This is a genomic window from Pelagicoccus sp. SDUM812002 (genome assembly GCF_031127835.1).
In the GTDB taxonomy this organism is placed as follows: Bacteria; Verrucomicrobiota; Verrucomicrobiia; order Opitutales; family Opitutaceae; genus Pelagicoccus.
The window spans coordinates 1-57,671 of the sequence record NZ_JARXHX010000022.1; the positions used below are offsets into that span (position 1 = coordinate 1).

At 55.0% G+C, this 57,671-nt stretch carries 37 protein-coding genes (1 of these 37 running past the window's edge); 16 read left to right on the top strand and 21 right to left on the bottom strand.

The window, feature by feature from the left end; translation table 11 throughout:
* Window positions 1–595: 595 nt before the first annotated feature.
* The 3 genes from QEH53_RS20745 to QEH53_RS20755 all read left to right on the top strand — a co-directional run bounded on the left by QEH53_RS20745 (window position 596) and on the right by QEH53_RS20755 (window position 2,805).
* Window positions 596–808, top strand: coding sequence for a DNA-directed RNA polymerase subunit omega (locus QEH53_RS20745; protein WP_309025141.1), 213 nt, complete (start codon window positions 596–598; stop codon window positions 806–808).
* A gap of 123 nt (window positions 809–931) precedes the next feature.
* Window positions 932–2,554 (top strand): chaperonin GroEL, encoded by a 1,623-nt coding sequence (gene groL, locus QEH53_RS20750; protein ID WP_309025142.1) that lies wholly within the window; start codon window positions 932–934, stop codon window positions 2,552–2,554.
* Between the two features lie 11 nt (window positions 2,555–2,565).
* Window positions 2,566–2,805: a hypothetical protein gene (locus QEH53_RS20755; protein ID WP_309025143.1), complete on the top strand. Its 240-nt coding sequence runs from the start codon at window positions 2,566–2,568 to the stop codon at window positions 2,803–2,805.
* Between the two features lie 99 nt (window positions 2,806–2,904).
* Here the strand turns inward: QEH53_RS20755 and QEH53_RS20760 are convergent, their stop codons facing one another.
* Both QEH53_RS20760 and QEH53_RS20765 read right to left on the bottom strand, forming a co-directional pair.
* Window positions 2,905–3,582, bottom strand: a complete 678-nt coding sequence (locus tag QEH53_RS20760; protein WP_309025144.1) for a response regulator transcription factor — start codon at window positions 3,580–3,582, stop codon at window positions 2,905–2,907.
* Entirely contained in the window at window positions 3,579–4,679 is a 1,101-nt protein-coding gene (locus tag QEH53_RS20765; protein WP_309025145.1) for a sensor histidine kinase, read from the bottom strand. The genes QEH53_RS20760 and QEH53_RS20765 overlap by 4 nt, the downstream gene beginning before the upstream one ends.
* A gap of 746 nt (window positions 4,680–5,425) precedes the next feature.
* Between QEH53_RS20765 and QEH53_RS20770 the strand changes: the two genes are divergently transcribed.
* On the top strand, window positions 5,426–9,154 hold the full coding sequence (locus tag QEH53_RS20770) for a TonB-dependent receptor plug domain-containing protein (protein WP_309025146.1): 3,729 nt from the start codon (window positions 5,426–5,428) through the stop codon (window positions 9,152–9,154).
* Between the two features lie 232 nt (window positions 9,155–9,386).
* Here QEH53_RS20770 and QEH53_RS20775 read toward each other — a convergent pair whose 3' ends face one another.
* Both QEH53_RS20775 and QEH53_RS20780 read right to left on the bottom strand, forming a co-directional pair.
* Window positions 9,387–10,031: a response regulator transcription factor gene (locus QEH53_RS20775; protein ID WP_309025147.1), complete on the bottom strand. Its 645-nt coding sequence runs from the start codon at window positions 10,029–10,031 to the stop codon at window positions 9,387–9,389.
* Window positions 10,032–10,049: 18 nt separating this feature from the next.
* Entirely contained in the window at window positions 10,050–12,212 is a 2,163-nt protein-coding gene (locus QEH53_RS20780) for a sensor histidine kinase (protein WP_309025148.1), read from the bottom strand.
* Between the two features lie 212 nt (window positions 12,213–12,424).
* Here QEH53_RS20780 and QEH53_RS20785 point away from each other — a divergent pair, with 212 nt between their 5' ends.
* The 3 genes from QEH53_RS20785 (at window position 12,425) to QEH53_RS20795 (ending at window position 15,911) form a co-directional block, all read left to right on the top strand.
* The gene (locus QEH53_RS20785; protein ID WP_309025149.1) at window positions 12,425–13,099 is read left to right on the top strand and encodes a response regulator transcription factor; all 675 of its coding nucleotides are present in this window, start codon (window positions 12,425–12,427) and stop codon (window positions 13,097–13,099) included.
* Between the two features lie 45 nt (window positions 13,100–13,144).
* Window positions 13,145–14,203 carry a glycoside hydrolase family 43 protein gene (locus QEH53_RS20790; RefSeq protein WP_309025150.1) on the top strand — a complete coding sequence of 353 codons (1,059 nt, stop codon included), beginning with the start codon at window positions 13,145–13,147 and terminating at the stop codon, window positions 14,201–14,203.
* 181 nt (window positions 14,204–14,384) lie between these two features.
* Window positions 14,385–15,911 carry an alpha-L-fucosidase gene (locus tag QEH53_RS20795; protein ID WP_309025151.1) on the top strand — a complete coding sequence of 509 codons (1,527 nt, stop codon included), beginning with the start codon at window positions 14,385–14,387 and terminating at the stop codon, window positions 15,909–15,911.
* A 66-nt stretch (window positions 15,912–15,977) separates the two neighbouring features.
* Here the strand turns inward: QEH53_RS20795 and QEH53_RS20800 are convergent, their stop codons facing one another.
* The 4 genes from QEH53_RS20800 to QEH53_RS20815 form a co-directional block, all read right to left on the bottom strand.
* Window positions 15,978–17,342 carry a family 43 glycosylhydrolase gene (locus QEH53_RS20800; RefSeq protein WP_309025152.1) on the bottom strand — a complete coding sequence of 455 codons (1,365 nt, stop codon included), beginning with the start codon at window positions 17,340–17,342 and terminating at the stop codon, window positions 15,978–15,980.
* A 100-nt stretch (window positions 17,343–17,442) separates the two neighbouring features.
* Entirely contained in the window at window positions 17,443–19,887 is a 2,445-nt protein-coding gene (locus QEH53_RS20805; RefSeq protein WP_309025153.1) for a sugar-binding domain-containing protein, read from the bottom strand.
* 50 nt (window positions 19,888–19,937) lie between these two features.
* Window positions 19,938–23,057: a glycoside hydrolase family 2 TIM barrel-domain containing protein gene (locus tag QEH53_RS20810; protein WP_309025154.1), complete on the bottom strand. Its 3,120-nt coding sequence runs from the start codon at window positions 23,055–23,057 to the stop codon at window positions 19,938–19,940.
* A 310-nt stretch (window positions 23,058–23,367) separates the two neighbouring features.
* On the bottom strand, window positions 23,368–25,068 hold the full coding sequence (locus QEH53_RS20815; RefSeq protein ID WP_309025155.1) for a hypothetical protein: 1,701 nt from the start codon (window positions 25,066–25,068) through the stop codon (window positions 23,368–23,370).
* A 538-nt stretch (window positions 25,069–25,606) separates the two neighbouring features.
* Between QEH53_RS20815 and QEH53_RS20820 the strand changes: the two genes are divergently transcribed.
* On the top strand, window positions 25,607–28,468 hold the full coding sequence (locus QEH53_RS20820; protein WP_309025156.1) for a TonB-dependent receptor: 2,862 nt from the start codon (window positions 25,607–25,609) through the stop codon (window positions 28,466–28,468).
* Between the two features lie 85 nt (window positions 28,469–28,553).
* Window positions 28,554–30,152, top strand: coding sequence for a fibronectin type III domain-containing protein (locus QEH53_RS20825; RefSeq protein ID WP_309025157.1), 1,599 nt, complete (start codon window positions 28,554–28,556; stop codon window positions 30,150–30,152).
* Window positions 30,153–30,158: 6 nt separating this feature from the next.
* Here QEH53_RS20825 and QEH53_RS20830 read toward each other — a convergent pair whose 3' ends face one another.
* The 6 genes from QEH53_RS20830 to QEH53_RS20855 all read right to left on the bottom strand — a co-directional run bounded on the left by QEH53_RS20830 (window position 30,159) and on the right by QEH53_RS20855 (window position 35,092).
* Window positions 30,159–31,196, bottom strand: coding sequence for a glycoside hydrolase family 43 protein (locus QEH53_RS20830; protein WP_309025158.1), 1,038 nt, complete (start codon window positions 31,194–31,196; stop codon window positions 30,159–30,161).
* 168 nt (window positions 31,197–31,364) lie between these two features.
* Complete coding sequence (locus tag QEH53_RS20835) at window positions 31,365–32,108, bottom strand: SDR family oxidoreductase (protein WP_309025159.1); 744 nt, start codon at window positions 32,106–32,108, stop codon at window positions 31,365–31,367.
* Between the two features lie 131 nt (window positions 32,109–32,239).
* Entirely contained in the window at window positions 32,240–32,992 is a 753-nt protein-coding gene (locus QEH53_RS20840; protein ID WP_309025160.1) for a metallophosphoesterase, read from the bottom strand.
* A gap of 154 nt (window positions 32,993–33,146) precedes the next feature.
* Window positions 33,147–33,872 (bottom strand): alpha/beta hydrolase-fold protein, encoded by a 726-nt coding sequence (locus tag QEH53_RS20845; RefSeq protein ID WP_309025161.1) that lies wholly within the window; start codon window positions 33,870–33,872, stop codon window positions 33,147–33,149.
* 41 nt (window positions 33,873–33,913) lie between these two features.
* Entirely contained in the window at window positions 33,914–34,345 is a 432-nt protein-coding gene (locus QEH53_RS20850) for a DUF1801 domain-containing protein (protein ID WP_309025162.1), read from the bottom strand.
* Window positions 34,346–34,378: 33 nt separating this feature from the next.
* On the bottom strand, window positions 34,379–35,092 hold the full coding sequence (locus QEH53_RS20855; protein WP_309025163.1) for a metallophosphoesterase: 714 nt from the start codon (window positions 35,090–35,092) through the stop codon (window positions 34,379–34,381).
* A gap of 105 nt (window positions 35,093–35,197) precedes the next feature.
* Between QEH53_RS20855 and QEH53_RS20860 the strand changes: the two genes are divergently transcribed.
* Both QEH53_RS20860 and QEH53_RS20865 read left to right on the top strand, forming a co-directional pair.
* Entirely contained in the window at window positions 35,198–36,037 is an 840-nt protein-coding gene (locus QEH53_RS20860) for an HDOD domain-containing protein (protein ID WP_309025164.1), read from the top strand.
* Window positions 36,038–36,242: 205 nt separating this feature from the next.
* Window positions 36,243–38,846 carry a hypothetical protein gene (locus tag QEH53_RS20865; RefSeq protein ID WP_309025165.1) on the top strand — a complete coding sequence of 868 codons (2,604 nt, stop codon included), beginning with the start codon at window positions 36,243–36,245 and terminating at the stop codon, window positions 38,844–38,846.
* 46 nt (window positions 38,847–38,892) lie between these two features.
* Here the strand turns inward: QEH53_RS20865 and QEH53_RS20870 are convergent, their stop codons facing one another.
* The 7 genes from QEH53_RS20870 to QEH53_RS20900 all read right to left on the bottom strand — a co-directional run bounded on the left by QEH53_RS20870 (window position 38,893) and on the right by QEH53_RS20900 (window position 45,375).
* Window positions 38,893–39,999 carry an alpha/beta hydrolase fold domain-containing protein gene (locus QEH53_RS20870; protein ID WP_309025166.1) on the bottom strand — a complete coding sequence of 369 codons (1,107 nt, stop codon included), beginning with the start codon at window positions 39,997–39,999 and terminating at the stop codon, window positions 38,893–38,895.
* A 163-nt stretch (window positions 40,000–40,162) separates the two neighbouring features.
* Window positions 40,163–40,672, bottom strand: a complete 510-nt coding sequence (locus QEH53_RS20875) for a hypothetical protein (protein ID WP_309025167.1) — start codon at window positions 40,670–40,672, stop codon at window positions 40,163–40,165.
* Window positions 40,673–40,680: 8 nt separating this feature from the next.
* Window positions 40,681–41,073, bottom strand: coding sequence for a VOC family protein (locus QEH53_RS20880; protein WP_309025168.1), 393 nt, complete (start codon window positions 41,071–41,073; stop codon window positions 40,681–40,683).
* A gap of 54 nt (window positions 41,074–41,127) precedes the next feature.
* Entirely contained in the window at window positions 41,128–41,970 is an 843-nt protein-coding gene (locus QEH53_RS20885; protein ID WP_309025169.1) for an AraC family transcriptional regulator, read from the bottom strand.
* A gap of 378 nt (window positions 41,971–42,348) precedes the next feature.
* Window positions 42,349–42,600 (bottom strand): hypothetical protein, encoded by a 252-nt coding sequence (locus QEH53_RS20890; RefSeq protein ID WP_309025170.1) that lies wholly within the window; start codon window positions 42,598–42,600, stop codon window positions 42,349–42,351.
* A gap of 41 nt (window positions 42,601–42,641) precedes the next feature.
* Window positions 42,642–42,821, bottom strand: coding sequence for a CsbD family protein (locus QEH53_RS20895; RefSeq protein WP_309025171.1), 180 nt, complete (start codon window positions 42,819–42,821; stop codon window positions 42,642–42,644).
* A gap of 325 nt (window positions 42,822–43,146) precedes the next feature.
* Window positions 43,147–45,375 carry an NADP-dependent isocitrate dehydrogenase gene (locus tag QEH53_RS20900; protein ID WP_309025172.1) on the bottom strand — a complete coding sequence of 743 codons (2,229 nt, stop codon included), beginning with the start codon at window positions 45,373–45,375 and terminating at the stop codon, window positions 43,147–43,149.
* Window positions 45,376–45,593: 218 nt separating this feature from the next.
* Between QEH53_RS20900 and QEH53_RS20905 the strand changes: the two genes are divergently transcribed.
* The 5 genes from QEH53_RS20905 to QEH53_RS20925 form a co-directional block, all read left to right on the top strand.
* Window positions 45,594–47,810 (top strand): tetratricopeptide repeat protein, encoded by a 2,217-nt coding sequence (locus QEH53_RS20905; RefSeq protein WP_309025173.1) that lies wholly within the window; start codon window positions 45,594–45,596, stop codon window positions 47,808–47,810.
* Window positions 47,811–47,940: 130 nt separating this feature from the next.
* Entirely contained in the window at window positions 47,941–50,190 is a 2,250-nt protein-coding gene (locus QEH53_RS20910; protein ID WP_309025174.1) for a tetratricopeptide repeat protein, read from the top strand.
* A 166-nt stretch (window positions 50,191–50,356) separates the two neighbouring features.
* Entirely contained in the window at window positions 50,357–52,630 is a 2,274-nt protein-coding gene (locus QEH53_RS20915) for a tetratricopeptide repeat protein (RefSeq protein ID WP_309025175.1), read from the top strand.
* Window positions 52,631–52,743: 113 nt separating this feature from the next.
* Entirely contained in the window at window positions 52,744–55,044 is a 2,301-nt protein-coding gene (locus QEH53_RS20920) for a hypothetical protein (protein ID WP_309025176.1), read from the top strand.
* Between the two features lie 1,045 nt (window positions 55,045–56,089).
* A protein-coding gene (locus QEH53_RS20925; RefSeq protein ID WP_309025177.1) for a hypothetical protein crosses the window boundary here: on the top strand, window positions 56,090–57,671 show its 5' portion. The gene runs 434 nt beyond the window's last position; only the first 1,582 of its 2,016 coding nucleotides appear in the window; its start codon is at window positions 56,090–56,092; the stop codon falls past the right edge of the window.

Consider the following 57,671-nt stretch of genomic DNA (forward strand, 5'->3'; position numbering starts at 1 on the left):
TTTTCTGATGTCCTCGGGAAGCCGTTTCAGTTGGAGCAGTTGGGAGACCCGGGTGCGGCAGATTCCTTCCTCTTTCGCGATGTCGGATTGTGTCAGGGTTGGGTCGATTCGCAGACGCTCGGCCCATTTTTCGGCACGTCTCAGCGCTCTTAGGAGGGCCAGGTGTTTCTTGCTTTTGGGGACGCTAAGTAGCTGACCCGTAGTGGCTAAGAAGGATTTCGTGCAGTCGATCGGTACATGGATGATTGTGCTGAAAAAGTTCGAATTTCCGATTCTTCGGGACGCCAAATCCGCAGGGTTTGGAGGAGCGTGAAGGGTGAGAACCGGCCGTGAGGTTTGACGAAGCGAGTCTTTGTTCGTCCCGTCGGTGGGTGCCGCACAGATGGATTACCCAATTTGGTGCCTTATGGCTGCTGCTTGAAATAGACCGGCGTGAGTGGTCGCAGTTGAGCGAGAGCTTGCTGATCGGCGAAATCGCCCGCAGGCGGGTTACACCCCATGGATCGGAGTATGAAATAAGTGTATGTTGCAGTGTCGCGCTCCAAGGTACCTTTTCGAAAAACCGGTCCTTGGAGTCTCGCGGACTCTATTTGATATGAAAGATGACTTAATCAAGGCCGCACGGATCATCGTCAGGGATCCTTATATTTTGGTAAATGTAGTATCGCGTCGCGTGAAGCAATTGCGGCACGGCAGCAAACCATTGATTGAGTCTTTGGAGAAGCTCGCTCTGGAGGATGTCGCCCTTCGGGAAATCATCGAAGGAAAGATTAGCTACGAGCTTAGTTCCAGCAAGGAACCGTATTGAGGAGTCTGGGGGATAAGCGACTCGGATTTCTGAGTTTTTAATAGAGCTGACCGCTTGGATGGTCAGGAGGGGATCGATCGTAAAGGCCGACCCCCGAATAGCATTTAGGAGACATTTAAGATTATGGCATCGAAACAACTTATGTTCGACGAGGCAGCTCGTCGCAAAATACTACGCGGCGTTGAGCTGCTGACTCGCTCGGTAAAGGTTACCCTAGGTCCGAAAGGGCGTAGCGTGGTGATCGATCGTTCTTTCGGAACGCCCATTGTGACTAAGGACGGTGTCACAGTGGCGAAGGAGATTACGCTTTCCGATCCCTACGAAAATATGGGCGCTCAGATGGTCAAGGAAGCCGCATCCCATACAGCCGATCTGGCTGGTGACGGCACTACGACCGCAACGGTGCTGGCCGAATCGATTTACCGTGAAGGCATCAAGAACATCGCGGCCGGGGCGAATCCGATCTTTCTCAAGCGCGGTATCGACCGGGCGGTGGAAGCTGCCGTTCTTGAGCTTGCTCGAATCTCGAAGCCTGTGAGTACTGGGGAAGAGATTCGGCAGGTCGCTACCGTTTCCGCAAATTGGGAAAACGGGATCGGAGAGATTATCGCGGATGCTATGGACCAAGTCGGTAAGGACGGCAGCATCACGATCGAAGAAGGTAAATCGGTCGAGACCACCCTCGAAGTGGTAGAGGGGATGCAGTTTGATCGAGGCTATCTGTCTTCCTACTTCGTGACGAATAATGAAGCGATGGATACGGAACTGGAAGACGTCTATGTGTTGATTCACGAAAAGAAGGTGTCGCGCCTGCAAGATATACTGCCGCTGCTGCAATCGATATCGGAGTCGGGCAAACCGCTTTTGGTGATCGCGGAAGATGTCACCGGGGAGGCATTGGCGACTCTGGTGGTGAACCGCTTACGCGGCAGCTTGAAAACCTGCGCTGTCAGAGCCCCCGGCTACGGAGATCGAAGAAAGGAATTCCTGCAGGATATCGCCACCTTGACCGGAGGTCGTTTTATATCGGAGGACCTCGGGCTGTCTTTGGAAAAATTAACCCTAGAAGATTTGGGCCGGGCGAAGCGGATTCGGGTCGATAAGGATTCCACTATTATCTACTCGGGCGGTGAGCATGCGGTGGCGGTCGAAGCGCGGATCAAGCAGATCCGTCGGCAGATCGAGGAGACCCATTCCGATTACGATCGGGAGAAGCTGCAGGAGCGTTTGGCCAAGTTGGCTGGTGGGGTGGCAGTCGTCCATGTCGGAGCGGCTACTGAGTTTGAGATGAAGGAAAAGAAGGCGCGGGTGGAGGATGCCTTGCATGCGACGCGCGCAGCGGTGGAGGAAGGGATCGTGCCTGGCGGCGGAGTGGCTCTGATTCGTTGTCGCGCGGCGGTGGAGGCTCTCGCCTTTTCGGGTGACGAGCAGCTCGGAATCGAAATTGTGCTCCGTTCGCTATCTTCTCCCATTCAAGCGTTGTGCGACAATGCGGGCGTAGAAGGAGCTGTCGTAGCTGCGGAGGTTGCGCGGACTGTAGGGAATATTGGATACAATGTAGCAACGGGTGTCTACGAGGACCTATTGATTAGCGGGGTGGTTGATCCTACTAAAGTGACGCGAGTAGCGTTGCAGAATGCGGCTTCGATTGCTGGGCTTTTACTCACCACCGAATGCATGATCGTGGACTTCGAGGAAACGGAACGTGCCGCCAAGCGACACGTATCTGCAGGGGCCTTGAGCTGAGAACAGTATTTATGAAACAGAAGACCTCATCAGCCCAAGGCGGGGAAACGGACGACGTTAGTCGCTCTAGAGTGAACGAACGTGCGCATGAACTCGCTTGTCTGTCGGGGCGCAAGCCAAGTTGCGTCACTCAGACAGACTACGAGCAGGCGAAGCGTGATGTGACGGGCGAGTCCGGCCTCGACAGGCAGAACGCGGCCTTGGACGGTACCATAAAACTCTCAAAAAAGGCGAGCCGGGCCGGAGTTTGACACGGAGCAATATTAGATAGCTCTTTCACGTTATCGCTAGTCGCTCTCCTGTTTGACGCGGGCGTTATCGGAGACGTGGAACTCGAATTCGTCCTCTAACTAGCGGATGGTTCCTTGTATTCTGTTTTCGATTACGCCGTTAGCGATGGCGTAGCGCGTGAGTCCGGCGGTGTCGTGGATGTCGAGCTTGTCCATCAGCTTTTGTCGGTGCTTTTCTACGGTCTTAATGCTGATGCCGAGTACGGCGGCTACCTGCTTGTTGGCTGCTCCTTCGGCGACGAGCTGGAGCACTTCCGCTTCGCGGGCGGTGAGGGAACGGTTGGCCATCCGGGCAGGAATCCCGTCCTCTCTGGCCTTGCGGTCGGCCTTGTTAAGGCGCTGCAGGATAGCTGGGCTGAAGTAGGAACGTCCCGCTGCGATCTCCTTGATGGCGCGGATCAGGACTTCGCCGGAGCTCTGCTTGATGAGAAACCCGACTGCACCCATCTCGTTCATGTGGGCGACGTATTCATCGTCACCATGCGCGGAAAGCACCAGGATCCTAGCTGAGGGTTTGGCCGAGAGAATTTGACGCGTTGCTTCGAAGCCGTTGAGCCCAGGCATGGCGATGTCCATAACGATGACGTCGGGGTCCAGTTGTTTAGCTAGGGCGACTGCGCTTTTTCCATCCGCAGCTTCTCCGACTACCTCGAAGCTTTCGTCGAGATCGAGCAGGTTGCGGAGGCCTTCTCTTACAATGACGTGGTCCTCTGCGAGTAGAACGCGAGTGCGTTTCATTGGGGTTGTCTTTCGTCTTGGAGGGCCAGAGGAATTTCGGCGACGATGGCGGTGCCTTCTCCGGGGCTGGACTGAATAGTGAAGGATCCGCCCAGCATCTCCACTCGCTCTCGCATTCCGAGCAGGCCGAGTCGATTATTCGTAATGGAATCGCGGATACGACTGACGTTGAATGACTTACCGTCGTCGGAGATGACAAGGTGGACTTTGCCGTCGGCCTTGCGGATTTGGACGATGGCGTTTTTCGCATTCGCGTGGCGCACGACATTGGTTAGAGCCTCTTGCGACACGCGGAAAAGCACGGTGCGGCTGCGGTTGTCGAGGGTTTCGACGTTCGGGGAGGCTTCAAGTTTGATGTTCAGGACTTCCGTTTCGGCGAAGTCTTTTATCAATGTGCGCAGGGAGGGAAGGAGGCCGAGATCGTCCAGCATGGCGGGCCGCAGTTTGCGTGCGTAGCTGTGAACGAGTTTGACGGATTGCTCCACGAGAATCTGGGTCTTGGTGATGTGCGTCTCGAGGTTTTCCTGATCGACGCTGGAGGCTTTTTTGAGGGCGGAGAGCCGGACGTTGATTCCAGCGAGAATCTGAGCGACCTGATCGTGGAGCTCGCGGCTGATTTCCTTCCGCTCCGCTTCTTGGGCGAGTAGGAATTGATGGGTGATAAGCCTTGCCCGTTCCTGGTCTCTTTCGGCTTTTTCAAGCAAATTTTGATAGCGGACGGTTTCGCTTTTCGATTGGCTTTGAGCTCCTCGCAATTCGGAACGAAGCAACTTGATCTCTTGGCGGGTCGCCTTATCCAGCGAGGCTAGAACGGTGGAGAGGAAACGGTTCGCTCGCTTAAGCCCGCGAGCTGCATTGCCATGCTGCTCGGAGGATCCGGAGGATCGGGGCAGAACAAGCGAATGCTTCTCTAGCTCGGAAAAATGCAGGGAAACCAGTTTGTGACCTGGCAGTCTCTCTTCCGCGGCCCGAATGCCGAGAGCTTTGGCGGATTGGGTCAAGGTTTTGATTGATCGCGAGGCGCAAAGGCACTCGTTCAGTCCGCTCCGGTAGTCGCGTACGAAGGATTCGTCGATGATTTCTGCTTTCCCTTTCATCTAGCGTAGACTGCAAGGCAGGTAAGGTATTGGAGGGTTTCGGTGGGCGTTGCGGACATGCACTCTTCTCTAATAGTGCGATGCCCACAGCTTAGCGAGCTTTTGGCGCTGGGGTGTAGACCCACCAATTACGTGGCCTTGCGCTCAGAATATACGGACCAATAGCCTCCAGGCAGGCGGATGCTAATTTGGAAAACCAGCGCGAATTCTCGGCTTAAAGGCCCCGCGGACATAAGACGGATCGTGCGCAGTAACGGTCGAATCTATTAACGTAAAAACGCACAAACCGATTTGCTGTTTTTAAAATGTGGAATCGGCATTTTGTGGTGTGATTGTGAATACAATTTGTGGTTCGCGCTGTCGATTTTATAAACTTAGGGATAACACTTAAGAGTGCTTCTGCCAGAAGATCGCAGCCGTTAGAGAAGGGCGATATTAATGGAATTGATGGATATCGAGTTCACCCCTGATACTTTCCCCCGATTGGGGGATTGTTGCGAATGGTATATTTGAGTATGTTTGGCGGTGCCTACCAGAAGGTTGTGGGGACGTCTGTACAGCGTCCCATTTCGGCCTTCTTTTTGTATACTCCAAGACTCCGAGAGATCCCCCTCTGTCATGCGGACGAACTATATTCCCTGTCTGGGGAGTCGTTATAGTCGATTTCCATTGGGCGCCCTCGAAGTGTTTCTCTGTAAAGCTAACCCTACCCAACGAGATCCCAGAATCTCTTTTGAACTTAAGCTATGAATAGATACCCTACCCTAATCCCGTCTGCGCGTCAGGCGTCGTGGTCGAAGCTCTTTTCGATCACTTGTATGGCTACGCTGTCTTCGATTCCGCTCGCGGCTCAGGAGGCTGACCAGGAAGACGAAGATGTCTTTATACTCTCTCCTTTTGAAATTAGTGGTGAGGAAAACGAGGGGTACCGAGCGACTTCTTCGCTGGCTGGCTCTCGTTTGAAAACGCAACTCAAGGATGTTGCTTCGGCGATCTCGGTCGTCACCGAAGAGTTTTTGGAGGACACGGCGTCGACCGATCTTCAGGACATACTTGTATATACCACCAATTCCGAAGTGGGTGGCATCGGCGGCAACTTTTACGGTACCAACGCTGACGATGGCGGATACCGTAATGAGATGCTTGTCAATCCCCAACGCGGTACTCGTTTGCGGGGCCTTAATCAGGCTGACATCACGCGCAATTACTTCACGTCGAACATTCCAACCAATTCATATAATACCTCGCGTGTAGATATCCAGCGCGGATCGAACTCGATTCTATACGGACTCGGCAGCCCGGCAGGGATTATCAACGGAGCTCTGAAGGATCCGTATATGAACGAAGCCGGCGGCGCGTTAGAGATCGGATTCGATAGCTATGGATCGCATCGGCAAGTGCTCGACGTGAGCCAGCCGCTTGTTGAAGACATTCTGGCAGTTCGTTTCATTGCCATGAACGACGAGTCCAAGTTCCGTCAGGATCACACCTTCAATGAAGATCGTCGTTATTATGGTGCCCTGCGTTGGCAGCCAAAGATGGCGGACGGGATCTTTACGCAGTTCGATGTGAGAGCAGAGTTTGGAGAAATCGACGCCAACCGCCCTGTTTCTACAACGGCAGCCGACTATGCGTCGAACTGGTGGAGAGCTGAGCAGCTCTTGACGCACACACCGATCGGAGGCAATGGGGTTCCACAAGTCCCGACGGGCGACCCCGCGGACCCGTATGCCCGGCGCGACGACCTAACGACCTTTTTCACGGGAGCCCCTGCGGGTTCCTGGTGGAATGGCTGGCCAGCTACGATCTACCAAGATCCTAATTCAAGTGCGGTGGGTAACGGCCAGTTGGATGCTTACCGCCAACGCGATGGCAGTCCTTGGGGAGGCATGAGTGGGGTCGCGGCTAGAAACTGGTCCACGGACAAAGACCAAGTGTCCTACTACGCCAACAACCCAGCTATTTCGTCCCTAATCAACCAGTACGAAAGTGAAACCGGTCAATCTTTCGAGGGGTTCGGCTCTCTGTGGCCGACTCAGGGCATTTTGTCCGGACCGTTGGCGATGATTGACCAGAGCATTCAAGGCCCGAATAAAAGCGAGTACAACGACTTCGATTCCCTCGAGCTCGGGTTTTCCCAGACCTATCTAGACGGGGACCTTGGTTTCAATGTGGGATACTACGACGAGACCTACGAGAGCGGACGCACCAACTATATCGATACGAATTCGGTGACCATCGATGTGAATGCCAACCTCCGTGCTGGGTACAATAATCCAGATGCCGGCCGCCCATTCGTTTTGGGTGGCAACAGCGCGAACGACTCCAAGGACACCGTCAGTTCCTTCCGTACGACGGCTTTCTATCGTTTCCGACCTGAGGAAGCCTTCAACAACGATTTCATCGGTAAGCTCTTCGGCGAGCAGACCTTTACTGCTGTCTATACAGACGAAGAGAAATCTAACTTTGGAGCTAATTTTAATACACACGTTTGGGATGCTGAAACTTTTAACCAGCGCTATAACAACAGCTTGAGTTACGGAGGTACGTGGAGTGCCCGCTATATCGGGGACGACCTTAGCGGTTATTCGTCGATGGACGCAGTTCCTTATTCGGCGATCCAAGGGCTCAATGCGGTCCAGACCCCGGGATCTAGCAATAACGTGCTAACCTTTGACTATGCAGCATCTCCTCCAGAGAACAGGGCATGGGTTACCGGTACGTCGCAGATCCTCTCCTACCAGGATAACAAAACGCCCCTCTACAATGGAGCGTGGCAAGGCTATGATACCACAGAGTCGCTCGCATTCGTGTGGCAAGGTCGTTTGCTCAACGATGCGATCATCCCGCTTTTTGGGTGGCGCGAAGACGAGTACCAGCGTTTCGACAAGGCTGGACCTCCTCGAGACGAAACCTACAACTACGTGCTACCGTTTGCGTCCGACTGGACCTACGAAGGGACGGATCCTATCTACGCTAAGGCATCACGCGAAAGTTGGGGCGTGGTCGTGCATATTAACCAGTTGCTCGACTTGTTCGGCTCTGACCTGCCAAAGGGCACCGAGCTCAGCGTGTTCTATAATGACTCCAGCAGCTTCCGTCCAGCAGACGTGGGGATCGACAACTACGGCAACGACTTAGCCTCGCCTTCCGGTACGACTGAAGACTACGGCTTCCGCTTGTCGCTCTTCGAAAACAAGATCGAACTCCGCACCACTTGGTACGAGACCACCCAGCAGAACACCACTCTCAGCGATCCCGGCATGATCGGCTGGGCTGCGGGGGGCATTATTCGACATGTCGACGGTCTCGCAATGGAGACATGGGGCTCGTCCGTCGGGCGCAATCACCAACCCGTCCCCGAGTGGCTCGTCAATAAGTGGTTCTTTGGAGAAGGACAATACGACTCTGACGTGATGAACCAGCCGATTCCAGCCGACTGGGAGGCCCAGCTGGGGACCCTCGTCAATCAGCCACTTCGTATCCGCCAAGGTGCGGTGCCAGGCTCTGCGAACTATGTTGCCCAAGGCGATATCAATCCTGATTCGGGTTTGCCGTACCTCGGCCCGCTGCTCACCGATGACGAAAAGGCGTACCGCCAGGCTTGGTTTGACGCTCGCACTGATGCGGAGTGGTTCCGCCCGCTCGATCCAGAGTGGGTCGCCTTCAAGAACTTCCGTAAGATCGACGACGATTACTACCTTTGGGAATCAGCCGCTCCGGGTGGTCAAAAGTTGACCAACGACTTGGTTTCCAAAGGCATAGAGTTCGAGATCACCGCCAACCCGACAGATCGCTGGCGGATTACCATGAACGCGTCGAAGAATGAAGCGACCCGCACCAACATCCTGCCAGACTGGCCTGAGTTTGTGGAAACGATGGCACCCATCTGGTTCGACGGATTCAACAACACGCAAGATGAGGTTGATGGGTTGAACTACTGGACCATCGACGGTTACGCCGACGTTCGGCACTGGTATGGTGAAGAAGGTTACTCCAGCTACGGCGAGACCACGGGCGGCCGAATCATGAATGCTGTCTACGCCCCCTACCACAACTTCATCGCAGGTGAAGGGCAGGGCGTGAACGAGCTACGCAAGTGGCGTTTCAATTTCATCACTAACTACCAGTTCGCCGATGACGGTCTCTTCAAGGGCTTTAACGTGGGTGGCGCTGTTCGCTGGCAAGACAAGTCTGCTGTCGGCTACTATCCTGAATATAACGAGGCGGCTGGAATTTGGGTGACCGACGTCGACCGTCCTATCTACGGACCAGCGGAGGAGAACTTTGACGCATGGGTCGGTTACCAACGCCCGATCAACGACAAGATCGACTACCGCGTCCAGCTCAACGTGCGTAATCTCTTCGCGGACGACGAGTTGATTCCGATTCTCGCGAATCCAGACGGAACGATCGCCCAGGCGCGTATCCCCGCGAAGACTACATGGACGCTCTCGAATACGTTTAGTTTCTAGTTGTCACCCCTCGCAATCTATTTGCGGATAGCTTCTAGGCCTCCCCTCTGGGGAGGCTTTTTTTTTGGCCATGACCCTTCGGAAAAGTCTGCTCCTGCATGGCGGACCGGGTGGAACCGGTCCCTCCTGATGTGAGAGCCATGGAGGGACGACTTCCACGTCGTCCGCAGTGGAGGAGCGAAAGAGGAGCTACGCCCAACGAATCTGTAGTTATGATAACCCTACAATGAAGCTATTCGTCCAGATGCACGATGCCATGGCGAATAGAGGCGATAGCGGCCTCGGTGCGGTCGCGCACCCTCAGCTTTTGGAACAATGTTTTTAGGTGGGACTTTACGGTCTCGTCTGAAATGGAGAGGCTGGAAGCGATTTCCTTGTTGCTGCGCCCCTTTACGAGGGCTTCCAGTACCTCCCGTTCCCGCTCGGTGATCTGTTCTCGCTCCGAGTGTTCGGCCAGTCGTTTCGCCACGGAAGCCGGCAAGGCGTTGTCCCCTTCGAACACCATTCTCACGGTTTCGGCGATGTCTTCGATTGGCATATCTTTCAAGATATAAGAAGAGGCTCCGGACTGCAGGGCTCGATGGATATCTTCGTCCCAATCGTAGGTAGAGATCACGACAACCTTAGCTTCAGGGTGGCGCTTTCGGATGGCAAGGATGGCTTCGGCTCCTCCCATGCCGGGCATCCGTAGGTCCATAAGGACTACGTCAGGCAACACGTCATCGTAGACCTCTATCGCTTCTTCGCCATCTGCTGCTTCCGCTATGATAGTCATCCCCGGTTGGCTGTTGATCAGGGCCATTAGGCCCATCCGCATTGGCGGATGGTCGTCTGCGATCATGACGCGGATCGTTGGGATGTCTTTCATTTCGCTCATAGGTGTAGATCGGAAAACTTAATCGCTTACGCTTACATTGACCGTGGTGCCCTTGCCAGGCGCGCTTTGGATTTTAACCTCTCCGCCGAGCAACTCTACGCGTTCGCGAATGCCAACGAGGCCGAAGCTTTTCTTCGTTTCCGGCGAGATCTTTTCGACCTCGAACCCGACGCCGTCGTCAGTCACTACAAGTTCGACTCTTCGATTTTGGTAGGAAATTTGGACCTGTATCCGTTTTGCGTTTGCATGCTTGCAGGCGTTGGTCACCGCTTCTTGTCCGATGCGTAGCAGGTTGTTTTCGACAACGGGGGGAAGCCGTCTCCGTTTACCCGCTACATCTACTTTTATCTGTGTGTCCGTATCGTCGGTCAACTGGTGGGAGATTCGCTCCAAAGCGTCGGCGAGATCGTATTTTTCGAGAACTTGGGAACGCATGTCCCAGATGGAATCGCGTGCGTCGGCGAGGGCGGTGCGGGCGAGCTTGTGTGCGGTTTGAATGTGGCGTTGGGTGGTCTCGCCGAAAGTGTGGGAGTCGGTGCGCACCATTTCCAACTGTACGGAAATGGCTCCGATGTTTTGGGCTAGGGTATCGTGTATTTCGCGGGCCACCCGATTGCGTTCCTTCAGGATTGCAGAAAATTCGGACTCGGCCATGGCCCGTTGTTGCTGTTGCTCGTGCAGGCGTCGGCGCGACTGGAGAATGACAGCTGCGATCACGATGACCGCGAGGAGGAGCACCGCAGCCAGCGCGTAGGCGACGCGTTTTGGGGTCCACCAAGAAGCGGGAGTAATGACTGTGAGGTCCAACGGGGAGCGGAGCAATATGTGCAGCGATTCCGGACTCCAGAGTCCGTTTCTCGGAATGGTTTCCCCTCTGCCAACCGCCGCGATTCCAGAGACTTTGACGACGCTCCCCGGTTCCCAGTCGCTCAGGGCTGCTTGGTCCGGACCCGTGAGGAGCGAGGCGCTGACGGTGGTACCCAGCCCGTTTAAGGTAAGCTCGACGCTTTCAGGGTAGCGCTGGTATTCGACTAGGGTCGCTTCGATTTGTACGAGGTCAGAGTCATGACGAGTGATCATGGCAATGTCTGAGATCTCGATGGGAGCGGGCAGGGTATGCTGGCTCGATTTACGGAAGACTGCGTCTTGTAGGATGGGGCTGTAGGTTCCCGGTTCGGGATATCCAAGAACGTCGACGACGTCGCCGGGCTGTAGATCGTCCGCTTGGGTCGTGTGAATCTCCAAGCTATGGGTTTCGTCTCGGATCCAGAGAACCTGGCCGGCCCGGTGATGGGTGACGACCCCTTTGACATGCACTCGGTGCCCTGGATGGCCGCCGGTGTGATCGAAGGTAAAGAGGCTGGATACGGGCTTGTGTGGGCTATCAAATTTCTGGCTCAGGGGAGGCCGGATGATTTCGGGTAGGATTCCATCCGTGCTGTGAAGAATGGGACGGACGGCCTGCCGCTTGTCGTTGTGCAGGTAGAAGTTCAGCCCTCGCAGCCGTATCTTGGCGTCGAGATAGAGGTCGGGGTCTAGGATTTCCTGTAGCTCGACGGCGATCTCGGCGTATCCGTCTGCGAGCTTCATGAGCGTGTAGGGATGCGGGTCGGTCGGGATAGACGAGTCAAACCCTTCGTAGGGATGTTGTGGGATTGGGTCTGGCAGGAACTCGAGGCTGCGGACAACCCCCGTGATTTCCACCCACTCGGCGTCCCACTGCCCAGAATAGAGCTCAGCGATGGTAGTGGAAATAGGAACTGGTATATCCGTTTTTCCGATACGGCGAACGGATGTTGCAGTAGCGCAAGGCGCGTAGTTGCCAGGGTTCGTAAAGCCTTCTACCTCGACGAGATCGCCCGGCTGAAAGGGCGTAGGAATGGGTGGGTCGGTGAAGAGGAAGATGCCGTCAGTTTCGTCGATGATCGCGAACGAATAGAGCTCGCGCGTCATGAAGCAGCCAGTGAGGCGAATGGGGATCTCTTGGGCGGCTTCCTCGGGTGTTAGCGCGCGGATCTCCGCAGCGGTGGTGAGAACGCGCTGTTCGCCAAGCAGGGCTGAGCCAACCGCTCCGAGCGAGGTGAGATAGCATGCTAATGCGAAAGGGGTCGCTCTGCCAATCGATGAAAGGCGTCGTCGAGCGTAACGAATGCACGGGAGCGTATGAAGAACGAAGCTCAAGGGGTAGCGTGGAATAGGGCTGAGGGGATACGTTTTGTGCAACAATTTCGCGATGCGGTATCAGGATCAAGCTGATTAGCCCGTTAAAAAAATGACAGTCGGAATGGTGTCTCCTTTATTTCCCCTAAACGGGGGAAGCGTAGGGCCCAGCGTTTTTGGTACTATGGGATTTGGCGATTTGGGCACTAACCATTTCGCAGCCCTAAAACAACATGAGTTCAGAAACAGATAGGACTACGCTGGAGCCTGTAGAACCGTCGAAAGATGCGAATATCCGCATCCTTGTGGTGGATGACCATCCTTCGATGCGGATGGGTATTACCGCGTTGGTCAATAGCCAACCCCTTATGGAGGTGGTCGCGGAAGCTTCAGAGGGAGAGGAAGCGATCGAAGTCTATGAGGACGTGCAGCCAGACGTGGTTTTGATGGACCTACGCATGCATGGCATGGGTGGAGTCGAAGCGATCCTTTCGATTTGTCGCAAGTTTCCCGATGCTAGGATCATCGTGCTTTCGACCTATGACTGGGACGAGGATATACACCGGGCGATCCAGTCAGGGGCGAAGTCGTATCTTCTCAAAGATATGTCGGTGGAGGATATCGCTGCCACAATTCGAAGCGTATTCGAGGGCGACGAGATCTTGCCGCGTCAAGTAGCGGTGCGGCTTGAAGAACGGGCTGAAAGGAAGCAGCTAACGGAACGTGAAAAGCAGGTTCTCGAATCCTTGGTCAAAGGTCGAAGCAACAAAGAGGTCGCGAGAGGACTCTGCATATCTGAAGAAACCGTGAAATCGCACCTGAAGACTTTGTTCATGAAACTGGGAGTGCGAGACCGGACGGAGGCGGCGATCGCGGCCATCCGTCACGGTATCGTTCACTTGGATTGAGTATCGTGGCGAAACCTTCTGTAGGACTGTAGGATTATCAACGTTATGAAAAAATGGATACAGTTAGTTTTTGGCATTTGGTTGATGGGGGCAGGTTTTGTGCAAGCGGCAGATGAGCCGATGTTGCGGATGCCGGACATGCCGCTGCACGATCCCTTCATTGTCGCTCACGAACCGACAAAAACCTACTACCTCTACACCCGGAACGTTTCGCGATTAACCGGAGTGAGCGACCTCGGTACCATGGCGTACACATCGAAGGATTTGAAAAACTGGTCGCAGCCGAAGGTGGTTTTTACGGTGCTGGAAGATTCGTTTGCTCAAGAGGGCAATTGGGCGCCCGAGGTGCATGAGTATCAGGGAAAGTTCTATCTTTTCGTAACCCTGCACGACAGCGATGCGTTTCTCAAGCGCCCGCCGGATGCGTGGCGCGATACTTACGTGCGAGGAACGATTTCGGCGGTTTCTGATTCGCCGGACGGTCCGTTCGAAATGCTCAACAAAGATGGCCCTGTTGTGCCGCGAGAGCTTATGACGCTCGACGGCACCCTCTATATCGATCAAGAGAATCAACCGTGGATGGTGTACGCCCACGAGTGGTTGCAGCGAATTGACGGTACCATCGAAGCGGTGAAGCTGTCACCTGACTTGGCGCGAGCGGTGGGTGAACCTGTTCACATATTCAAAGCTTCGGACGCTCCATGGCTCAACCAGTCGATCGAAGTGTCCGATGCTGGACTGTCTTACGTGACCGATGGCCCCCAGTTTTATCGTAGCAAGACAGACGTGCTCCTGATGCTTTGGTCGAGCTACGAATCGGGATCTTACGTGCAGACAATTGCCCGCTCCGAGTCCGGTACCTTGTTGGGGCCTTGGGTGCAGCTTGACCCGCTGGTGAAACGGGATTCGGGACACGGTATGTTGTTCCATACCTTTGACGGAGATTTCATGATGGTGCTGCATCGTCCGTTTCGAAATGCTCGCGGAAAGCTCTTCGATATGGCGGACGGTGGAGACCACTTGGAAATTCTTCGGCAACGCACCGACCTCGACGGCGATCCAGAATACGATGACTTGCAGACGGTACTCGGGTTGAGCGAGTAGAGACTTGATCGCGGAGGTAATTCAAACGGATAGCCTATTCAATATTCTGAAGGTTTCGTCCTCATTCAGCAAAAGACAGCCAGAAAAACCTCAGGTTGCTCCGAGTATTGTTAAGAATTCCCCATTTCCAGGTTCTGCTTGTTGAACTGGAGTCATCGATTGAATACAGAAAACTAAACCCATGACTAAACTATCGCTCATTCTATCGCTCGCCACCCTCCCCGTTTTCGCCGAATCAAGCGATGGCGACGGTCCGTACGAAGCTAACTGGGAATCAATCGGTAAGCACGAAGCCGCTCCGCAGTGGTTTCGCGACGCGAAACTTGGCATCTATTTTCATTGGGGAGTGTATTCGGTACCTGCGTACCAATCCGAATGGTATCCGCGTCTGATGCACGTTCCTGGAACGGCGTCCTACGAGCATCACCAGGGAGTCTATGGGCCGCCCTCCGAGTTTGGATACCATGACTTCGTGCCTCAGTTTACCGCAGAAAAATTCGATCCAGAGGAGTGGGTCAATCTCTTCCAAGAAGCCGGAGCCCGCTTTGTCGGACCGGTCGCCGAGCACCACGATGGGTTTGCCATGTGGGATAGCGAGATCACTCCATGGAACGCCGCGGACAAGGGACCCGAGCGCGATGTGACTGGCGAATTGGCTGTAGCTGCCAGGGAAGCGGGTCTAAAGTTCATCACGACCTTCCACCACGCTCGCAATCTTCAACGTTATGCCGACACTGCGGAAACCGAGTGGGCCAAGCTGAAGGAGAATCAGTGGACAGGTTTTTTCGATAGTCATTACCCATTACATTCGGAGTATCCGAATTCCAAGGACGAATCAGAACTCAATTACCTATACGGGAACATTCCGGAGGATCAATGGCTGGAGGAAGTCTGGCTCGGGAAGGTCAAGGAGGTTGTCGATAAGTACCAGCCCGATATCGTGTGGTTCGACAGTTGGCTCGATTCCATCCCTGAAAGCTACCGTGAGCGAATGGCTGCCTACGTGCTAAACCGAGCGGCCGAGCGGGACCAAGAAGTAGTTATTGTCCGCAAGCAAGACGATTTGCCGTTGTCCTTCTCCGTCGACGATTTGGAGAAGTCGCGCAAAAACGAGCTCGATCCGGAGCCTTGGATGACTGATGAGACCTTGAGTAATGGCAGTTGGTGTTATACGGAAGGTCTCACGCTTAAGCCCGCTGCAGACGTTCTGCACATCCTTGTCGATATCGTTAGCAAGAATGGCGTACTGCTTCTTAACGTCTCGCCGAAGGCCGATGGGACCATACCTGAAGATCAACGGCAAAGGCTGGAGACCCTAGGCGGTTGGCTAAGACAATACGGCGAGTCAGTATACGGAACCCGTCCTTGGTACACCTTCGGCGAAGGCCCTACGGTTCAACCAGAGGGAAGTTTCGAGAACCATCAAGAGTTTGCAAAAGTAAAGTATTCACATTTGGATACACGATACGCGACGAAAGGTAACATCATATACGCGACTACGCTCGGCCGCCCAGAAAATGAAACCATTACATTGGAAGCCTTCTCCGAAGCGAATCTACCTGAGGATATCTCTATCGATTCGGTATCATTGGTTGCTTCTGACGAATCTGTTACTTGGACCTTAGAAGAAGATGGGCTTCATCTCGCTTCAGTATGGGAAAAGACCGACGACACGGCTGTAGTGTTTAAGATTGTGGTCGCCGACTGAGACTGCCGTTGAATGTACTTCTGCGACCTTCGTTAATGGGTGAGCGAATTTGGGGTAGAGGGTCGTCTAGAAAACGAGCCACTCTAGGAGTGCTGGCTCGTTTTCCTTGCCTGTAAGAGTATATCGGATACGGAGGTATCGGCAGTCTACCGCTTCCTCGATGACGATGGGCGATCCATTTGCTGGTGAACTACTGAAGTCTACTAGAGTGGACCAAGTCCCGCCGTCTCGTGAATGTTCGAGGATGAAGAACTGATCCTTCCAACCGAATTCGGGTAGTATCTCTTGTCTAGTAACAGTCACTACGGAATCGAATGATTGTTGAATCGTAGGCTGTGTATCGCCGATAGCGGCTTCCCATCGGGTGGCGTAGTTGTTGTCGGTGGCGTGCTCGGGAGCAGTATGATTGTTTAGGGAGCTTGATGCGGAAACGGTCGAGGAAAAGGGACTGCGGTTCTCCAGCCTACCCGCTACGAGAGCTGGTCCCTCGTGGGTGGGAGAAACGGAGTCAATCAATCCATCGCCTGTGAAGTTGAGTTCGTCCACGCAGATCTGGCGATGCACGGGCTCGAAAGGGACGTTGTGTCGATGGTAGAGAATGTAATGCTGTCCTCCTTCTTCGAATACAGTGTGGTGGCCCGGTGAGGATACGTTTTTCGAGTGGTCGGTCACAAGGATTGGGCTGTTGCTCGCTTCCGCAAATGGTCCTAGAGGTGAGGCGCCGATGGCGTAGTGGACCTGGTAGGTGTCGATGGTGGTTTTACCATCTGAATACATAAGGTAGTATCGCTCATCTTTTTTAAGCATGACAGGAGCCTCGAAGTAGTGAGTTGGGGTGAGGTCTTTGACCTCGCCGTCGAAGCTAGCCATATCTGGAGCAAGTTTAGCGGCGTAGCACCTTCCGTTCACCCAATTCCATCCGGAACCCCAGTACAAGTAGGCGCTGCCGTCGTCGTCGATAAAAGCTTGGGCATCGATCATGTGATATTCCCGTTCGAAGTCCGCAGAAATCATGGGCTGGTCACCCAACGGATTCTCCCAAGGCCCCAATGGATGTTCGGCTACGCCTACCCATATTTCGCTCCCCACGGAAACATGCATGTAGAACATTCCGTCGGTTCCCTCTATGACGGACGGTGCCCAGACCATGGCTCCCATGGAGGTCGGGCTTGTGCAGGCGGTCTTGGTCGGCCAGTTTAGAAGGTTAAGCGTCCAGTTTTTGAAGTCGCTCGACTCCCAGCAGGACAGCTGTTCGCCGCCCCAAGGGTCGATGGTGGCGTAGATGTAGTGCTTTCCTTCATACGAAACGATGGACGGGTCTGCGTAGTAGCCGGGGATAATAGGGTTGGCATTGTGCGGTTCCTCTCCGGGGACGTTTCCAAAGCTGAAAACGGTCATGCAACAAGCGGCGAAAGCAAGGAGTGATTTCATGGGCAGTAGAGATTGGGGTAATGATCGAAACGTCGAATTGTGTTCCTATCGGAGGTAGGCCCTTGGAAACCAGAGTGGAAACAAAAGTCTTCTTACAGTCCTAGTGGCTCGAGTTAATCGGTAGGGTTACGACTGCGGTCTCGAGTCCTTCAGCGGAAAACTCGACTTTGATCTCCCCGGAGTCAGCGGTGGCGCGGATGTAGGCGACGAGTTTACCTTGGTCCGGAGGTGCTATGTTGTCGCGATGGTTTTCGGATGCGTCGCGGGAGGCATTTTCAAGGCCGATCAAATCGCCTGGACCGTGCACGGTACAGGTGATTTGATGCTCCGACCCGTAGACCAAGCGGTTTTTAGAATCGGTCACGCTTACGTTGATGGGTACGATATCGTATTTGGAATCCAACTTCATTGCCACAGGTTCGGCTTGCAAGGTGCTCGCTTCGCCGTCCGTCCAGATCGCATCGGTCGCGATGCGCATGCCGTTTCGGTAGGCGATGACTTCGAGTTCTCCGGGCTGGTAAGCAAGATCCCATTCGATGACTCCGGTTTCGGGATTGTAGTTTTTGCGCTCCCCGACTTTCTTTCCGTTCAAACGAAGCTCCGCGGTGTCCCCATTTGTGTAGCAAACGACGGTCACCTGCTGGCCGTCCTCGTAGTTCCACGACTGAGTCCCGTAGACCGTGCGCCAAGCCGGTCTGTCTTCACGATGCAGATACGTTCCGAGATAAGCGACGGGCTCGTTCGACCAGAGCGCTTTGCGGAAGTAGCCGCGTGGTTTGATCTTATTGGCTAGATCCACCATGCCGGAGGTGAAGCCACGTGAAGGCCAAGCTCCTGCTTCCCCGAGGTAGTCGAAGCCGGTCCAGATGAATTGGCCGAAAATATAATCGTTGTCCGTAACGGCTTTCCATTCGGGAAGCCCGTGCCTTGTCTCGCTGCCGTAGAGAACGCGTTTCGGATAGGTTTTGTGATCTTGTTCGTAGCGTATCTCAGTGTAGTTGTATCCAACTACATCTAACGCGTCGGGATAAGCCGTTTCGTTAGACATGACAGGGCCAGCGAGGGCGGCCGTGACGGGGCGGGAGGTATCGTGTTCACGAACAACGGCGGCTAGGCGATGGGCGATGGCTCCCAATCGCTCGGCTGGCGGCTGGTCTTTCTTGTAGCCGGAGGTGTGTTGCTGATCGATGCCTTCTTCGTCCAAAACGGGATGGCTGTAAGGATCGTTCGGGTAGTCGACTTCGTTGCCAATACTCCACATGATGACGGAAGGGTGGTTACGGTCGCGTTTGACCACAGATTCAAGGTCCCGCTCTCCCCATTCGTGAAAAAAGTCAGAGGCTCCTTGGAAGCCGGGTTCACCCTTATTCCAACCTTCGATCCATTTCTTTTTCGGGTACTCCCATTCGTCGAAAGGCTCATCCATCACGAGAAAGCCCATCTCATCGCAAAGATCATACAAGTCGGTCGCTTGCGGATTGTGGCTCATGCGGATGCCGTTCACTCCGATTTCCTTGAGGGTCTTGAGGCGTTCGCGCCAAACGATCTTAGGAACGGCAGCGCCTAGTATGCCTGCGTCGTGATGTAGGCAAACACCCTTGATCTTCATCCATTCCCCGTTCAAAGCGAAACCCTTGTTCGGATCGAAGGTGAGGGAGCGGAAGCCCACGCGGGTGGAGGTGGAGTCTATGGCTTCTTCCCCTTCGAAAAGCGTGGTCTCAAGTTCATAGAGTGTCGGGCTTTTGGGGCTCCAGAGCAGTGGGGCCTTGACTGCGAATTGCAGACGCTCCTTCAGCGTACTTTGGTTTTGTGTCGCTAGGTCCACGGATACGCTGTCGACGAGGGCGCCGGATGCGTCTTTCAATTTGTGAACTAGGGTGAGCGTCGTATTTTTGGACGCGTTCGAGAATTGGGCGGCGTGGTTACGGATCTGGGTGTCGACGAACAGAGCAGCATCTCCGCTTTTTTCCATTTCTGCCCAGTAGTGTACCCCCCAGAGGTCCAAGTGTATTTGGTTGGCGGTGACAAGATGCACAGGCCGATAGATCCCGGACCCGGTATACCAGCGCGAGTCTGCGGAGAGACTGTGGTCTACGCGAACGGTGACTTGATTGCTCTCTCCCGCATTAACGTGCTGTGTGACGTCGTACATGAAAGATACGTATCCGTTCGGGCGATATCCTACGGATGCTCCGTTTACGAAAACCTCGCTGCGATTGTACACGCCTTCGAAGTAGAGGTAGAAGCGTTTGCCTTCGTTTTGGACAGGGATCTCGAGCTCTGTCGTGTACCAACCGATACCACCAGGAAGATAACCGGTCGCGCTCGCTTTGTCGGGGCTGGCTGGATACTCGACGCTCCAATCGTGGGGAACGATGACGTCTCGCCAACTGGAATCTCTCGTGTCCAGTGTTTCAACGGTGATCTCGTCGCTGAGGTTGAATTTCCATTCTTCCACCTGCTGCGAGTCGCCGAAGCCTTGGGCAAAGACTGAAGCATTGAAGGTGAGGCAGGCTAGGGCGAGAGCGAGGTTTTTAGACGCCATTTCGTTTGGGGCTAATGAGTTATCGACGGTGCTTGAGCACCGCGTTGTAGTTAGTTTCCGATTGGGGTGATGAGATAGCTGTAGGACATGTCCTGCGGAGCGATTAGGTATTGCTCGTGCGGACGCAAGCCCCAGCTCGTATCGCCACCGACACCCATTTGGGAGTGGTCGATGTTTACGCTGACGAGCTCGCGATGAAAGATGTCGCTGGTTTTGCTCTGGGCTTTCTCCAAGCCCGGATCGAAGTCTGATTCGTACTGGTGACGCGCATTGAAGCCGAAGGGGCGATCTACAGCCTGTATGGAAACCCCTACACCTTGGTCATTAGTGAGAGACAGCCAACGGGTTTCGGTGCGGTATCCATTTTCTTGGGGCCGTCCGTATGCGAAGAGAAGATCTTCGACGCTCGATTCGTATTGGCCGAGGAATGCAGCCGTTTTACGGTCCGAATAATTTTCGAAGGGGCCGCGGCCGTACCAGGAGGCGTTGGAATACGTTTCCTGTAGGATAACGTTGTTTCCGAAACGTGGCAGGTCTGGGAGATCGGCGGACAAGCCGCTGAGGTTATTCTCGACGAGGATCGAACCGTCGCCAGAAATCTCATACACAATTTCTAATGTTCCTTCGACGGCTCCTAGCTTGTGGGTTGCACGGACCTTTAGGTTCCCATTCGCCAAGGTTTCATGGGTGAAGCTAGCGAGTTGCGGAGAATCGGTCGCTTGCTTCCAGGCGCCGTGTGTTTTGGGCATGCGGTAGCCGAAGTCGTTGTCGATGGGTGCTCGCCAAAAGTTCGGCTTCAGCGGTTCCTTGAGGATTTGATTTCCTGCGTAGCTGAGGGCGGAGAGAGCTCCGGTTTGGGTGTCGAAGGCGGCTTCGAAAGAAGGTCCGGAGACGATTACTTCGTTTCCGTTTTCTTGTATGGTCGGAGAGGCGGGTGAGCCCGTCGCTTGCTTCGCCAGTAGCGGAGCGGAGAGAACGAACTGTTCGGCGGCGAGTTCGGTGCCGACAGAGAGAAGCGGCTTTTTGACGCTGAGCGCTGCGGCGAAATTGAGCAGATACTCACCGTCTTTCTCGTTGAAATCGAGCGTATCCAATTTTACGCGACGCGATTCGCCAGGTTTGAGGTCGTGTACAGGAAGGGTATTGCTTCCGACGGGCTCGCCGTCTTTTAGCAGCGTCCAGCTAATCTCGAAGTCGGAGAGGGAGGTGAAGTCGTAGCCGTTGGCGATTTCGACCGTATTTGTTTTGGCGTCGAAGTCGCGGAACTTGATGAACTGGTAGACTTTCTTGACTTCGTAGAGTGCGGGATGGGCGGTGCGGTCGGCGTTGATGAGGCCGTTGAGACAGAAGTTTTGGTCGTGCTGCAGGTGTTCCCCGCCGAGGTGTCCGCCGTAGGCCCAATAGTCGTTTCCGTTCTCGTCTTGGGCTAGCAAGCCCTGATCGACCCAGTCCCAAATGAAGCCACCTTGCATGATGTCGTAGGACTCAATGACGTCCCAATAGTCTTGCAAGTTACCGACACTGTTGCCCATGGCGTGGGCGTACTCGCACTGGATGAGAGGCCGTTTGGGATCGTTTTCGGCGTACTCGATCATGTGATGGAGCTGCCAATACATGGGAACCTGGAGGTCAGAGTTCGAGTACTGGGTGGCGCCTTCGTATTGTACGGGGCGGGTGTCTTGGACTTCCTTCAGCCAGTCGTAGGCGGCGAATTGGTTTTGTCCGTTGCCGGCTTCATTGCCGAGCGACCAAATTATAATGGATGGGTGGTTCTTAGAGCGCTCGTACATGCGTTTGGTACGATCCATGAAAGCACCTTTCCACTCGGGCAAGTAGGCGGGGTGGACGGATTCGTCGAATTTGCCTTGGTTGGTAGTGCCCATGCCGTGCACTTCGATGTTGGCCTCGTCGACGACGTAGAAGCCGAGTCGATCGCAGAGCGTATAGAACGAGTCCTCCTTCGGGTAGTGGCTGCAGCGGATGGCGTTGATGTTGTTTTCTTTCATCAACTGCAGGTCCTTGAGCGTCATGCTTTCTTCCATGACGTGACCGGTGACGGGATGGTGGTCGTGCAGGTTAACGCCTTTAAGATAGATGGCCTTCCCGTTGACGAGGAGCTGGGTATTCTTAATTTCGATACGACGGAATCCGACGTCGAAGTGGGAGACTTCTGGTTCTCCTTTCTCGGGTGTCGCGGTGACAGTGAGGGAATAGAGCTCAGGCGTTTCGGCGGTCCACTTGCGGACGGCGGGAATGGTTTTCTCGAAGGTGATGGTTTTGCTTCCTTCAGCGGGGAGCTTCACGTTTTTCCGGAAAGTGAAAACCTCTTTGTCTCCATTCTTAAGCGTCGCGGTGAGGCTTAACTTTTGAGCCTTGGCAGCGCTGTTGGTGAGCTCGAAGTCAGTGTTGAATTTTCCGTTTTGATAGGAGTCGTCGAGGTCGGCAGTGACGGTGATGTCCTTGAGAGTGGCGGTATTGGTGGCGTAGAGCCAGACGTCTCGCTCGATGCCGCTGAGGCGCCAGAAGTCCTGGTCCTCGATGTAGCTGGCGTCGGACCAGCGGTAGACTTCAAGGGCGAGGGTGTTGGAGCCCTCTTGTAGGTAGTCGTTAACTTTGAATTCTGCCTCGGTTTTGCTGCCCTCGCTATAGCCGACCTTTTCGCCATTGATCCAAAGGTAGAAGGCGCTGCGCACGGCGCCGAAGCTGAGGAAGATGTCCTTGCCATCCCAGTCGGCGGGTACCGTGAACTCGCGGCGATAGCTGCCTACGGGATTGTGGGAAGGGTCGATGTGGGGCGGGTTCTTTGGGAATGGGTAGACGAGGTTGGTGTAGATGGGGATGCCGTGGCCCTCCAGTTCCCAATTGCTGGGAACTGGGATGGTGCCCCAGTTGGAAACGTCGTAGGACGGGTCGGCGAAGCCGATGGGACGATCAGCGGGCTTGTGTACCCAGTTAAATTTCCACTCGCCGTTGAGAGACTGGTAGTAGGGAGAATCGGCTCGCGAGGGAGTGGATGTCAGTTCTGCGTAACGGGTGAAGTTCGCTTGCGGCGGCTCTCGATTTACCTGGAAGATCTCGGGAGTATCTAGCTCGCTACCGTTGAAGCTTGCTGGAATGCTGGTCATGATGGCTGCAAACAGGGGCAGCAGGGTCTTGTGAACAATGGCCATTTTCATAAATGGGTTAAGGGGTGAAGGAGTGAAAGTCCGGTAGGAGTCTTCCCGCCAGCATCATGAATGAAAACGTCGCTTTCTCCATCCGACTTTGGACGTTGGAAACGGGGTAACGAGCGCTGGCGGCAACCCTACGGTCCGGCGAGGATACAGGGTCAGACCGCGGTCGTCCATCCCCCGAATAGGGGAAAGTCGTCAGGAGACTAACTCACGGTGACGCTTCTGTCGTAGGCTCCGGCTGGCCGTCGACCTTTTGTTCGAATCGCAGAAACGTGGAACGTTAAGGAGGAAAGGGTCCGGTAATGTCTTACTCGAGCCCTATAGCGAATTCGCCGTAGCGATTCATACCTGCTCCGCCTCCGGAGCCTGCGTCGTAGATGTAGCGCAAGATGTAACCGGAAAGTGGCGACGGGTAAGATGTTCCCCTTACCCAATCTGCCCGAACGTCAGCAACGCGGAGTACCGCCGGTCCCCAGCCTTGTTGATCGCTCGTGCTGTATAACTCGCCTGTCTCGTCGTCGATGAAGAGTACATGGAGTGAGTCGCCCACCACGATTAGGTCTGCTCCAGGTTGCTGGGAGTCAGCCGCTTCCCTTACCACCGGTCTTTGGGTGATGGCTGTCGCCCGGGTGGGCTTTCCCGCTGCTTGTATGCGCCGCTCCCAGAGTCGGAGGTCTGAGAGTTGATAGGCGATCACGAGGGTATCGCTTGCGGGAAGATAAGCGAGGGGGAGAATGGAGCCGAAAGCGTCTCGGCCGGTACCCACGCCTTCAGCTATCGGTACGGCTTCGCCTAGAGAATTGTCCTTGTCTAGGCTGCGATACCATAGGGTGCCGTCGCCTCTAAAATAAGCAAGGTGCGTGGTGTCGGCTGATCCCAGCACGGCCTGCGGCCCTGCGAGGACGGCAGCTGCTCCGGATTCAACCAAGTGGCTGGGGCCCCACTCGCCATCCACTGAGCGAATGCTATACCGTAAGCTCTCGCCCACGTAGAAAGCGACCATGCTGCCATCGCTGCGAACAACCAAAGATGCGCCTTGGGCGATCGAACGTTCGTGGGCCACCGCCTCGTCGGTCACCGCCCACTGGTCAGGAGCGCTAGGGTGGTCTGAGGTGTTGAACGCATGCCGGAATGCGGTCTGTGTGACTTGGTGAATAATTTCTATGGTACCGTCGAGCAGGCGTCCGTCTACCGATTCCAGGTCGTCGGTCTGCGGTCGATTTTCTCCGTCGACCTCGTGCCAGGTCCTTCCACCATCCTCAGATTTGAGCATCATGAACAAATTGCTGCTTTCGGCGGGTTCCATGATGAAGTAAAGGTCTCCGTTGCTCGCTTCCCAGGGACCGATACGGCCGGGAGTTTCCACGAAGGTTCCTCCAAGGTGGCCGTCGCGAATAGCTAGTTGGAAGGAAGCGACGCTAGCGCCGGTAAGAGGCTTTCCGGTTGAATCAGCTAGGCGGATATCGAACAAGTCTCCTTGTTCGTTGGTTTTAGCTCCATCCAACCATCTGCGGGCGACCAAAGCCCACTCCAATTCCATGTGGCCGCCTCGCTCGCTCCAAGTAGGTGCAGCCGCCGCGAGATTGACTCCGCTTCCGCCAGCGAATGGTAGGTTAGAGCCAGACAGTAAGTCGATTGTCGGCTCGCCATGCATGTAGGCTGGAGAATGCACGGAACTGATCCGGGGCGATCTCGGCTCCTCGCCCTTGGGATAGGGGAAGTCGTAGGCACCGATTTCGATCCAATCGTCGTCTCCATTTCTCCGATACTGAAGGATGACTCCTGCCATACCCGGTAGGTAGGCTTTGGGACGTTCCCATTCGAAACGGAGGCGGAAAGGTTGGTCGGCATAGATAGTGACAGTTTCATTGGGATTGCCGGCCCATGAGTTCGGATCGTTCAAAGCTGCGTTCAAATCCGTTCTCGCTCTCCAGGTTGGAGCAGCGCTGGCTGATAAGACTCCGAAGGTGAGGATGCCGATTAGACCGAGACTCTTTGAATAAACCATACGGATAAGCTAGGTCGCGTTTTGGCATCTAAAAGCGTATTCAGATCTTGAAACACAAATGTAACCTAACCGCGATAGACCTTGTGGATTTACAAAGGGTATCGCTAGCAAGTGCACATCGCATGAGCCAGCAACCCATACAATTTAGAGCGTGTCTCAAGCTCCATCCCTGATTGGTTTTACATACGAAAAAGGGGGTAATCAAGCAGTCCTATGAGTTTTCGATGAGGATTTTGAGCCACGCGACCTTAGGTAGCGTATAGTAATGCTGGATACGCTCGCCAGTGGATGATTTGTGCCGGGTGCGCATCCTTTGGGAAACGCTCGGGCAACGGTTGTTACTGTTTGGAAACGTAATTGTAAAGGCGTCTGGAAGCGATTGACAGGGTGTCTGTGCTGGGGCGTGACGGAAGCCTAACACTTATCACTCCCCGACGTTTCAAGGCGTCGCCAAATCCTTATGAACCGAACCTCAAACTTTAAATATTGGAAATGCCTATCCGCTGCAAAAGGCATTTTTGGAACGAGCATCGCGAAGATGGCGTTGCTTTTATTATCAGTTGTAGTTTTCGAGCCGATGTTGGCGCAAGCTCAGCAGGATACCGGGTCGATCACGGGCCAAGTTTCGGAAGTGGACGACGGTCGGTCGCTGCAAGGCGCGATCGTCTCGTTGGTCGGGACTCCATACCAGACTGTAACCGATAAAACAGGACGTTACTCGATCTCCGGAATTCCCGCCGGTTCCTACACGGTGCGGATTCGGTATCTCGGCTTGGAGGAAAAAACGAGTGAAGTATCGGTCCAAGCGGGGTCAGCGAGCTTTTTGAATGCCTCGCTCGCGTATGACGTCGTGGAGCTCGACTCTTTCGTGGTCCGCGCTGTTGCAGGTGGACAGTCGAGAGCGATCAACCAGCAGAAGACGGCGAGTGGCATTGTCAACGTCGTGTCGGAAGAGACTTTTGGCGCCGTGCTGGATGGGAACATCGGCCAAGCGCTTCAACGTTTGCCGGGCATCAGTGTCAACGAGGACCAAGACGGTTCCGCTGGCGAAATCAACATTCGTGGCATCGCTGGGGAATTCAACTCTGTGCAGGTCGACGGCAACCGAGTCCCTTCATCGGGCGGTAGCCGCAGCTTCAACCCGCGTCAGCTAGCAGCCGATGGAGTGACCAACATCGAAGTGATCAAGGCACCCACGCCCGACCGGGATGGGGATGCGATTGGCGGTATTGTGAACTTGGTTTCACGCAGCGCGTTCCAGCGCGACGGTCGCTCTGTTAAAGTGAAGGCCGCGGCGGTCCTCAACGAGGAACCTGGCAATTGGGGCGAGTCGCTCAGCCTTTCCTACTCCGATCTCCTGAGCATTGGCGGTGGCGAGCGGAATTTGGGCCTGAGCTTCACCCTAAGCAGCTACGACACGGACCGATACTCGCGCAATGCGGACCAAGACTGGATCCAAGTTGATGCTGAGACCAATCCTGAACTCAATCTCGGGGGTTATGACCAGCCCGTCTGGTTCATGGAATCCACTCACTTCGAGCACGACACCCGCAAGACGAAAACGCAGACCTTGAGCGGCTCGGTCGACTTTCGCACCGACGAAAGCAATTCCTACTACTTCCGCCCAATCATAAGCCAGTACCAGTGTGGTGGAATAAAGTACGAGACGGACATTGATATCGATACGCGCTTCCAAAACCAGGATGGCGGGCGCAAGACTTACGATTCGCTCACTCCCACTGGCGGCCGCGGCACGGAAGATAGCGAGGCATCACGGGGATGGATCGCCACCCTCGACGACCAGGATAACAATCTCTATTCGTTCTCGGTGGGTGGAGAGCACGATCGCGATTGGGGCAAGTTGAGCTATGATGTCTTCTTCTCCCGCAACAAAAACACCGTCAACAAGGATAACGAGCTGAACATGCTCATGGAACCTGAGGATCCGTGGTTTATTTTTGAATACGAAATCCTAGACCCGAACGGAGACATTCGCGTGAGCGAAGTAAACGGAGTCGATCCAACGGACTTGAGCCAGATGACCGAAGGCGAACTCGAGCTAGTGACTGCCGAGAAGATCGAAGAAGTCCTAACCTTTAGAGCAGACTGGGAGCGTAGCTTCGCGACGGACTCTGGTGGCTTCACATTCAAGGCAGGTTTCAAGCGCCGCGCCAGCGACCTGCACTTCGACCGTACCGTCGATCTTTACGAAATGGACGAAGACTTCCCCTATGCGGACGTCTTGGAAACTACGGACGAAGTTTTCTTCCTAAAGCCAAAGTACTTCAACGTGCGGCCTGCTGCCGGCGAGTCTCTTCTGGTCTCCGATCCGGAGCTTTTCGAATTCGTGGAAGACGACTCCTTGGAAGATAGCAATGTCGGAGACTACGACGCGACCGAGACTACCACGGCAGGTTACTTCATGGGCACCCTCCGTTCCGGTATTCACACCGTCATTGCTGGGGTCCGGGTGGAGCGTAACGAATGGGACAACCTCAACAAGCGGGTTAGTTACTTCAACGAAGTCCCTTCCGTTTCAATGGTCGAGAAGGGTAACGCCTACACCTTTTGGCTGCCCGGACTGCACCTTCGCCACGAGCTCAACGAAAACCTGATCCTTCGCGAGAGTTACAACCGCAGTTATGGCCGCCCTCGCCTGAGCGAACTTTCGCGCGGTCGATTCATCAATGACGATGGCGACATCGAAGACGGCAACCCGGACCTCAAGCCCGCGATTTCCGACAACCTCGACGCGCAATTGGAGTACTATACATCCCAAGGTGGTCTCTACTCGGTCGGCTTCTTCTACAAGGACATCGCTGACTTCACTTACACGCAGGTTTACGACTTCAACGAACTTGACGGCAACGGCATTCCCATCCCAGCGGAAAACGGCGACAACGAGTACGAGCGTCCCGTCAACGGAGCCGGCGCGACCAACTACGGTCTGGAATTGATCGCCCGCCAGCGTCTTTACTTCCTGCCTGACGCGCTCAAGGGTTTGAGCGTCTCGGCCAGCGCGACCTTCACCGAAAGCGATGCAGAGTATCCAAATCGTGACGACAATCGCGACCTTCCGTTGGAGGGGTTCTCCAAGACGCTTTACACCCTCACCATGGATTACGCACGCGGAGATTTCACCGCTCGCCTCGACTACCGTTTCCGCGACGACTATATCGAAGGCCTGGGAGACGATATTGAGAGCGACGAGTTCTATGCGGCGGAAGACCGAATCGATGCCGAAGTTGCTTACCGCGTGAACGAAAGGCTTCTGCTCTACCTCACTGGTACGAACCTGACGGGAGAACCTCAGATCTCCTACCAAGGCTACGCGCAGTTCGTTGAGGACGCCAGTTTTGCAGGGGCCAAGTATTCCTTTGGTGTCGAGTACACGTTCTAGTTCTCTGCAGGTTTCAATTCAGCAGCCTTGGGGCAGGTTCGCCTGTTCCAGGGCTTTCCTTTTTTTGCTCAAACTTTTCGCTACCATGCAATTCATCAAGACTTTGGTCCCTATTCTCATTGCCTTTCCGCTTTTTGCTCACGACTCCGACCAGCACGAATGGAAGCCGACCCGTTATTCTGATGCTGAGGCGCACGCTCCTACACCTTTGCCCGACCGCGTGGTGTTGACGTGGGCGGCCGATCCAGCGACGACACAATCCGTGACATGGCGAACAGACGCGTCTGTCCATCGCGGAATCGCGCAGATCGCGATCGCCAACGACAATGGACGGGCCCTGAAGACTCGCGATGTGGAAGCGACCACCACGGATTTTACGAGCGACCTCAACAAAGCGCACTACCATACGCTGACCTTTGCCGACCTTCAGCCCGATACCCAATATGCCTATCGCGTTGGCGATGGTGAGAACTGGAGCGAGTACTTCCAGTTTCGCACCGCGAGCGCCGAGCCTGCACCCTTCACCTTCGTCTATTTCGGCGACGCTCAAAATGACGTCAAAACACACTGGTCGCGTGTTTTTCGCGAGGCCTTCCGTTCCGCTCCACGAGCAGCGTTCACCCTGCACGCGGGCGACTTGATCAATGAAGACGCTAGCGACGCCGAATGGGGCGAATGGCATGGCGCTCCGGCTTGGGTCAACGCCACGGTTCCGATCGTTGCCACGCCCGGCAACCACGAATACTACCGGGCCAATCCCGGTCCGAAGAACGAACGGTTCTGGAACGCTAAGGACGGCCGCGAGGTCGCGCTCGATGTGAGCTTCGAGGAAACGGACGCTGGTGGATATCGCCTCACGGGCCGCGCGGCAAAGGGAATGGCTGGCACGATCGACATCGACGATGATGACAAGATTTTGGCCGCTAGCGGTAAGCTTTTTTCGGAGCTCGGCTACGCGGAAAATGAGTTACTCGGAAGCGAGTTCGACAAGGCTCCGCTGCGGGATCGCTTGCGGGAACGCGGCACGCCGACCGTGAGCCGCCACTGGCGTCCGCAGTTCGCATTTCCAGTTCAGAATCCGCCCGAAGGAACTGAAGAAACCTGCTACTACATGGACTACCAAGGTACGCGCATCATTTCCTTGGATTCATCAGTCCGCCGCGAGGAGCAGATCGCTTGGTTGCGCCGTGTACTTGAGGACAATCCGCAACGGTGGACGATCATCACATTTCACCATCCCATCTTCTCGCCCGCTCGGGATAGGGACAATCGCGAGTTGCGCGAGCTTTGGAAACCGATTCTCGACGAGTACAAGGTCGACCTCGTGCTCAATGGGCACGACCACACTTATGCACGTACCGGATTTGTGGATACTAAAGTTTCCGGAACTAATTTTCCAAGCGGCTACCAGCAAGCGTATGACCCAGAGATTGGGACAGTCTATGTAGTATCGGTGAGCGGGCCGAAAATGTATCCAATAACCAAGGGCGACTTCGCGGTTCGCACTGCGGAAGACACGCAGCTTTACCAAGTGATATCAGTCGATCATGACGAGCTGCACTACGAGGCTCGTACGGCGACCGGCGTGCTCTACGATATGTTTACCCTAGAGAAAAGAGCCGGAGCTCCGAACCGTTTGCATGAAGCGTTGCCGCCCGAAAACCGTCGCCCTCAAGTGAAGTGAGCGTTTTCAGTGGTTCCCTTGCTCACTTACGTCCCAGCGTTTTTCTACCCGATCAAGTTCTTCGGCGCTGAGCGGGATGACGGATCCGTGGCGGAAGTGGAAGGGGAAATTGAAGCCTTCGCCGGGCAAGAACTGGCCGGAAGAGAGATCGGATGTGACGTATGGCTGGTAGCCGGTATTTTTTGAATATTGGTCGAGGATGAGGCACCAGCGGGCGGGTTCGCCGGAAGAGGGGTCGTCGAGGCGGTAGCATTCCGGGCCTTCGTAGCCTTGCAAGGGAGCGAGCGAGAAATCGGGGACGTCGCTCCAAGGACCAGAGAGGCGAGGCGCGGTTTCCATGGTGATGCTCTTAAACTTCTCGTCTTTGGTGAAGCGGTAGTAGTTCTGGCCGTCATTGATGATGGTGGTATCGATCACGGTGGTCGGCTTCTCGATGAATACGAAGGGTTCGCCAAAGGTTTTGAAATCCTCGGTGCGTGCGGCCCAGATGCGGTGTTTTGCGAAATCGTCGCGCTCGGTGGTAGAGGCCCAGAAGACCAGGTAATTTCCGTTTTCCTCGTCGTAGATCGCTTCCGGAGCCCAGGTGCAGCCGGCGTCTTCGGGAGCGACCGGAATGAGGCGAGGCTCGGACCAGTTGACCAAGTCGGAAGATTCCCAGACTACGATGTTGTGACTCCCCTCGGTGACGGCGCGTCTCCAGTTTGGGTTGAGGTTGATGGAGAGATCGGTGGCTACCATGTAGAATTTCGAGCCATCGTGGGAGCGCAGCAGGTAGGGGTCGCGTACGCCTTTTTCGCCTTGCTCGCTGACCAAGACGGGCTTGCCTTCGTTGAGGGCCTTCCAGTTGCGGCCGTCGTGGCTAGTGGAAAAGTAGATTTGCTCGGTGAGGGGCGTTTGCTCGCCTTTGAAGGTGGCAAAGAGGTAGCCAGCGGGCTCGGCTCCGAGAAGACTGGAGGCGAGCAAGAGAGGGGCGGCGACCGCCGCGCTTCGGTGGAAGAGCTTGGGAATCAGACCGTTTAGCGTGGAATTGGAGCGTTGGGGCATCTTGTATCGAGACTTTGGAGATTGTGAATGCACGCTCGAGCACGGTGGCGGAGCGGATTAGGCAGGATGCAATTCACGGAATGTATCGATCAAGGGCAAGCCGATCCCGATCCCTCGATTGGGGGATGCGGGAAGGTTTTAGACGCGGGTTCCGATCGCTCGAGACTGTCAATCGCCCCGTTCCAAAGTGTGGGCCTTGGCTACGGCTTCTTCGAGGCTCATGCCATGGAAGTGGTCTGCGTGTAGAAAGCGCCCGCTCTTACGGTCGTCGATAAAGGCTCCCACCGCTACCCCCGGGAGGGCAGTATTCGGATCGTTGGGAGCGTGCGGGCCGCCGAGATCGGTGCGGCACCAGCCGGGGTCGGTAAGGCTGACGCAGACGTCGGTGCCCTCCACTTTGGTTGCGAGATCCTTGGTAAATTTATCAAGGGCGGCCTTGCTGGCGGAGTAGCTTGCTTGTTCCGGCTGGTCGCGAATACCGCTGGTGGTATTGATGACCCGACCGAAGCCGCGCTCGATCATGCCGGGCATGAGGCGGTAGCAAATGGTGGCTACGGCGACGGTGTTGATGCGAAAACTGAGATCGAAGTCTTCGACGGGCGTATTCCAAAAGTCGGTACGATAGCCGACTTGAACCGCAGCGTTGTTGAATACGATATCGACCTCCGTCTCGGAGGCCTTGATGAGGTCGAGCATCTCGATCACCTGATCGTGCTCGGAAAGTTCGGCTGAGACCACCATGGTTTTGACACCGAGCTCCTTGGCCTCGGTTTCGATTCGATTGCAGTGTTCAGCTACCCGACTGTGCAAGATGAGATTGCAGCCGCGCTCCGCCATGAACGTGGCGGTGAGATAGCCGATTCCACGGCTGGCGCCAGTGATGAGGGCCCATTTGTTTTTTACGTCTACCATATCTTGTGTGCTTCTAGGTTTCGGGTCACTTTCTTGAGACCGGCAGGTTTGGTGGAGCGTAAGGCGAAGGCGAACCGCTATTTTCCGAATGTACTCTTGTATATGATTTAGGGAGGAGTGAAGAGTAGCCTTTATTCCTTGGGTAGGCAGCGGATTTCCAGTTTGCCATTTGCTAGAATTCCATAGCTTCCGTTTTTTGTATCGAGATCCCAACTACGACCTTTTTGGTTTGGTTCGGGGATGATCGTATGTCCGACGATTTGCGGCCAGTCGAGCGTATCTTCAAACTCCTTAAACCAATCTTGCCAGACAATGCCGCCGTGCTCGTCGCACCCGCCCCTAGCAGTACCGATGGCGGCAAGTTCAGCGGTGCGTCGGTGGGGGAGGTTCACCACTTGCGCTTTCAAGCTGGAATGAAGAGCGTCGAGTCCGGCCCTATCGTGGGTGACGAGGTGTCGCAGATGGACACCTGCGTGGGATAGGATCCAGCCTTGGGCGAAGGCGAAGGGCTCGAGTTGATCGAGGAATGCGGGCGAGAGGTGTTGTTTGATGCTTTCGGAGAGGTAGGGATTGTAAGCTCCGTTGAGGTAGGGATTCGGGTCGCTCGTGTTTGGACTGCGTCGGTGGTGCAGGTCATAGAGGTAGGGGAGGTCGTGATTGCCTACAAGAAAGGTAATGGGTGCGGAGTTGCTTTTCTGCAGACCAGAAAGGTAGATGCAGGTTTCAGAGACGTCGGTTGCCGACTCGACCTTCGGGTCGAAATAATCACCGAGGATGACGATGCGGTCGGCTGCGGCTCCTTCCTTTTGCAGGATGGACTCGATCCATCGTACGTTTTGGTGGATATCTGGGATAACGAGGCAATGGTGAGATGAATCGTTCATTTTTCTGCAGTAGATAAGAAACGGGCACAGCGGATCGGCTGCAAAAGGAAAGAGTGAGTTTGGGCTATTTTATCGCTCCGACCTACGCCCGGAGCCTAGTTGACTCCACTTGCCGGGCGTAGCGCGCTGACCTGGACGCCTTGATAACTTCTCGTTACCGCTGCGGAAAGGCCCACTTGAGGGCGTTCGGAAGGGAGGTGGCCCAAGCTTCCGCGGAGTGGCCGCCGGAGAAGGTTTCGAACCGGACAGTGTATCCATTATTTACGAGCATGTCGCGGAAACGTTCGACTCCTTCGACCTGGGAGATTTTTTGAATAACGTCCTCCTTGTGCCAGACATAACCCTGTGTTTCCTTGTCCCCTACATTGAGGAAGAAAGCGGGCGGGTGCTGCAGCACTCGACCATCGAATTGTTTGATCAGCCAACAATCGTTGGACCAGTAGGAGCCAGATTGGGAAATCACTTTTGTGAAAAGGCCATCGTTGGAGAGAGCTGCGAATGAGGCGGCGAGTCCGGTATAGCTGAGACCTGCAATAACTCGTTCCTGCGAGCTTTTAGTATCGGGATATTCCTCATGGATTCGCGGTAACAACTCTTTGAATACGAATTCAGAAAACGGCGGATAGCAGGGGCACTCGATCCAACGGGTGTCCATGTCGACGCATGAAACATAAACGACCAGGAGTTTGTCGAGGTCGCCTGATTCGAAAAGTGATTCTAGGATATCGGGCACTTGAACGCGGTTGCGATAGAGCTCGGCATCAAGGACCACGAGGAGGTCCAATTTCCCGTGGGTATTCTTTGGTTCACGTATCCAAAGTGTGCGTTCGTTGTTGAGGATTTCACTTCGTAGGGTGAGCTTTCGTTCTACGGTTCCCATTTCCGGTAGTCTCTATTGTTCGTTTCTTTGACAGAGCCTGTTTAGGCTTGGGTGCCGAGATGCGGCAGCTTTTTGATCCGGTGGTAGTTGAAGGCGAGTTCGATGCAGTGTTGCAACTCCTTGTGAGGCAGGGGAGCTTTGATCCTCAACACGATGGCTCTGTTGCCATCGAAAGATAGGATATTTGGATACAGTGCTCTGAAAGTGCTGACAAGTTTACTTTGGCAGTGGAAGTAGAGAGCGAGCTCAGAAGGTCTGTTATCTTTCCATCCGATTCGGACCGGACTACCGCAAATCGTGCTGTAACTCGGTTCGCCCCACTTGAGGGATTCGGTGACTTTCCCGATAGGATCGACACGATGGCCGATTGTCAGGATTAAGCACCTCAGTGCGAGCAACTGGGGACGGACTTGTGGGGGAAAAACTTCGAATGCGGCCGCGACCGCTTCGTCTTTGATGGGAAATTTTTCCATTGATTCAGTAAGGTCAAGATCGCTGGGTGGGACTTACTTCAGGTCGAGGAGCTCGACTCCTTCGATAGAGCTGTAGCGGGCTTTTCGGTTCGCAAGGTCGATCTCGATGTGGGAAGGGACATCGCCGATTTGCTTGCCGGGATTGAAGGCCCACGTTTTCCCGATGCGCTCTCCCCAACTGCCTTGGGCGTGAAAGGGCGCATCGTGAATGTGGCCGCTTAGCACATGGTTTGGGCCTAGCAATCCGATGAGTTTTAGGAGGTAGGGGTCTCCCGCGTCGCCGTTTCGAGTCCAAGCGGTTTTTGATCCGCGAGGAGGGGCGTGGTGTATCCAGATCCAGGTGACGCCCTCTTCAGGTTGGTTAGCTCGGAGGTGTTCGAGCATGTGCTTTCGCGTTTCAGGGCCATTCCACCAGATGCACGAAGTGAAGCGGTACTTTCCATCGCCAAAATCGGTTGGATGGGCCGACTCTGCTCTGATGGCTTGGATCCAAGCGGCGTACTCCTCGCCAGCAGGGTTTCGAGTGTCGCCGTCGTGATTGCCGCAAGTGATCATGAGCGGGCGTCGCTGACGTATGCGCTCGATGATAGGTTTGATCTTAGAGATCTGCTCAGTCTTGTCGCAGCTGTGGGTGATTTGCAGAAAGTCGCCTGCGATTACCACGAGGTCGGCGTGATGCGCGTTTTTCTCCAACCATGCGAATTGCGGAAGGTTCATGTGCAAATCTGCGACTAATAGTACTTTCATTTAGGGGAATGTGTGCGATAGTAGGGGCGACTTCGCAACCGTAGCGGACGTGGTTTCGATTACAAGTACGCGTAGTGGATTATCCTTGTCTCGAGGGACAGCCTTATGAATCAGAAGATTGAATACAGGAACTATTTGGAAGACGTGCAGGGACTGTTTCCGATGCCTCGCATTTTAGCCGAGATTGCCCGGCTTTTGAAGGATGACGATACAACGATTGACGATTTGGCAGAGTTGCTGATGACGGATCCGACGCTGGTGGCGGAGCTTACGAAGCTTAGCAACAGCTCTTATTTCGGTTTTGCGGAGAAGAGCGATTCTCTATCGGAGGCGATGCAGAGGATTGGTATGAGGGAGATTGCTCGCCTGGTAGGAGTGTGCACGGCGGGTGAGGTTTATCAGGCTGAGTTGCGGCATTATCGAATCCCGCCGGATGTATTTTGGGAGTCGGGCATAGCGGCAGCGTTATTGATGGAGGCGCTGGCCGAGAAGACGAACAAGGATTCGGAGTCGGCATACCTTGCAGGAATGATGCGCGAAAGCGGGATGTTGGTTATCGACTACGCTTTGAGCAGGGAGGGGGTTGAGGTTTTATGGGACGCTTATGTTCCAGTGCAGAAATGGGAGCGGGATTGCTGTGGGCATGACCACATGGAAGTGGGCGCGGCGCTTCTCGAAGTGTGGGGATTTTCTAAGGCAGTTTGCGAAGCGGTTGCGGAGCAATGGGAGGAGGGCAATCAACGAGAGGGTTTGTCCGCCTTATTGAATTTCACCAATCGCGTGTTAGCCCGAACCGGGTGTGAGTTCAATACGCCGATCGAGCCTTTTTCCGATTTCGCTGAAGCTGCGGAGGCCTTGGGTTTGAGCGAGGAGGCCGTTGCGATTGCGATCGATCGGGCCAAGGGTACGTCTGCCCGCTTGCGGGGCGGTGTCTTGGAGAAATAGCGCTCGTAATAGGTGCAGCGAGACGTCACGGGAGTTTTCCAAGGATTGCGTATCGAGATTACTGCTACGTAGTATAGGCCTTGAATCTCACGATCCTAATGATGCGGGGATGAGCGAATAGTGTGCATGATTTATTGAATCTATCCGCGTCCCGTTTACGTACTGGGATCTGTTACCTCTCGTGCTAATCCGTAATCGTTTTACCATGTCTTCTCCCTCCCTCTTGTTCCCACCTCGTTTTTTAGGAATCGTCCTAGCAGCTTCGCTTTGTAGCTGGACGTTTACGGCCCTAGCGGGACCGCGAACAGGAGAGGAACGTCGGTTGCTGCCGATATCGGGTTGGGTGGGTGGAGAGGCAGCTGCATCTATCTCGAAGCAATGGGACGACACTGTCCTGGTGACCTACCAGACTCACAAAACCTGGTACGATTTGGAGGGGAATATCCGCTGGGAAGCAAATAAGGATAGCGACATCGTTTATTCGCCGGATGCTGGGCAGCAGATTGATTTCAGCGTCCCCGGATTGGTCATAGTGAGGGATTGGGCGTCGGGAGCTGTTGTGGAGCGTTATGAAGCCCCCGTGTCAGATAGCAGGTTTTTAGATGGATTCGTTTCTCGAGAGGGCGAAGTTTGTCACAGCTATTTCAGCTGTGGAGATTTTAGCAGGATGGGTTGGGTCAGTTTCGTTTCGAAGACAGGCGAAATCTTGTGGACGGACGAGAGCGGGGCTTGGAACTATCGTGCATTGGGAGCTGGGGCTGTGCTCGTACGTTACTCTCACTTAGTCCATTTACCAGAGGCGAGGTATAAGTACTGGGGACCGGTGAACGAGACCCTGCATCATGTTCTCACGGGCGAACCGGTGCTCCCGGAGGAGGTTGGGGATGGTTGGCTTGTGCCTCAAATCGCTCCCTCTGGAAGAGCTATTTACGTGAGCGATTCGATTTGGGCGGTGGATACGGTGGACGGAAGCTATGAGAAAGCCGGGGAATTTGAAGGGCGCGTTCGTGGCAGAATTGCTGCTCAGTCTATCAACGGCGAGGCAATCGTGGCATTGACGGTAGTAGAGGACGGGACCGATACGGAGAGGTTTCGATTGGCCGCTTGGAGCGATGCTGAAGATGAACCGCTCTTCTATGAATGGCAGGAGGAGTGGGGAGATCCTGAGAATGTGGATACAGTCGCTATTTCGGACGATGCGGTATCGATCTTGATGGGTTTTGAAGATGGAAGCGCTCTTTCGTTCGATACCGAGGATTTGAGTTTCTCCATTTTAAGAGAGGCTGTGCCTGTATTTGTAGACCCCTTTTATCATACCTCTTATGCTCCTTTTTTGTATTTTGTGGGTAGCGGCGACCACGTTTTGATTTCGGGCGCTGCGGCTGCCATGGATATCGACTCCTTCGATAATCCTTCGTATGGCCACCGATGGGAGGTCTCGGTTTTAAATTTGGAAACCAAGGAGGTTTTGCGCCAGACGCATTTAGCACAACGCTCCTTATTTGGTGTTGATCTAGAGGCGGGTGCCGACGAGGCCCTCTATGTCGCTTATGATGGCACACCAAGAGCGTTGGACTTGTATACATTGGAAGAGGTTGTGTTTGATGCCCAGAGTAATCCGAGAATCTCCCACGTGTGGCCTGCCGATGATGATGGGGTAGCTACGATTTTCTTCTTGGACGGGACGAAGCAGGCCTACGATTCGGAGAGTGGAGAGCTAGTGGGCGAGCGAAGCTCCTTATTACCGGATGGCGTGAGGGTTATCGAAGGTAAGCCTGAGCTAGGTCTCTTGGTGGGAAGCGATGGATGTGTTTACAGGGTGGATACGGGTGAAGTCGATTTCGAACTTGAGGCGATGCTGGAAAGCGAACACCTGCGGGAGGAGTATAAAGACTTGGTTCGCGAGTTGCTGGAAAATCCATCATTGCGAGCGGAGCTTTTGGAGGAGGGGAGTAAGGTTGCGTTCTTTATCTCCAGGGCGGATGGGGCGGACACCGCGGGATTGGTGACTGTGTTTGAAGTCGAAACCAAGGCGTTCGTTGAGCTTCGGGAGTACGACTGGAAGGAACTGGTCGAGAATGAGGAGTTTATCGTAGCCGTTGAGAAAAACCGAGGAGCGAACAGAGGTTCGCCTTACAAGGTAGGGGTATTCGACGCTGATAAAAACCTTGCGGAAATATATAGCGTCGCGGCGGATCAGAGTGTGAGAGTCGCTCCGGATGGACGGCATTTTGCGGTTCTAACGACCGATACTGAGGCGGAAGATAGCACGTATTCGGCCTACGAGGTTGAAGTACGGCTAAGGGAGTTTGCTCTGGGCAAGAATGGATTCAGCGAACTTGAGCCTACGGTATGGAAGGAAACCTATGCCAGTGGTGAGTTTGAAACAAATGTGCCGGTACTCTTGGAATATGAAGGACCCGGAAAACCTGTATTAACCCACCCCCTCAAAGGGCGGGTTTTGGAAATGAGAAGCGGAGGCATCGCGGAATTGCCGGAGGTTTCAAATGCGTCGTGGTTTGGCTCGCAAGTAATTGACAGGCTCGCAAACGGGCGGTTGATGATCTTGAATCCGCAGGGTCGCTTGGGTCTCTATGCGTCATTTGCGCCACGTGCAGTTCCCACTGAATTACTCATGTCTAGCGACGGGTTCGTTGAGCCCAACCTCACTCCTTACGAACAAGATCAAATTGAGGTCTGGTGGTCCGTCGACCTCGTAGATTGGAAACTGTGGAATGGAGAACCCCTCAAGGTGCTTATTGACTATCCCGTTTTCTGGACCGTCTACTATTGGGAGGTAGCGGATTAGGTTTTTGTCTCCGATTGGGTAGCAGTGCGGCTTTGAGGTCGACCGCTTACCGCTTTATCTCTCGGTATTTCGAGATCCTGTCGGGACGGTCAGTGTTTCGAGCCACGTCGCGGGCGGCTTGGGTTTCGAGCCCGGGCTTTTGCAGAAAACCGAGGTCTTCCAGCCACTGCAGGTAGCTGTCTTGCCACTTGCCGAAAGCAACCCCGTCGCGCCTGCTGATACCGGCGGTGGCGGGGGCTTGGTCTGGCTGCCCGCGGTCGCCGGGGTGTACGCCTCGGGCGTAAATGTGTAGTTCGCAATTGGGTACGCCGTCTTCCAGTAAAGCGGTGAAGTATTCAGTGGCCCAGATGGCGTGAATCCAATCGCCCCACCCAGGGGAGGCAAAGAATGCGGGTGGCGCGTCTCGGGGGATTTCGGCCGCACCACCGAATGCGAAAGGAGAGGGACCGGGGTAGACGAGACCGATGAAGTCGGGACGGGAGGAAATCGTGGCCAGCGCGTTATCGGGCGTTTTCTCCAATTGTTCGAAGGTGGGGTACTCGATGGCGGCTGCTGCAGCGAGTTCCGCTCCTGCGGAGAAGCCGACGAAGCCAATCCTATTTGTATCCAGATTCCAGTGTCCGGCGTGAGCGCGGACGAGCTTGATGGCTTGTTGGGCGTCGTGCACGCCGTCGGTCTTGGGTTCGTACCCGTCGGAGCGCAGACGGTTGCGCAGGATGACGGCGTTGATGCCGTTGGCGGTGAGAAACGGTACGATACTGGCGCCTTCTCCGACTACGTTGAGATTGTTGTGTCCTCCGCCCGCGGCTAGGATGACGGCGGTGCCGGTATTCAGGGCTCCGTTGGCGGCGTGGAACTCGATGGAAGGGTTGTGGATATTGGCGACAAACCCGAGATGAGGGGGGGTGTAGCTACCGTAAGTCTCCGCCTCGTGGATACGGCTTTGGTCGAGGTGTGGAGAGTCGGGTGAATAGAGAGGGATGACAGTGCCTCCGGGCAGGATAGGAGTGGGAGCGTAGGGCTCGTCGGTTTGAGGACCGGGAGCGGGGACGCCGGTCGGTGGCGGTGGTTCGGGGACGGTAGAAGTCTGGGCGGTAGCGAAACAGGTTGAGACGAGCAGGATTAAAGTGGAGGCGAGGAGGCGAGTGTTCATGGGCTTGGCTGGGGTTTGAGTTCTAACCTTCAGGGTAGCTTGAAGCGAGGGTACGGAAGGGTCCATGCTGTTTCTTGGGATTGGCACTCTCGCAGTTGCACCCCTTGTCGAAGTAGGAGCTCCCTCATGAGGTTGGATCGTAGAACGAGGTTATCGCGTCGACTCAGTCACCTTTGAATGATTTCAGATAGGCGAGTGTTTTGGCGGCTGTATCTCCTCCTTTTTCGGCGTGGGAGATGAGGTGAATGCCGTGGGGACCGGACGTATCGAATAAATGAGGATCGGTTTCGAGGACGGCCTTGATTATCCCGAGTTTGCCGAGCATAGCGGCTGCGAAAAGATCGAAGCGGGCTCCGTTATCGAGGAGGAATAGGGCGATATCGCGTCGTCCCATGTGGGCTGCTCCACCGAGGGCCGTTTCGAAATCGCCGCCTCCCCAGTCCCAAGTTGCGTTTATGAGGGAGGGTTGCGCTTCCAGCAAGCTGCGAGTTTCGTCGAGGTCCTTGTGGGCGGCTGCGACAAAAGCTTTGATACTTGCGGGATCGAGAGGGGGCGGCCTTTTGGGTATCGGCGGAAGAGGGTCGAGCTTCGTATCGTTCCCGTGTAGAGAAAGTGTGAATACGAAAGCGCCGAGGGTGGCGGTTTTAGCGAGGAATTGGCGGCGTGAGTTCATAGTTGGTTTTAGTCTTTGAGAGGGCGTTCGCACATCAGGGCGAAAAGGTTGTTGTCGCAGTCACGAAGGAAGGAGCTCCAAAGTTCGTGGTCGGGCATTTCGGCGGTTATCGCGGGCGGATGTTCTTCGATGCCTCCGCGGTCGAGGATCACAGAATGGACTGACTCTAGGTCTTCCACTCGATAGTAGAGTAGGGACGGTGGGTGGTCGAGTTCTGCAGAAGAGGGCTGGGTGATCATCAAGCGGGTGCCTCCGATGTCGAAGAAGGATAGGTTGGGACCAGCGTCGAAGAGGTGTTTGAGCCCGACCACATCCTTGTAGAACGCGGCGAGTTTGGGGACATCTTGACTGCAAATTGCGATTTGTAGGAGAGAGTTGGGGGCGAGTTGGGGAGCGTTCATAATCGTGGATGATATGCTATCTGATTGATGCCCGTTCGCGCCTCCGGTTTCTTGCTAAAGCGTTTTGGAAGGCGGGTGTCCGAAGTGACGTCGATAGGCGGCATGGAAGGAGCTATAGCTTTCGTATCCAACTTCCAATGCTACTTGGGTTGCGGTTGTCGCTCCTGTGGCAAGGAGTCGGCGCGCGTGGCGGAGTCGGCGCGACTCGGTGTATTGGCGAGGGCTTTGGCCGAAGGCAGCTTTGAAGCTGCGTTGAAAGTGGAAGGGCGAAAGGGAGGAGGCTTTCGCGGCGTCTTCCAGGGACGGGGCTTGCAGGGCTGTGGCGTGCAGGTAGTCGCGTCCGCGGCAGAGACGGCGGTAGAGTTCGTCGCGAGTTGCTCGGTTCGCGGCGGGCAGGCTTTGGGCTCGCTGGAGGTGCTCTTTTTGGCTGAACAATAGTGTACCGAGCAGGTCTTGTAGCTGCTCTTCGAGCCAATCAGTCGGGGCTGTTCGGCCGCGGCAGGCATTGTCGATCCGCATCAGGCGCGACTTGATCTGTCCGTTGTCGGGCGAGACCGTTTGGAGGAAGTTGACGGCGGAGCCTGTTTCTTCGGGCGCGTCGAGTAGGGATGTGTCTGGTTCGCTGAATACGCGGTTCAAGGACTCGGCCCAGCCGCTCGGGAAGAAGATGACGGTGGAACGGATGAGTGTCTTGGAGTCGAACTCGATGGTGTAGGGCTCTTGGTCGTTGAGCACCAGCCAGCTCTCTTCATCGACGGCGAAAGAGCCGTTAGTGGTGCGGTAACGCGCGGTGCCGCCCGCAAAGCTTTTGACTGAAAGCGGCATCGTTGCCGAAGCGAAGTAACGGAAGCCCCCGCCGCACAGAACGCTTTGCGATTGGAGGCACGGAGCAGGCATAGGAAACGGTGTACGGAGTTCGCAAGAGTGGAATAGCCTACCAGTGCGATGTCTGAGGTAGACCGACTGACAAGGAGGAGGCAAGGGGCGATACTTGCAACGGTCAAAGTAGTGCGCGCACAAAAAGAGCGACCCTCTTGAGGGGTCGCTCTCTTCGATACATTGGCCTTATCTCGATCGGATTTCCTGTGTTTGCTTGATTTGGACGGCGCTGCGGTTTGCTGGCCGTGCTTTACGTATATTGGTTAGCCGATGATTTTAGCCGTTCAGTCGGTTCGAATCGATTTTCTTTTAAGTGTGGTCTTATATAATGATATTCTTTTTAGAATTCGATTTCTACCGCACTAAAGTGATTTCAAAACGAGTAGCTGGCATAGATTAGGGCCGGTCGGATACCGGGTGCTTGGGCGCGATGGTTTCCTTCACGCTCGAACTCCGTAGTTGGCTTGCGGGTACGCTTTTAAGATTTCTCTCAGTCGGAGAAGTGGCTGTCTTGCTCTTTCCCTCAGGGAATCTATCGAGCGGAACCGTCGCTACTCGCTTGGCTCTATCTTCAGATACTCCCCTATCTCGAAGGGAGTCGTAGCGTGCCTTATCATAAATGGCTTTATCTATTTTATCGCTGCTCATTTTTTTGGGGGCTTAGGTTGCGAGTGCAGGATATCGGCTCGCTACTTGCCGACAGCGTCCTTCGCCTCGCCGCGAGTCTTCTGGGCTTCGCCTTTTACCTTGTCGGTTTTACCTTCGCGCTTGAGGTCCTTGTTGTCGGTTGCATCGCCAGCTGCGTCTTTAACTTCGCCTTTGGCTTTTTGTAGTGAACCTTCTGTTTTGTCTCTGTTTCCTGATTTCATATTTTTACTGGGTGTTGGGTTTTTGGATTCTAGCCCAAAGTTGTTGAGCCTTGTTGAATTATTAGAAGGGTTCGCATGGCTTGTGCCAAGCGCTCTATTCTTCCTTCAATCTCTTTGCAAGTGATAGACTGGGAGAGGTTTACGATTTTCTAGATTCGATCGGACTTTTTACGCGAAACAGAGTCTTCACGGCGAATTGCATTGTGATACCAGCGGATTGCAGCGCTTTGCATTGGGCACGAAAAAGGGCAGCCGGCGAGGGCTGCCCTGGGGGAGATTCGGTTGTAGAGATCGCGTGACAGGCACGCTTCTACATTGGTTCTATCTAAACGATGGCGAGGATGCTATTGAGCGTGGAGCTCGGGCGCATGGCGGCAGATGCTTTTTCGTCGTCGAAGTGGTAGTAGCCACCGGCGTCGACTTCGCTGCCTTGAGCGGCGATGAGCTCTTCCACGATCTTGTCCTCGTTTTTGGTGAGGGCGTCGGCTACGGGCTGGAAGGCAGCGGCGAGTTCGGCGTCTTCGGTTTGAGTGGCGACTTCCTGAGCCCAGTAGAGGCAGAGGAAGAAGTGGGAGCCGCGGTTGTCGATGCCGCCGAGGCGCCGCGTTGGCGATTTGTCGTTTTCGAGGAACTTGCCGGTCGCCGCGTCGAGGGTCTTGGCGAGGATCTTGGCCTTGGCGTTGCTGGTGGTTTCGCCGAGGTGCTCGAGGGAGACTGCGAGGGCGAGGAATTCGCCGAGGGAGTCCCAGCGCAGGTAGTTCTCTTGGAGAAACTGCTGCACATGTTTCGGGGCCGAGCCGCCAGCTCCTGTTTCGAAGAGGCCGCCGCCGTTCATTAGGGGAACGATGGAGAGCATCTTGGCGGAGGTTCCGAGCTCGAGGATGGGGAAGAGGTCGGTGTTGTAGTCGCGCAGCACATTTCCGGTGACGGAGATGGTGTCGAGGCCTTTGGCCATGCGTTCTACGGAGAACTTACAGGCGACGGCGGGTGGGAGGATCTGGATGTCGAGTCCGTCGGTGTCGTGGTCCTTGAGGTACGTGTTTACCTTCTCGATGAGCTGGGCGTCGTGGGCGCGGTCGCCGTCGAGCCAGAAGATAGTGGGAACGCCGGTGGCGCGAGCTCGGGAGACGGCGAGCTTCACCCAATCACGGATCGGAGCATCCTTGGCTTGGCAGGCGCGCCAGATGTCGCCGGCTTCCACTTCGTGGGAGAGGAGGGTGTTTCCGTCGGCGTCGACGATGGAGACGGTGCCGGCTTCTTCGATTTCGAAGGTCTTGTCGTGCGAGCCGTACTCTTCGGCCTTTTGGGCCATCAGTCCGACGTTGGGCACGGTGCCCATGGTCTTTGGGTCGAGGGCTCCGTTTTCCTTGCAGAAGTCGATGACGGCTTGGTAGACGCCGGCGTAGCTCGAATCGGGAATCACTGCGAGGGTGTCGGCTTCCTTGCCGTCCTTGTCCCACATGATGCCGCCGGAACGGATCATGGCTGGCATGGAGGCGTCGATGATGACGTCGGAGGGGACGTGTAGATTGGTGATACCTTTGTCGGAGTTGACCATAGCGAGGTCAGGTCCGCGTTCGTAGGCGGCTTGGATGTCGGCTTCGATCTCCGACTTCTTGTCGGCGGGCAGTGTTTGGATCTTGGATACGAGATCGCCGAATCCGTTTTTGAAGTCGACTCCGAGCTCGGAAATGGTGGCGGAATGCTTGGCGAGCAGGTCCTTGAAGTACGCTTGGACGCCGTGGCCGAAGATGATGGGGTCGGAGACCTTCATCATGGTAGCCTTCATGTGGAGGGAGAAGAGCACGTCTTCCTTCTTGGCGGCCTCGATTTGCTCGGCGAGAAATGCGTCAAGCGCTTTGGCGGACATGAAGGTGCCGTCGAGCACTTCGCCTTCTTGCAGAGCGAGGCCTGACTTGAGGACCTTCTTTTCGCCGGATGCGGAGGTGAAGACGATCTCAGCGGTGGTGGCGGCGGGCAGGGTGACGGACTTCTCGTTGGAGGCGAAGTCGTTTTGGCCCATGGTGGCGACGCGGGTCTTGGAGTCGCTGCTCCACTTGCCCATGGAGTGCGGGTTCTTCTTTGCGTAGTTCTTTACGGCGTTGGGAGCGCGGCGGTCGGAGTTGCCCTCGCGGAGGACGGGGTTGACAGCGGAGCCGAGAACCTTTGCGTAGCGAGCTTTGGTTTCCTTTTCCTCGTCGTTTTTTGGCGAGGATGGGTAGTCCGGAATGTCATAGCCGTGCTCCTGCAATTCCTTAATGGCGGCACCGAGCTGCGGGATGGAAGCGGAGATGTTTGGCAGCTTGATGATGTTCGCCTCTGGTTTGGTGGCGAGTTGTCCAAGTTCTGCAAGGTAGTCGCCGATGCGTTGCTCGTCGGTGAGTTTTTCCGGGAAGTGAGCGAGGATGCGTCCGGCGAGGGAGATGTCGCGCGTCTCGACTGAAACGGCGGCGGACTTGGCGAAAGCCTGCACCATTGGCAGGAACGAGTAGGTGGCGAGCGCGGGCGCTTCGTCAGTCTTGGTGTAGATGATAGTGGATTTTTCTGTGCTCATTTTTATCGAGACCTCGGATTTGTTTCCCCTGCAATCACTATAGAGGGGAGTTCTTGGGTACGCGTTCTAGCGGATGGGTCAACAAGATAGGCGTGAAAGCAGGCACAAGGCCAAGATGGGCTCGTTAATTGCATGCTCGCATTGGTGAGGAAGTTGCGTAATTTCGAGCTGCCTCTTCTTCCTTTTGTCTTTTCCGACTCTCTCATCTCCGCGGAACTATGCCTGATTCCGACGAATCCTCACTATCCCCACCTTCCACTCGAAGTTCCTTCTTCGCCGAACTTCGTCGGCGCAAGGTGTTTCGCGTGGCGGCGGCTTATGTCGTGGTGGCGTGGATCATCATCCAAGTGGCGGCGGCGACCTTTCCCGGTTTCGAAATTCCCATGTGGGCGTTTCGCTTTGTCGTGCTTATGCTGATACTGGGATTTCCGGTGGCCTTGATTTTGGCGTGGGCCTTCGAGCTGACGCCCGACGGGATCAAGTTGACGAAGAATGTGAGCGAGGAGCAGAAGGCGGTGACCTCGCAGGGGAAGCGGAATTGGCTGTCGTATGGGTTTGCCGCAGCTTTGCCTGCGGTGATCTTTGGGTCGCTGGCGCTGTATTTCTACTTCACTCGCGAAGCTTCTACGGCTCCCCATCTCGACAAGTCCATCGCCGTGCTTCCCTTCGAGAATCGTAGCGCCAGCGAGGACGACGCCTATTTTACCGACGGCATTCACGACGACCTGCTCACCCAAATCTCCCGTATCCGCGAAATCAAGACGATTTCCCGCACCTCCGTCATGGCCTATCGCGATACGTCGAAAAACATGCGCGAGATCGGGGCAGAACTCGGCGTGGCCACGATCCTCGAAGGTGGGGTTCAGCGAGCGGGCGACCAGATCCGCATCAACGTGCAGCTCATCGACGCCGCGACTGATGCCCACCTCTGGGCCGAGACCTACACCCGCGAGATGACGGTAGGTAACATCTTTGCTATCCAAAGCGAAATTGCCACGGCGATCGCCGGCGAGCTCAAGGCCGTACTCAGTCCAGAGGAACAGCAACAGCTACAGAAGTTGCCCACCCAAAACCTCGCCGCGCTTCAGCTCGCCTTCAAGGCCTCTGCCGTGGAACAAACGGCAGAAGGAGCCCGAGAAGCGATCAAATACCTGAAGCAAGCCATCGAACTCGACCCGGACTTTGCCTTGGCGCATGGATCCCTCTCTGGGGCATATTTGTACCAGATCTGGTCCGAGGGGCTGCCTGTTGACGAGCAATTGATCAAGGCGGAACCGCATATTCGGCGGGCGCTGGAGTTGGACCCCACAGACAGCCACATCCAAGTGGCCTGGGCCAGCTACAACATTCGCAAGGGTGACAACGCCGCCGCCCAAGCCGCCCTTGAGCGGGCGATCGAACTCAACCCCAACGACGCGCAAGCTTATGCGCTGGGCGCGTGGTTCCAGCTTTGGACGATGAGAAACCCTGCGGCCTCTGTGGAACTAGGTCGGAAAGCCGTGGAGTTAGACCCGGTCAGCTCGCAACCTAAGCAGGGTCTGGCGGAGGCGCTCATGGTTGCCGGTGATTTCGATGAGTCGGAGGAGCTGCTGAGGGAGCTCATGATTGAGGAGCCCCGGAATTTTGATTTCTTCCGCACCTTTGGCAATCTGCAACGGGAGGCCTTCAATCTTTATGACGAAGCGATCGAAGCTTATCGCAAGGCCCTGTCGCTGGACCCTGAAAACCAGTATGTCTCGATGCACCTGGCTTCAGCCTACCAGGCTCTCGGCGATCGTGACCAGACCGCGTTCTGGTGGAACTATGCCCTCGAGCAGGCCCCGGATTCGGGCAACGCCACCTACGTTCGCGGAATGCTTCATTTGGTGGAGGACGAGGATGAAGCGGCTTTGGCCACTCTCCGTGAGGTGGAAGAAGGCAACCCCTATTTCTCGGCCGCCCTTTCCAATATTGTCTCCACAGAGCTAAGGTTGGGTCGTCCCGGCAAGGCGTTGGAGTATCTTCTGGAGAAGCGTCCCGCGCTCAACGAGCCGGGAATGGAATTGAGTCAGGATAATATGGTTTTGGCTGCCCAGCTTGCCAGGGCGCAACTGCAATCGAATCAACAGACGCAGGCGACCGCGTTGGTGGACCGCATCGCTGCTACGGCGCCGAAACTCGTTCGCATGGGAACCTTCGGCTTTTTAGCTAACGACGCCGATCTTTACGCGGCAGCCGGCGATTACGATCGGGCCCTCGCCGCGCTGCGCGAGCTGATAGTGGATGCGGGCGGCTGTTCGAGCGAATTCGCGAAGGGTTCCGAATGGGACCCATTGCGCGACGATCCAGAATTCCAGGAGTTGATGGCGATCAACGACGTGCGACTACAGGAGCAGCGCGCCAACCTCGCCCGCATGGAAGCCAACGGCGAGCTGGCGCCCATCCCGGAGCTGTGAGTTGGGCGAATTTTAAACCGCGGATGGACGCAGATGAACACAGATATCTTTGCGAGTGGCTTGAATGCCATCGTGTCCTCATTGATTCCCGATCCGTGTCTATCAGTGTCCATCCGTGGTTCCAAACAACATGACCGACTCACCACAGCCTGAATCCAATAAACCCGAAACGAAGCCCTCCTTCTTCGCCGAGCTGAAGCGGCGCAAGGTGTTTCGCGTGGCGGCTACTTATATCGTGGTGGCTTGGATCATCATCCAAGTCGCGGCGGCGACCTTTCCGGGCTTCGAGATTCCCATGTGGGCGTTTCGCTTTGTAGTGTTGATGCTGTTACTGGGGTTTCCCGTGGCGGTCATTCTGGCTTGGGCCTTCGAACTTACGCCGGATGGGGTGAAGCTCACCAAGAACGTGAGCGAAGAGGCGAAGGCAGAAACCTCCCAGTCGAAACGCAACTGGCTCTCGCTCGGTTTCGCAGCGGCTCTACCTGCGGTGATCTTTGGTTCTCTGGCGCTGTATTTCTACATCACTCGCGAAGCTTCTACGGCTGTCGATCCCGCATCTGAGGCACTGGACAAGTCTATCGCGGTGCTTCCTTTCGACAACCGCAGCAATCTAGACGAAGACCAGTTCTTCACTGATGGGATCCACGATGACTTGCTGACGCAGATTTCGCGTATCCACGATATTAAGACAATCTCGCGCACGTCCGTCATGACATATAAGGACACGACGAAAAACATGAAGCAGATCGGCGAGGAACTCGGAGTGGCGACTTTGCTCGAAGGCGGCGTTCAGCGCGCGGGCGACCGCGTGCGCATAAACATGCAGCTCATCGACGCCCAGACCGACGCGCATCTTTGGGCGGAGACCTACACGCGCGAGCTGACGGCGGAGAACATTTTCGAGATCCAGAGCGAGATCGCCGCGGCCATTGCCGACGAGTTGAAGGCCATACTGTCTGACGAGGAACAACAGCGTCTCAAGGACCTGCCTACAGACAATCTGGAAGCGTTGGAGTCATACTTCAAGGGACTGGCTAGTGACTACTCAGCCGATGGCTTGAGGGAATCTATCGCGCATTTCAAAAAGGCGACCGAGCTGGATCCCGATTTCGCCTTGGCCCACGCAAGGCTGGCGCATGTCTATCAATCGCAAATCTGGTACAGCGGACTGGCAGCGTCGGAGCAGATAGCGAAGAGCATGCCGCATCTTGATCGGGCTTTGGAGCTGGACCCCGGTCTCTCGGATGCATGGGTGGTCAAGGGCTTGATTTATCGCGAGCTCGGGGAATACGAAGAGGCGGAGACTGCCTACCAAAAGGCCATCGAACTGAATCCCAACAGCGACGGCGCCTATACCAACTACTCTTTATATTTGTTTTATAACAAGGACGAGGTAGAGCTTGCTCTTGAAATGGTGGATCGAGCGATTGTCCTCAATCCGGAAGATCCCAATCTGTTTATCCACAAGGCTGAAATCCTCGAACAAATGGGTCGCGATGGCGAGGCTCTGAAAATCTGGGATTCCCTCAATCGGCGATACCCAAACGACTCGAATGTGCAAATGCAAGTGGCTGGGAATCTGGCGGCATCTGAGGCTGATTTTGACCTAGTTATTAAATCGTTGAGGAGAGCGCACTTTCTTGATCCGGAAAACCTGAATGCCGTGAATTTCATTATGAGTAGCTACAATATTCTTGGCAGCGAAGCCAAGGTACGGTTTTGGCTCGAACGTGGTATTGCACTGTATCCGAATTCGGATTACCGATACCTTTACGAAATCTTCCTTTTGATTCGGGATGGTGATTTGGAGAAGGCTCACCAGCGATGGTTGACGGAGTTTGCAAAGGGATATGTCGGTGGAGGGTCTTGGCGTGTGTACCTTATGAGTTATCAGGCGTCGGCGGATTTTAGCGCAGGTCATCCCGAGCGAGTGCTGCAGCGGTACCGTCTAGTGACGCCGCGTTATTTTGAAAGGGATTTCGAATTTCCTTTAATCGCGTACTCTGATAGTTTCGAGAATCTCGAATCGATTGTTTTTATCGCCAAGGCACTTGAACTTAGCGGCGAAACAGAGCGTGGCAGGGCATTGCTCGATCGCGCGGTGCGTTATGCAGAAACCCATTTCGCCGACGAGAATGTCACTCCCCTCGCCAAAGCGTTTCAGGGAAGATACGACGAAGTGGTGACATGGCTGACTCCTCGTTATAAGGACAAGGTGGGAGGTGAAAGAAAATTCGAAGGCATGCCTTGGGAGCCGATCTTGGACAAGGAACCCCTTGCCGGATACAACGCTCGTCATGCCGCGTGGAGCAAGGAGATACTAGAGCGCATCGCTACAATGGAAGCCAATGGCGAACTCGCTCCGTTGCCAGAGCGGTAGGAAAGCTGAGTGTAGAAGACCTTCATCCACTAATCACTCGAATCTTCACCAATTAAATTAGAGAATAGAAATCAAGATCCCAATTCTAACTAATCTAACCAGTCAATGGTCCATTTTGCGACGATAGCTTTCATGCAAATTAGTGTGATTAGTGAATAAATTTCCAATGACCGAATCCCCCGAACCCAATAAACCTGATCCTTCGAAGCCCATCGACAAAGCTCAGGGTGAATCTTCCTTCTTCGCCGAGCTGAAGCGGCGCAAGGTGTTTCGCGTGGCGGCGACTTATATTGTTGTGGCTTGGATAATCATCCAAGTGGCGGCGGCGACCTTTCCGGGATTCGAGATTCCGATGTGGGCGTTCCGCTTCGTAGTGCTGATGCTGATACTGGGGTTTCCCATTTCGATCGTTCTAGCGTGGGCCTTCGAACTGACGCCGGATGGGATCAAGCTGACGAAGAAGGTAAGCTCAGAGCAGAGGACGGGCGCCTCGCAGGCGAAGCGGAACTGGACGGCGATTGGCTTCGCGGCGGCGCTGCCGACAGTGATCTTCGGGGTTCTAGCCGTTTTCTTTTATTTCAAAGTAGAGCGGGTGACGAATGAAATGGAAGGAATCGTCGCGACGCAGCAAACGGCTCCCGACAAGTCCATCGCTGTGCTGCCTTTCGACAACAGGAGCGAATTGAAGTCGGACGAGTTCTTTACCGACGGCATTCACGATGACTTGCTGACCCAGATCTCCCGTATCCGCGATATTAAGACAATCTCGCGCACGTCCGTCATGACCTACAGGGACACGACGAAAAACATGCGCGCTATCGGAGAGGAACTCGGCGTGGCGACATTGCTTGAAGGTGGGGTGCAGCGGTCTGGCAACCGAGTTCGCATAAACATGCAGCTGATTGACGCTGAGACTGACGCCAATCTTTGGGCCGAGACCTACACGCGAGAGCTGAGCGCGGAAAACCTTTTCGAGATCCAGAGCGAGATCGCCACCGCAATCGCGGGCGCCCTCCGAGCGGTCCTTTCGCCGGAGGAACAAAAACGAATCGAGAAGTTGCCGACGCAAAACATGGCGGCGCTCGAAGCTTTTTTCCACGGACGCGCCAGCTATGCTCTCAACACGAGCGAAGGCTATAGCGAGGCGATTGAGTATTTCCAGGAGGCGGTCGATTTGGATCCGACTTTTGCAGAGGCCTACGCCCAGCTCGCATTGGCAACGCTGGAGAAAATCTACTACGGCGGTTCTCCTGTCGAAAACCAGACGGCTCTCGCCGCGCCTTTCGTCAATCGTGCCCTGGAACTGGATCCCGAGCTAAGCGAGTCCTACCAAGCCCTGGGGTATCTCGAAAAATACCGTTATGATCATGCCGCTTCAAAAGCTGCCTTCGAACGGGCTATCCAATTAAACCCGAATAATGCGGCGGCGTTTGTGATGTACGGCAACCTCTCGAGTTGGGAATTGAATGCTCCCGAGGAGGCAATCTCGCTGTTTGGAAAGGCCATGTCGCTGGATCCGCAAAACCGAGCGGCGGAACAGCAGCTCGGCGAAGCCTTGATGAACGAGAGACGTTTTGCCGAAGCTCAGGCTGTTTTCGAAGCATTGATCGTTAAGGATCCCGGATTCGCTCAGACCTATACGTCGCTCGGAAATCTGCTAAGTTGGAACCTCTACCGCTTCGATGAAGCAATCAAAATGTACCGACAGGCCCTAGACCTGGATCCTAGGTCAATTGCGCGCTTCGAGACTGCAGCCGCCTATTTGAGCTTGGGTATGCCCGCTGCCGCGATTCCTTGGTCCGAAAGTTACCTCGAATTAGCTCCGAATAGTAAACACGCCAGCACAGCGATGTATGATGTGCTAAGGCACCGAAAAGAGTATACAGCCGCAGAGGAGGCTCTAAAAGCGAATAAAGCGAGGGAATTGTATTGGCGTCATACAATCGATATAATGCTCGCCGAGCTCGACATGGATCGAGGGCATCCCGAGTTGGCTACGGAACGATTTATCGAGAGTTTTCCCATGCTCGTAGATCCGACCTATGATATTAATTCTAACGAATATGAATTTAAGGTGGCAATCGTCTATGCTGCGGCCTTGCACGCGAGTGAAGAGAAGGAATTGGCTGATTCGATGACGAAGCGCGTTCTCGAAGTGCTTCCTTCGAAACATCGGTATAGATGGGCGGGTATCGAATATTTGGATGCGTGGCTGTATCTATCCATGGGCGACGAGGCGAAAGCCTTAAACGCGTTGCGCGAATGGCGTGAAGCAGGCGGTTGCCTCGATCTAACGCAAAGCACCTACTTGCGTCCTCTGTTCGACCATCCCGAGTTCCAAGCACTCAACAACGAGATGCTCGCCGATCTCGCCAAGCAACGCGCCAACCTCGCCCGCATGAAAGCCAACGGTGAGCTGGCGCCCATCCCAGAACTATAATTATAAGATATATACATATATTAAACCACCGATGAACACAGATATTTTTTCGAGTGGCTTGAATGCCATCGTGCCCTCTTTTATCCCCGATCCGTGTCTATCAGTGTCAATCTGTGGTTCCAAAAAACATGACCGACTCTCCTGAACCTGATTCACCCCAGGACCCTAAACCCGGAACCGGTTCGACAAGCTCACCGCAGGCCGAGAACCCGCCGCCAGTCCCTTCCTTCTTCGCCGAGCTGAAGCGTCGCAAGGTCGTGCGGGTGGCGATCACCTATGCCATCGCAGCTTGGCTGCTGATGCAGGTTACCGCCGTGGTGTTTCCACAATTTGGCCTTCCGCTGAGGGCTGCCCGCTTTGTGACGCTTTTATTGGCGTCGGGCTTTCCCATCGCGTTGATCATCACCTGGGCTTTCGAGCTGACGCCTACTGGGGTAAAGCTTACCAAGAACGTCGATGCGGCTGGGGAGACGGCTTCGTTTCAGGTGAGGCGCAACTGGATGGTGATCGGATTCGCCGCGGCGTTGCCGACGGTTATCTTCGGTGCGTTGGCGGTGTACTTTTATTTTGGCCGCGACACGACTCCTGCGTCTTTGCCCGAGTTAGGCTCCATCGCGGCGATTACTGACGAACGGCCCTACTTTATTGGTACGGTTTCGGTCCTGCCGCCGCAGATGATTGCGGGTCCGTCTGAGAACACGGCTTTTGCGGATGGCTTGAACAAGGAGGTGCTCACGCAGTTGAGCGCGATGCGTCCGCTCGACGTCGTGTCCTCCGCATCGACGCCCCAACCGGGGGATCCAGACACGAGCTCGGGCGCTGTTGGTCGTTTCCTGGAATCTGACTTCGTTGTCGAGACCAGCTTGCAAGTCTCAGGCGCGCACTACCGCGTAACGATGCAGATTGTTGAAAGCGCGACGGGTCGACACCTCGCGGTGGAGTCGCTTCAACTTACGATGGAGTCCGAGGAGGAGCCGTTCCTATTTCAGAAGGAACTGGCTTGGGAGATGGCGCTAACCCTTTATCGCAGCCTGAAGCGGCCCCGCCCGCCCTCGGCTGCCAGCAGGAAACGGCTCGAGCAAGTGGTCGGGGGTCTGACAGCGGAAAGTAAGGCGCTGCAGATTCGGTTTTGGGGCGACGACGGAAACACTCCAGACGCGTCGCTCTATGATCGCATCATGGAACTGACGGGGCAGGTCATTGCCATCGATCCCGGTAATGCGGATGCCCACACCGATCGCGGTTCACTTCTGGGTCACGCACCGTTTGTAGGAAAGGCTAACTTCTTAGACGAAAACTGGCGTCAGGAGCTGTTGCTCACGCTGAAGAGGGCTGTCGTCATTAACCCCGACAGCGTCGATTCGCAGCGCAATTTGGGTCGCTATTATTTGATTACGGAGGGACGTCCGAGCCGCAGCCAGCCCTACCTGCAAGCGGCCGTCCGCCTCGCCGATGCCGCACCGCCATACACCAACAACTGGCCCTATTACGATCTCGCCAGCGCGCTTCATCAGACTGGTCAGTCCGTTGCCGCTTTGAGCGTGCTCAAACGAGCGCCTCAAGAACCCGAGATGGATCACATTAATTATTGGATAGATCCCTTTGTCGCCGCTCGTCGTTTCTCCGATGCCCTCGATTTCCTGCAGCGGCACGCGCCTCGCTTGGAGGCGAACGATGATGGCAGCAACGCCCTGACGATTGCTCACCTGCGGACCGACATCGAAGTCAGGTGGACGGGCGACCGTGCCGGTTTTCGGACCTTCCTCGAACGGATCGAAACCGATTCAAACGCCACCGCTGGAATGCGTAGTCGCTACCGTCTCGCCGCTGGAGACTATGCCGGCGTACTTCGGGAACTCGCGGCGGTGGATCCGGGTCGCGATCCGTATGCGCCTAATGTGATAGAGATGCCGCTTCACCAGGCTCTGGCGCTGGAGCGCACCGGCAATCCCGCTCTCGCTCATTCCTACTTTCGCAGTGTGCTGAAGCAATATTCCAGCAGTCCCATGGCCGAGATGATGCTGCAACGGGACCCCGCCAGCGTATACGCAACCATGGCCTTCATGCACGCAGGTCTCGGAGAAGTGTCGGAGATGCGAGTCGCGATTGCTCAGGCCCGCGAGGCCGCCGATCCGGGCCGCAGTTATCAGAGTTACCTTCTAGTGGAGTACCTGAACGCGCTCGCGTTCACGCAGGTAGGCGAGACTGTAGAGGCGTGCGCGACTATCGATCAACTCCTCTCGGCTCCGGCCGGCGAATCTACGGGCTCGATCCTGGCCAATGTATCATTCGATTCGCTTCATGGCTCCCCAGAATTTCAAAAGGTGATTCGGCAGCACGCCGATCAACTCAAGGATCCCGCCGTCATCGAGGACCTCTTTGCCCTTTCTTCTGGGGAGGATGTCGAACGCTGACAGAGCTCGAGGCACGTAGTTTGAGTCCCTTCTTTGTGTTTGTATCCAAAAAGTAAGTGCAATATTTTGAGATCACCGAAGTAAATCGGCAGTTAGAGGGTTCGGAGAAATTTCTGATCCCCGGGATCCGAAGCATGTTGGAACGGAAGGATTAGCTCCCAACGGCAATGAGAATGAGTGAGTGGGGCCAGAACTGAAATGATCGAGTGATAGAGATGGGGTGATGTGAGCACGGTTGGAATTGGAATTCATGAATGACTATGAGCTCGTCAATTTGGCTTAGGGTCAAATTTCCCAAATCAATAGGACTTTAAGAGAGTACTTCTTCATCGTGGGCCCCGATCCCGATCCAATCGCGGACCAGAAGATTGATGTGTTCATGACTACCTTTAGTTGGAGTCTGGCATATCGTTTTAGTCGAGTTACTTTGATTTTTCGTCTACGAGGGTAGGCTTTGATGCGTTTCAAAACCAGCAGCTTTTTGACCAGTTGTGCTAGAGGTCAGGAGAGATCGAACGGCTCGATAAGTGATGGGCGATCGCAAATCCGCACGTAACGAATACCTTGGCTATTGGTCATATATTTCCCTCTGGAAAAACGTCATCTAAACGGTTTAACCCAAGGGTGAGTTGTGAGATCGGTACTTTCGAAGGACTGTGAGTGTCTATTTAATTTTCCCGAAAATCGCCATGCCGGTGAGTAAATGTCCACACTTCGCTAACGCATGTCCTGTTTCACGTTTCATGACGTCAGCCACTGCGGTAGTCAACCGACCGATCATTCGCGGGTCGATCAGTTTTTCGACAGGGATTCATGCTGGCCGTCGCCCAGTTTTGCTTTCCTTCCTCGAAACTTTCGCCCGCGCGGTCGAGCAGATTGCAGATGGCAAGTATGAACAAAGATTCTCTCGGTCGAATCTAAATCTTTGTTCTGGCGAGAGTTTCGAGCGGTGGGGTCGTAGCGAAAACCGGATGTAAGCAGCATTAGCATGTCAAATAAATCCATTTTACGAATACACAAAATCGGAGGTTTGCTCCTTCTCGCTATGACAACACATGTATCTCTAGAATCTCAGGAAAGCATTTCGCCCTATGTGGGCGAGATGTTCTGGTCCATCAAAGATCGCATGGCGATAGAATGGGATGTGGAAAAGGAGAGGCGACTGCCGCATCGTGACCACATCGAAATGGCGGGCCGAAAAGTCGCTGCGATTATCGACTATGAAGTCGATGCAAACCGAATGCTCTCTGTCGGAAGAACCGTAATTTATCCGCAGCTGCAGGTCTATCTCGATACGGACAGCCCGAGCTGGGGAGGGTATCGTGCGTACCTGAAAAATGAATACAAAGATGACGCACTGCCCGGTCTGCTGGTTAACGATTTGCATTACAAGCTCGGTCCGTTGCAGCGAGCTCGAATCGATGGGACATTGAGTTTTCTACACGAGGCGACGAGCGGGATCCAAGTGAAGCGTTCTTTTCTTCCGGCGATGAACGATCGGCTTCTTGCGGAAGTCTGGACTGTGTCCAATCTTTCTGGCGAAGCGAAAACCTTGGAGCTCTTGCCCGCCCGAAGCGAGCGAATCGAGAAAGGGGAGAAAGGCTTCTTTAGGCTTCAAACGCGATCCGTTGGGCTCGATTCGAAGAAGACATTGAGGCCGGGCGAGGAACTGAGTTTTGCTGTGTTTTTCGAAACGCTGGCCGAAGGCGAGTCGCCGGCCAGCCTTTCTGTGTCGGAGGTCGTGGCGCAGCGGGAAGCTTTTTTGTCCGAGATACGCGGGAAGCTGGCGTTGAAAACGCCGGACCCGGTGATCGATACGCTCTTTTATTTTTCCAAGATTCGGGCTGCTGAAAGCATCTTCGATAGCAAGCTCGGCGTGGTGCATTCGCCCGGTGGCGGTAACTATTACGTGGGTGTCTGGGCCAACGACCAGGCGGAATACAGCGGTCCCTTCTTTCCCTATCTTGGCTACGAACTCGGGAACGAGGCCGCCCTCAACGCGTATTTGATTTTCTTGGACAACATGCCGGAAGGGGACGAGAAGATATTTTCTTCTTTCGAAATGGAAGGCGAGTTGACCTGCTGCAGTAAGGATCGTGGCGATGCCGCTATGCTCGCAATTGGTGCGAGCCAATTCGCTCTTGCCCGAGGCGACGCTGAAATCGCAAAAAAGTTTTGGCCGCTTATCGACTGGGGCTTGGAGTACTCACGCCGCCACATGAGTGACGAAGGATTGTTGCAGACGGATTCTGACGAAATGGAAGGACGAATCGCCACTGGAGACGCGAACCTTGCTGCCTCCTCTCTCTACTATGGCGCCCTGCGTGAAGCCGCGAAATTGGCGGCGGCGCTGCAGCTCGGCGAGGAGCGAGTTGCGGACTATGAGAGCCGTGCGGACGCGCTAGAGAAAGCGATCGAGTCGCATTTCGGGGCTAAAATCGCAGGATTGGATACCTACCGCTACTTCGCTGGGCATGAAGGGCTGCGGCACTGGATCAGCTTGCCGCTGGTTATGGGGCTGCGATCGCGTGCAGAAGACACGTTGACGGCGCTCTTTGATATCATGTGGACAACGAACGGCGTGCGCGTGGAGTGGTCTCCGAATGAGCCGGATCGGGAGCTGTTTT

Bases quoted from the DNA above. Each gene is read 5' to 3' on its own strand.
- QEH53_RS20745 (WP_309025141.1), top strand. From the start codon at position 596: ATGAAAGATGACTTAATCAAGGCCGCACGGATCATCGTCAGGGATCCT.
- groL (WP_309025142.1), top strand. From the start codon at position 932: ATGGCATCGAAACAACTTATGTTCGACGAGGCAGCTCGTCGCAAAATA.
- QEH53_RS20755 (WP_309025143.1), top strand. From the start codon at position 2,566: ATGAAACAGAAGACCTCATCAGCCCAAGGCGGGGAAACGGACGACGTT.
- QEH53_RS20760 (WP_309025144.1), bottom strand. From the start codon at position 3,582: ATGAAACGCACTCGCGTTCTACTCGCAGAGGACCACGTCATTGTAAGA.
- QEH53_RS20765 (WP_309025145.1), bottom strand. From the start codon at position 4,679: ATGAAAGGGAAAGCAGAAATCATCGACGAATCCTTCGTACGCGACTAC.
- QEH53_RS20770 (WP_309025146.1), top strand. From the start codon at position 5,426: ATGAATAGATACCCTACCCTAATCCCGTCTGCGCGTCAGGCGTCGTGG.
- QEH53_RS20775 (WP_309025147.1), bottom strand. From the start codon at position 10,031: ATGAGCGAAATGAAAGACATCCCAACGATCCGCGTCATGATCGCAGAC.
- QEH53_RS20785 (WP_309025149.1), top strand. From the start codon at position 12,425: ATGAGTTCAGAAACAGATAGGACTACGCTGGAGCCTGTAGAACCGTCG.
- QEH53_RS20790 (WP_309025150.1), top strand. From the start codon at position 13,145: ATGAAAAAATGGATACAGTTAGTTTTTGGCATTTGGTTGATGGGGGCA.
- QEH53_RS20795 (WP_309025151.1), top strand. From the start codon at position 14,385: ATGACTAAACTATCGCTCATTCTATCGCTCGCCACCCTCCCCGTTTTC.
- QEH53_RS20800 (WP_309025152.1), bottom strand. From the start codon at position 17,342: ATGAAATCACTCCTTGCTTTCGCCGCTTGTTGCATGACCGTTTTCAGC.
- QEH53_RS20805 (WP_309025153.1), bottom strand. From the start codon at position 19,887: ATGGCGTCTAAAAACCTCGCTCTCGCCCTAGCCTGCCTCACCTTCAAT.
- QEH53_RS20810 (WP_309025154.1), bottom strand. From the start codon at position 23,057: ATGGCCATTGTTCACAAGACCCTGCTGCCCCTGTTTGCAGCCATCATG.
- QEH53_RS20815 (WP_309025155.1), bottom strand. From the start codon at position 25,068: ATGGTTTATTCAAAGAGTCTCGGTCTAATCGGCATCCTCACCTTCGGA.
- QEH53_RS20820 (WP_309025156.1), top strand. From the start codon at position 25,607: ATGGCGTTGCTTTTATTATCAGTTGTAGTTTTCGAGCCGATGTTGGCG.
- QEH53_RS20825 (WP_309025157.1), top strand. From the start codon at position 28,554: ATGCAATTCATCAAGACTTTGGTCCCTATTCTCATTGCCTTTCCGCTT.
- QEH53_RS20830 (WP_309025158.1), bottom strand. From the start codon at position 31,196: ATGCCCCAACGCTCCAATTCCACGCTAAACGGTCTGATTCCCAAGCTC.
- QEH53_RS20835 (WP_309025159.1), bottom strand. From the start codon at position 32,108: ATGGTAGACGTAAAAAACAAATGGGCCCTCATCACTGGCGCCAGCCGT.
- QEH53_RS20840 (WP_309025160.1), bottom strand. From the start codon at position 32,992: ATGAACGATTCATCTCACCATTGCCTCGTTATCCCAGATATCCACCAA.
- QEH53_RS20845 (WP_309025161.1), bottom strand. From the start codon at position 33,872: ATGGGAACCGTAGAACGAAAGCTCACCCTACGAAGTGAAATCCTCAAC.
- QEH53_RS20850 (WP_309025162.1), bottom strand. From the start codon at position 34,345: ATGGAAAAATTTCCCATCAAAGACGAAGCGGTCGCGGCCGCATTCGAA.
- QEH53_RS20855 (WP_309025163.1), bottom strand. From the start codon at position 35,092: ATGAAAGTACTATTAGTCGCAGATTTGCACATGAACCTTCCGCAATTC.
- QEH53_RS20860 (WP_309025164.1), top strand. From the start codon at position 35,198: ATGAATCAGAAGATTGAATACAGGAACTATTTGGAAGACGTGCAGGGA.
- QEH53_RS20865 (WP_309025165.1), top strand. From the start codon at position 36,243: ATGTCTTCTCCCTCCCTCTTGTTCCCACCTCGTTTTTTAGGAATCGTC.
- QEH53_RS20870 (WP_309025166.1), bottom strand. From the start codon at position 39,999: ATGAACACTCGCCTCCTCGCCTCCACTTTAATCCTGCTCGTCTCAACC.
- QEH53_RS20875 (WP_309025167.1), bottom strand. From the start codon at position 40,672: ATGAACTCACGCCGCCAATTCCTCGCTAAAACCGCCACCCTCGGCGCT.
- QEH53_RS20880 (WP_309025168.1), bottom strand. From the start codon at position 41,073: ATGAACGCTCCCCAACTCGCCCCCAACTCTCTCCTACAAATCGCAATT.
- QEH53_RS20885 (WP_309025169.1), bottom strand. From the start codon at position 41,970: ATGCCTGCTCCGTGCCTCCAATCGCAAAGCGTTCTGTGCGGCGGGGGC.
- QEH53_RS20890 (WP_309025170.1), bottom strand. From the start codon at position 42,600: ATGAGCAGCGATAAAATAGATAAAGCCATTTATGATAAGGCACGCTAC.
- QEH53_RS20895 (WP_309025171.1), bottom strand. From the start codon at position 42,821: ATGAAATCAGGAAACAGAGACAAAACAGAAGGTTCACTACAAAAAGCC.
- QEH53_RS20900 (WP_309025172.1), bottom strand. From the start codon at position 45,375: ATGAGCACAGAAAAATCCACTATCATCTACACCAAGACTGACGAAGCG.
- QEH53_RS20905 (WP_309025173.1), top strand. From the start codon at position 45,594: ATGCCTGATTCCGACGAATCCTCACTATCCCCACCTTCCACTCGAAGT.
- QEH53_RS20910 (WP_309025174.1), top strand. From the start codon at position 47,941: ATGACCGACTCACCACAGCCTGAATCCAATAAACCCGAAACGAAGCCC.
- QEH53_RS20915 (WP_309025175.1), top strand. From the start codon at position 50,357: ATGACCGAATCCCCCGAACCCAATAAACCTGATCCTTCGAAGCCCATC.